Annotated in this window: 46 protein-coding genes and 3 tRNA genes (1 of these 49 only partly in view); 43 read left to right on the forward strand and 6 right to left on the reverse strand. The window is 66.1% G+C overall.

What is annotated here, in order from left to right:
• From kdsA to FJY73_01410, 13 genes are all read left to right on the forward strand, one after another.
• Window positions 1-763, forward strand: partial view of a 3-deoxy-8-phosphooctulonate synthase gene (gene kdsA / locus FJY73_01350; GenBank protein ID MBM3319312.1) — the 3' portion only. Its footprint begins 77 nt before the window's first position; 763 of the gene's 840 nt are visible here — the last part of the coding sequence; the start codon falls outside the window, past its left edge; it ends in the stop codon at window positions 761-763.
• Window positions 760-1,785, forward strand: coding sequence for a KpsF/GutQ family sugar-phosphate isomerase (locus FJY73_01355; GenBank protein MBM3319313.1), 1,026 nt, complete (start codon window positions 760-762; stop codon window positions 1,783-1,785). Before kdsA ends, FJY73_01355 begins: the two co-directional genes overlap by 4 nt.
• 117 nt (window positions 1,786-1,902) lie before the next feature.
• Window positions 1,903-2,784, forward strand: coding sequence for a lysophospholipid acyltransferase family protein (locus FJY73_01360; GenBank protein MBM3319314.1), 882 nt, complete (start codon window positions 1,903-1,905; stop codon window positions 2,782-2,784).
• Window positions 2,763-3,317, forward strand: a complete 555-nt coding sequence (lptC, locus tag FJY73_01365) for an LPS export ABC transporter periplasmic protein LptC (protein ID MBM3319315.1) — start codon at window positions 2,763-2,765, stop codon at window positions 3,315-3,317. Before FJY73_01360 ends, lptC begins: the two co-directional genes overlap by 22 nt.
• Entirely contained in the window at window positions 3,307-4,059 is a 753-nt protein-coding gene (gene lptB, locus FJY73_01370; protein ID MBM3319316.1) for an LPS export ABC transporter ATP-binding protein, read from the forward strand. The genes lptC and lptB overlap by 11 nt, the downstream gene beginning before the upstream one ends.
• Window positions 4,060-4,095: 36 nt before the next feature.
• A complete protein-coding gene (gene rpoN, locus FJY73_01375; GenBank protein ID MBM3319317.1) occupies window positions 4,096-5,553 on the forward strand; it encodes an RNA polymerase factor sigma-54 in 1,458 nt (485 codons plus the stop codon).
• A 33-nt stretch (window positions 5,554-5,586) separates the two neighbouring features.
• Entirely contained in the window at window positions 5,587-6,120 is a 534-nt protein-coding gene (raiA, locus tag FJY73_01380; GenBank protein MBM3319318.1) for a ribosome-associated translation inhibitor RaiA, read from the forward strand.
• A 6-nt stretch (window positions 6,121-6,126) separates the two neighbouring features.
• A complete protein-coding gene (hprK, locus tag FJY73_01385) occupies window positions 6,127-7,071 on the forward strand; it encodes an HPr(Ser) kinase/phosphatase (GenBank protein ID MBM3319319.1) in 945 nt (314 codons plus the stop codon).
• Window positions 7,072-7,103: 32 nt separating this feature from the next.
• Entirely contained in the window at window positions 7,104-7,382 is a 279-nt protein-coding gene (locus FJY73_01390; GenBank protein MBM3319320.1) for an HPr family phosphocarrier protein, read from the forward strand.
• Window positions 7,379-9,175 (forward strand): phosphoenolpyruvate--protein phosphotransferase, encoded by a 1,797-nt coding sequence (ptsP, locus tag FJY73_01395; GenBank protein MBM3319321.1) that lies wholly within the window; start codon window positions 7,379-7,381, stop codon window positions 9,173-9,175. The genes FJY73_01390 and ptsP overlap by 4 nt, the downstream gene beginning before the upstream one ends.
• Complete coding sequence (locus FJY73_01400) at window positions 9,172-10,272, forward strand: SIS domain-containing protein (protein ID MBM3319322.1); 1,101 nt, start codon at window positions 9,172-9,174, stop codon at window positions 10,270-10,272. Before ptsP ends, FJY73_01400 begins: the two co-directional genes overlap by 4 nt.
• Window positions 10,269-11,246 (forward strand): NTP transferase domain-containing protein, encoded by a 978-nt coding sequence (locus FJY73_01405; GenBank protein MBM3319323.1) that lies wholly within the window; start codon window positions 10,269-10,271, stop codon window positions 11,244-11,246. Before FJY73_01400 ends, FJY73_01405 begins: the two co-directional genes overlap by 4 nt.
• A 142-nt stretch (window positions 11,247-11,388) precedes the next feature.
• Window positions 11,389-12,660 carry an adenosylhomocysteinase gene (locus FJY73_01410; GenBank protein MBM3319324.1) on the forward strand — a complete coding sequence of 424 codons (1,272 nt, stop codon included), beginning with the start codon at window positions 11,389-11,391 and terminating at the stop codon, window positions 12,658-12,660.
• 3 nt (window positions 12,661-12,663) lie between these two features.
• Here the strand turns inward: FJY73_01410 and FJY73_01415 are convergent, their stop codons facing one another.
• Together FJY73_01415 and FJY73_01420 are read right to left on the reverse strand one after the other, a co-directional pair.
• The gene (locus tag FJY73_01415) at window positions 12,664-13,749 is read right to left on the reverse strand and encodes an LptF/LptG family permease (protein MBM3319325.1); all 1,086 of its coding nucleotides are present in this window, start codon (window positions 13,747-13,749) and stop codon (window positions 12,664-12,666) included.
• On the reverse strand, window positions 13,746-15,101 hold the full coding sequence (locus FJY73_01420) for an LptF/LptG family permease (protein MBM3319326.1): 1,356 nt from the start codon (window positions 15,099-15,101) through the stop codon (window positions 13,746-13,748). The genes FJY73_01415 and FJY73_01420 overlap by 4 nt, the downstream gene beginning before the upstream one ends.
• A gap of 382 nt (window positions 15,102-15,483) precedes the next feature.
• On the opposite strand from FJY73_01420, the gene FJY73_01425 reads away from it, so the two are divergent.
• From FJY73_01425 to pnp, 13 genes are all read left to right on the forward strand, one after another.
• The gene (locus tag FJY73_01425; protein MBM3319327.1) at window positions 15,484-21,474 is read left to right on the forward strand and encodes a hypothetical protein; all 5,991 of its coding nucleotides are present in this window, start codon (window positions 15,484-15,486) and stop codon (window positions 21,472-21,474) included.
• A gap of 241 nt (window positions 21,475-21,715) precedes the next feature.
• A complete protein-coding gene (locus FJY73_01430; GenBank protein MBM3319328.1) occupies window positions 21,716-22,471 on the forward strand; it encodes a M28 family peptidase in 756 nt (251 codons plus the stop codon).
• 92 nt (window positions 22,472-22,563) lie between these two features.
• Window positions 22,564-23,055 carry a hypothetical protein gene (locus FJY73_01435; GenBank protein ID MBM3319329.1) on the forward strand — a complete coding sequence of 164 codons (492 nt, stop codon included), beginning with the start codon at window positions 22,564-22,566 and terminating at the stop codon, window positions 23,053-23,055.
• Window positions 23,052-24,512: a transcription termination/antitermination protein NusA gene (gene nusA, locus FJY73_01440; GenBank protein MBM3319330.1), complete on the forward strand. Its 1,461-nt coding sequence runs from the start codon at window positions 23,052-23,054 to the stop codon at window positions 24,510-24,512. Before FJY73_01435 ends, nusA begins: the two co-directional genes overlap by 4 nt.
• Complete coding sequence (locus FJY73_01445) at window positions 24,454-24,786, forward strand: YlxR family protein (GenBank protein ID MBM3319331.1); 333 nt, start codon at window positions 24,454-24,456, stop codon at window positions 24,784-24,786. Before nusA ends, FJY73_01445 begins: the two co-directional genes overlap by 59 nt.
• On the forward strand, window positions 24,786-25,085 hold the full coding sequence (locus FJY73_01450; GenBank protein ID MBM3319332.1) for a hypothetical protein: 300 nt from the start codon (window positions 24,786-24,788) through the stop codon (window positions 25,083-25,085). Before FJY73_01445 ends, FJY73_01450 begins: the two co-directional genes overlap by 1 nt.
• Window positions 25,086-25,122: 37 nt before the next feature.
• Window positions 25,123-27,285 (forward strand): translation initiation factor IF-2, encoded by a 2,163-nt coding sequence (gene infB / locus FJY73_01455; protein ID MBM3319333.1) that lies wholly within the window; start codon window positions 25,123-25,125, stop codon window positions 27,283-27,285.
• A gap of 28 nt (window positions 27,286-27,313) precedes the next feature.
• Entirely contained in the window at window positions 27,314-27,595 is a 282-nt protein-coding gene (locus tag FJY73_01460; GenBank protein ID MBM3319334.1) for a DUF503 domain-containing protein, read from the forward strand.
• A gap of 36 nt (window positions 27,596-27,631) precedes the next feature.
• Window positions 27,632-27,988 (forward strand): 30S ribosome-binding factor RbfA, encoded by a 357-nt coding sequence (gene rbfA, locus FJY73_01465; protein ID MBM3319335.1) that lies wholly within the window; start codon window positions 27,632-27,634, stop codon window positions 27,986-27,988.
• Window positions 27,985-28,890, forward strand: a complete 906-nt coding sequence (gene truB / locus FJY73_01470; protein MBM3319336.1) for a tRNA pseudouridine(55) synthase TruB — start codon at window positions 27,985-27,987, stop codon at window positions 28,888-28,890. Before rbfA ends, truB begins: the two co-directional genes overlap by 4 nt.
• Window positions 28,887-29,849, forward strand: coding sequence for a riboflavin biosynthesis protein RibF (ribF, locus tag FJY73_01475; GenBank protein MBM3319337.1), 963 nt, complete (start codon window positions 28,887-28,889; stop codon window positions 29,847-29,849). Before truB ends, ribF begins: the two co-directional genes overlap by 4 nt.
• A gap of 116 nt (window positions 29,850-29,965) precedes the next feature.
• On the forward strand, window positions 29,966-30,235 hold the full coding sequence (rpsO, locus tag FJY73_01480) for a 30S ribosomal protein S15 (protein ID MBM3319338.1): 270 nt from the start codon (window positions 29,966-29,968) through the stop codon (window positions 30,233-30,235).
• A 94-nt stretch (window positions 30,236-30,329) separates the two neighbouring features.
• Window positions 30,330-32,414, forward strand: a complete 2,085-nt coding sequence (gene pnp / locus FJY73_01485) for a polyribonucleotide nucleotidyltransferase (protein MBM3319339.1) — start codon at window positions 30,330-30,332, stop codon at window positions 32,412-32,414.
• A gap of 517 nt (window positions 32,415-32,931) precedes the next feature.
• On the opposite strand, the gene FJY73_01490 is transcribed toward pnp, so the two are convergent.
• Window positions 32,932-34,107: an aminotransferase class I/II-fold pyridoxal phosphate-dependent enzyme gene (locus tag FJY73_01490; protein MBM3319340.1), complete on the reverse strand. Its 1,176-nt coding sequence runs from the start codon at window positions 34,105-34,107 to the stop codon at window positions 32,932-32,934.
• A gap of 84 nt (window positions 34,108-34,191) precedes the next feature.
• Between FJY73_01490 and FJY73_01495 the strand changes: the two genes are divergently transcribed.
• Window positions 34,192-34,959, forward strand: coding sequence for a polysaccharide deacetylase family protein (locus FJY73_01495; protein MBM3319341.1), 768 nt, complete (start codon window positions 34,192-34,194; stop codon window positions 34,957-34,959).
• The gene (locus FJY73_01500; protein ID MBM3319342.1) at window positions 34,953-35,870 is read left to right on the forward strand and encodes a UbiA family prenyltransferase; all 918 of its coding nucleotides are present in this window, start codon (window positions 34,953-34,955) and stop codon (window positions 35,868-35,870) included. The genes FJY73_01495 and FJY73_01500 overlap by 7 nt, the downstream gene beginning before the upstream one ends.
• 25 nt (window positions 35,871-35,895) lie before the next feature.
• On the opposite strand, the gene FJY73_01505 is transcribed toward FJY73_01500, so the two are convergent.
• Together FJY73_01505 and FJY73_01510 are read right to left on the reverse strand one after the other, a co-directional pair.
• Window positions 35,896-36,897 (reverse strand): DUF4388 domain-containing protein, encoded by a 1,002-nt coding sequence (locus tag FJY73_01505; GenBank protein MBM3319343.1) that lies wholly within the window; start codon window positions 36,895-36,897, stop codon window positions 35,896-35,898.
• Window positions 36,894-38,747 carry a tetratricopeptide repeat protein gene (locus FJY73_01510; GenBank protein MBM3319344.1) on the reverse strand — a complete coding sequence of 618 codons (1,854 nt, stop codon included), beginning with the start codon at window positions 38,745-38,747 and terminating at the stop codon, window positions 36,894-36,896. The genes FJY73_01505 and FJY73_01510 overlap by 4 nt, the downstream gene beginning before the upstream one ends.
• A 242-nt stretch (window positions 38,748-38,989) precedes the next feature.
• Here FJY73_01510 and asnS point away from each other — a divergent pair, with 242 nt between their 5' ends.
• Together asnS and FJY73_01520 are read left to right on the forward strand one after the other, a co-directional pair.
• Entirely contained in the window at window positions 38,990-40,318 is a 1,329-nt protein-coding gene (gene asnS, locus FJY73_01515; GenBank protein MBM3319345.1) for an asparagine--tRNA ligase, read from the forward strand.
• Window positions 40,319-40,373: 55 nt separating this feature from the next.
• Window positions 40,374-40,556, forward strand: coding sequence for a hypothetical protein (locus FJY73_01520; protein MBM3319346.1), 183 nt, complete (start codon window positions 40,374-40,376; stop codon window positions 40,554-40,556).
• A gap of 13 nt (window positions 40,557-40,569) precedes the next feature.
• Here the strand turns inward: FJY73_01520 and FJY73_01525 are convergent, their stop codons facing one another.
• Window positions 40,570-40,791 carry a hypothetical protein gene (locus FJY73_01525; GenBank protein ID MBM3319347.1) on the reverse strand — a complete coding sequence of 74 codons (222 nt, stop codon included), beginning with the start codon at window positions 40,789-40,791 and terminating at the stop codon, window positions 40,570-40,572.
• Window positions 40,792-40,976: 185 nt separating this feature from the next.
• Between FJY73_01525 and FJY73_01530 the strand changes: the two genes are divergently transcribed.
• The 13 genes from FJY73_01530 to dnaK form a co-directional block, all read left to right on the forward strand.
• Window positions 40,977-41,052, forward strand: a tRNA-Phe gene (locus FJY73_01530).
• Between the two features lie 56 nt (window positions 41,053-41,108).
• Window positions 41,109-41,181, forward strand: a tRNA-Thr gene (locus FJY73_01535).
• Between the two features lie 64 nt (window positions 41,182-41,245).
• A complete protein-coding gene (gene glmM / locus FJY73_01540; GenBank protein ID MBM3319348.1) occupies window positions 41,246-42,595 on the forward strand; it encodes a phosphoglucosamine mutase in 1,350 nt (449 codons plus the stop codon).
• Window positions 42,596-42,614: 19 nt separating this feature from the next.
• The gene (gene glmS, locus FJY73_01545; GenBank protein ID MBM3319349.1) at window positions 42,615-44,447 is read left to right on the forward strand and encodes a glutamine--fructose-6-phosphate transaminase (isomerizing); all 1,833 of its coding nucleotides are present in this window, start codon (window positions 42,615-42,617) and stop codon (window positions 44,445-44,447) included.
• Between the two features lie 12 nt (window positions 44,448-44,459).
• The gene (locus tag FJY73_01550; protein MBM3319350.1) at window positions 44,460-44,852 is read left to right on the forward strand and encodes a RidA family protein; all 393 of its coding nucleotides are present in this window, start codon (window positions 44,460-44,462) and stop codon (window positions 44,850-44,852) included.
• An 18-nt stretch (window positions 44,853-44,870) separates the two neighbouring features.
• Window positions 44,871-44,968: transfer RNA gene (locus FJY73_01555), tRNA-Sec, on the forward strand.
• A gap of 39 nt (window positions 44,969-45,007) precedes the next feature.
• Window positions 45,008-45,472: a hypothetical protein gene (locus tag FJY73_01560; GenBank protein ID MBM3319351.1), complete on the forward strand. Its 465-nt coding sequence runs from the start codon at window positions 45,008-45,010 to the stop codon at window positions 45,470-45,472.
• Window positions 45,473-45,474: 2 nt separating this feature from the next.
• Window positions 45,475-46,101, forward strand: a complete 627-nt coding sequence (gene lepB, locus FJY73_01565; protein ID MBM3319352.1) for a signal peptidase I — start codon at window positions 45,475-45,477, stop codon at window positions 46,099-46,101.
• 41 nt (window positions 46,102-46,142) lie between these two features.
• Entirely contained in the window at window positions 46,143-47,966 is a 1,824-nt protein-coding gene (gene lepA, locus FJY73_01570; protein MBM3319353.1) for an elongation factor 4, read from the forward strand.
• 53 nt (window positions 47,967-48,019) lie between these two features.
• Window positions 48,020-49,042, forward strand: a complete 1,023-nt coding sequence (locus tag FJY73_01575) for a hypothetical protein (GenBank protein ID MBM3319354.1) — start codon at window positions 48,020-48,022, stop codon at window positions 49,040-49,042.
• 139 nt (window positions 49,043-49,181) lie between these two features.
• Window positions 49,182-50,216: a heat-inducible transcription repressor HrcA gene (gene hrcA, locus FJY73_01580; protein MBM3319355.1), complete on the forward strand. Its 1,035-nt coding sequence runs from the start codon at window positions 49,182-49,184 to the stop codon at window positions 50,214-50,216.
• 43 nt (window positions 50,217-50,259) lie between these two features.
• A complete protein-coding gene (locus tag FJY73_01585) occupies window positions 50,260-50,889 on the forward strand; it encodes a nucleotide exchange factor GrpE (GenBank protein MBM3319356.1) in 630 nt (209 codons plus the stop codon).
• A 21-nt stretch (window positions 50,890-50,910) separates the two neighbouring features.
• The coding region (dnaK, locus tag FJY73_01590; GenBank protein ID MBM3319357.1) for a molecular chaperone DnaK at window positions 50,911-52,865 on the forward strand (1,955 nt) is incomplete at its 3' end.

A 52,865-nucleotide genomic window follows, 5' to 3' on the forward strand; every position in this document is an offset into this window, starting at 1 on the left:
GTGCGTGATCGAGTCGGAAGAGCTGACGCTTCGAACCGCGGAGGCGATCCGCCGGATCGCGGAGAAGCTCGGCGTTCCCTTCGTGTTCAAATCTTCGTACCGAAAGGATAACCGTTCCTCGGTCGAGTTTTTCGAGGGGCCCGGCCTCGAGGCGGGACTCGCGGTTCTCGATCGTGTGAAGAGAGAGGTCGGCGTCCCCGTTCTGTCGGATGTCCATACGCCGGCGCAGGCCGCGCCCGCAGCGGAGGTTCTCGACGCCCTCCAGATCCCCGCCTATCTCTCGCAGCAGACGGAGCTCCTTCTCGCGGCCGCGCGGACGGGAAAGGCGATCAACATCAAGAAGGGGCAGTTCGTCGCGCCGGAGGATCTGATCCATTCGGTGCGGAAGGTGGAGTCTGCGGGGAACCGGAACATCCTCCTCACGGAGCGAGGATCCTGCTTCGGATACCGGACTCTCGTTGTCGACATGCGCTCGCTCGCGGTGCTCCGCGGGCACGGGTACCCGGCCGTGTTCGACGTCACCCACTCGGTGCGCGTCTACGGGAAGCCGAGCGCGGACCCGGCCGGGGGAACGCCCGAGCACATTCCTCTTCTCGCGCGCGCGGGGGTCGCGGCCGGATGCGACGCGCTCTTTATCGAGACGCATCCGGACCCGAGTCGCGCTCTCTGCGACGCGGCGAGCATGCTCCCTCTCGCGCGCCTGGAGAAACTTCTCGCGCAGCTTCTCCGCGTGCACGAGGCGAGCCGGGCGGAAGACGCATGACCGGGGACGAGGGGCGCTTCGCGATCGAGCGCGCGCGGTCCGTCTTCCGAAGGGAAGCCGAGGCGATCCGCGAGCTCGAGGGAACAATCGGGCCGTCGTTCGCGCGCGCGGTCGAGAGAATCCGGCGGGCGATCGTCCGCCGCGAGGATCCGGCGGGGACGCGGCTCGGGAAGATCGTGGTCACCGGCGTCGGAAAGTCGGGTCTCGTGGCGCGCAAGATCGCGGCGACCTTCAACTCCACCGGTGCGACCGCGTTCTTCCTCCATCCGGTCGAGGCGGTCCACGGGGACCTCGGCGTGATCGAGCGCGAGGACGTCGTCCTCATGGTCTCCCGCTCGGGAGCGAACGAGGAGCTGAAGCGGCTCGTCCCGTCGCTTCGCGTGCTCGGGGTCGGCCTCATCCTCATCACCGCCAAGCCGGACTCGGAGCTCGCGGGCGCGGCCGACGAGGTGCTTCTCATCGGCGACGGGCCGGAAGCGTGCAGCCTGAACCTCGCGCCGACGGCGAGCGCCGTGGCGAGCATCGCGATGGGGGACGCGCTCGCGCTCACGCTCTTCGATCTTCGAGGTCTCAAGAGCGAGGACTTCGCGCGCTTTCATCCGAGCGGGGCGCTGGGGAAGAGGCTTCTTCTTCGCGTGCGCGACATCATGCACACGGGGGACGCGATGCCGCTCGTTCGCGAGGACGCGAACATGAAGGACGCGCTTCTCGAGATCGTGGGGAAGCGCCTCGGTGCGACCGGCGTCGTGGATGCCGCGGGGCTCGTTTCGGGGATCGTGACCGACGGCGATCTCAAGCGAATCTTGCTGAAGAAGCCGGACATCTTCTCGCTCGCGGTCGGGGAGGTGATGACGCGGAGCCCGAAGACGATCGGACCGGATGCTCTCGTCGCCGACGCCCTACGGATCATGCACGCCAACCCGCGAGGGATCATCTCCTGTCTACTGGTCGTGGACGCCCTTTCGAAACCCTTGGGTTTCCTGCACATGTACGATTGCCTCCGGAGCGGCGTGGCCTCGTAACCCGCATTGGCACAACCCTTGCTTGACAGACGCGCTTCGCTCGTCTATGGTGACCGCGGGGAGCGGGATCGACCGCGTGAGGAGCAGCCGAGCAGCGATTGAGGTGGGATGCCGGCGATGCGGTTGAAGGAAGCGATCGCGTTCCAGGGGGTGCGCGCGGCGATCGGCGCCGGGTCGATCCTCCCGCGGTCGGTCGGCGCGCGTCTTTTCGAAGCGGGCGGGGAGCTCGTGCATCTCTTGGAGCGAAACGGTAGGGAGCGGGCGCGGCGAAACCTGGCGCTCGTCTACGGGAACGCAGCGGGAGCGGAGCGAACGGCGCGCCGAGTCTATCGGGATCTTGGGCGAAACGCATACGACCTCGTTCGTCTGGAGAAGCTCGAGGGTGCGGATCTCGAAGCGCTCGTCGAACCTTCGGGTATGAACCATCTGGAGGGAGCGCTCTCCTCGGGACTCGGGGTGATCGGAGTCGCCGGGCATCTCGGAAATTGGGAGCTGATGGCGGCGTACCTCGGACGAAGGGGAGTTCGGCTCACCGCGCTCGCGGCGCGTCTCTTCGATCCGCGGCTCGACGCGTGGCTCGTGCGGATGCGCGCGCGGCACGGGGTGGCGTCGCTCCTCCGTTCGGAGCCCGCGTGTCTCCGGCGCGCGATCCGGGTTCTCAAGGGCGGGGAGATGCTCGGGGTCTTGATGGACCTTCGTTGCCGGCGGGAGGGGATCGTCACCGAATTCCTCGGGCGGCCGGCCCGAACGGAGATCGGGCCGGTGCGCCTGGCGGCGCGAACGGGTTCCCTCCTCGTTCCGATGGGCTGTTGGAGGATCGAGGGAGGGCGGTACCGGGTCGCGATCGAGCGACCGATCGAGCCCCCGTCGTCCCGCGCATCGCGGACGGTTCTGGAGGAGACCGCGACGCAGTGTCTCCGCGTTCTGGAAGGCTTCATTCACGGGGCCCCGACCCAATGGGTCTGGATGCACGACCGATGGACGCTCGAAACATCTTGACCGCGCTTCTCGGGGCGGCGCTTCTCCTCGTTTTTGCGGGGTGCGGGGAGAAGAGCGTCGATCGGCCCGAGGGGACCGAACCCGCTCCTCTCGCGACCCAAGAGACGCGCGTCCGAAATTGGGTCGAATACCGGGAAAACCGGAAAAGCTGGGTCTTTCGAGGCGATGTCGTTCGGCTCTTCGAGGAGCCGAAAAGGGTTGAGTCCGAGGGAGTTGTGGTCGATTTCTATGATAGGGAAGAGATGTACCTCTCCACCCTGACCGCGGAGCGCGGGAGAATCGACCGGAAGACGACCGACATGGAGGTCGAGGGGAACGTCATCGTGACGAACCGGGACGGGGCTCGCCTCGAAACCGAGTGGATCCGCTGGGACAACAAAGAAGAGATCATCTACACGGACGCGTTCGTGACGCTCTCCGAAGGAAGGAAGAGGATCACGGGGTACGGGCTCCGAACCGATCCCGGCCTCCAGAACGCCGAGGTCAAGCGCGACGTCGTCGCGTTCACCGTGGAGGCGCCCGATGAGCGCTGATCCGCGCGGCCCGAAGGGGTGGAGAAGTCTTCGAACGGACGGGCTCGTCAAGGAGTACAAAGGGCGGCGCGTGGTCGGAGGCGTCTCGATCGAGGTCGGCCGCGGCGAGGTCGTCGGCCTTCTCGGTCCGAACGGCGCCGGAAAGACCACGACGTTCTACATGATCGTCGGCATGATCCGGCCGAACGCCGGGAGGATCTATCTCGACGCGGAGGACGTGACGGCGCGGCCGATGTACCAGCGCGCGCGCATGGGGATCGGTTACCTTTCGCAGGAGTCGTCCATCTTCCGGAAGCTGACGGTCGAGGAGAACCTGCTCGCGATCCTCGAAACCCTTCCGCTTTCGAAAGCGGAAAGGCGGCGGAAGGCGGAAGGGCTGATGGAGGAGCTCGGGATCGCGTCGCTCGCGCGCTCGAGGGCGTACACGCTCTCCGGAGGGGAGAGGAGGCGGGCGGAGATCAGCCGGGCGCTGACGACTGATCCGGCCTTCCTCCTTCTGGACGAGCCGTTCGCGGGGATCGACCCGATCGCGGTTCAGGACGTGCAGGAGATCGTCGCGAGCCTGAGGGATCGCGGAATCGGCGTCTTGATCACCGATCACAACGTGCGGGAGACCCTCTCGATCACGAATCGCGCATACATTCTCTATGAGGGGAAGGTCCTCCTTTCGGGGAGCGCGAAGGAGCTTGCGGACAACCCTGAGGCGCGCGAGATCTACCTCGGGGAGAGGTTCCGTCTGTAGGCCCGTCCCGACGGGGGCGAAGAAGGAAGACGTGCCATGGAGATGAAAGCGGGTCTCCAGCTTCGAATGCTGCAGACGCAGAAGCTCGTGATGACCCCCCAGCTCCAGCAGGCGCTGCGGCTTCTGCAGATGCCCACGCTCGAGCTCCAGCTCGTTCTCAAGCAGGAGCTTCTCCAGAACCCGCTGCTCGAGGAGATCGAAGATCTCGTCGAGGAGGAGGAGGAGTCGCTCGAGCGGGAGGCGGACGCGCGCGACGAGGAGGGGAAGGCTCCGGAGCCCGAGGCGGGGACGGCGCCGGACGGGGACGGGCGCGCCGAGATCGACTGGGACGAGTACTTCCACAATCCGCAGGAGTACAGCTACTTTCGGCGGAACGAGGGGGAGTCGAGCGAGGATTACTACGAGCGGGTCCCCTCGACGACCGTTCGCCTCTCCGAGCATCTCTTGTCGCAGCTTCGGATCGCGACCGGCGACGACGATCTTCTCCGCATCGGGGAGTTCCTCGTCGGGAGTCTCGACGAGCGGGGCTACCTCACGATGACCGCGGAGCAGGTGGCGGAGAGCGTGGGCGCCCCGCGGGAGCGCGTGGAGGAAGCCGTCCGTCTCCTTCAGACGCTGGATCCCTCGGGCGTGGGAGCGCGCGACCTCCGCGAGTGCCTGCTTCTCCAGCTCCGGCAGAACGGGAAGGAAGGGACGAACGCGTACCGGATCGTCGACGAGCACTTCGATGCGTTCGTGCAGAACAAGTACCTCGATCTCGCCAAGAGGCTGAAGACTACGCCGCGCGAGATCCAGAACGCGTCCGCCGAGATCGGGAAGCTGAACCCGCGTCCGGGGATCCTCTACTCGGACGAGGAGCCGCGCTACATCGTGCCGGACCTAGTCGTCGATCGGGTGGATGACGAATACGTGGTCTACCTGAACGACGTCCACGTGCCGCGCCTCCGCATCTCGAAGGCGTACGAAAACATGCTCGTCTCGCAGGGAGACGCGGCGGAGGGAGAGGCGCGCGAGTTCATTCGAGAGAAGCTGACCGCGGCCAACCAACTGATCAACACGATCGAGCGTCGCCGCCGCACGATGATCAAGGTGATGAAGGCGATCGTCGAGCACCAGCGCGAGTTCTTCGACCGCGGCATCCGCTTCCTGAAGCCTCTCACGCTCCAGCAGGTCGCGGAGCAGATCAGCGTGCACGAATCGACGGTGAGCCGCGTCACCTCGAGCAAGTATGTCCAAACGCCTCGGGGAGTGTACGAGCTCAAGTTCTTCTTCTCCTCGAGCATCCGGTCGGAGTCGGGCGAGGACGCGTCCGCGAAGCGCGTGAAGGACCGCGTGCGCGAGCTCGTCGAGACCGAGGACCGGAAGAGGCCGCTCAGCGATCAGAAGATCGTCGAGATCCTCAAGAAGGAGGGTCTTCTCATCGCGCGCCGAACGGTCGCGAAGTACCGAGAGCAGATGGGGATTCTGGCCGCCCGCTACCGAAAAGAATTCTGATCGGGGGATCGTGAGAGGGAAAGGAGAGCAGTGATGCAGGTCTCGATCACGGCCCGCCACTTCGATCTGACGGAAGGGCTTCGGAAGCACGCCGAGGAGAAGCTCGAGCGTCTCTCCAAGTACGGGCTCCCGCTGCAGGAAGCCCATGTCGTGCTCGCCGTCGAGAAGCACCGGCACAAGGCCGAGGTGACCGTTCACGGGAACGGGTTCCGCCTGACCGGCGCTTCGGAATCGGACGACATGTACGCGTCCGTCGATCAAGCGGCAGAGAAGCTGGAGACGCAAGTCCAGCGGCGCAAGGGGAAGGTGCTCAGTCGGAAGCAGAAGGGCCATCGCGGGCCGGCCCCTCGCGTTCAGGTCGTGAGCTCGGAACGATCCGAGGAGGACCAGAGCCTGCGCGTTCTCCGCTCGGATGAGGAGACCGCCCCTTCCCTCACGGTCGAGGAGGCGATCCGCCGTCTCCGGGAGGCCGAGGAGGATTACGTCCTCTTCACGAATCCGGTGTCCGAGCGGCTGACGGTCGTTCTTAGGCGGAAGGACGGCGACTACGGCGTGATCGAGGTCTAGCGGCGGATGCGGGGCATATCCGTTCAACGCTTCTTCGACGAGAAGAAGGACGAGTTCCAGCTCGAGGCGCTTACCGAGAGCCTCGCGGCGGCGCGCCCGATCACGGTGAGCGATGTCAACCGGCCCGGACTCGCCCTCGCCGGCTTCACGGCGAACTTCCTCGCCGATCGGATCCAGATCCTGGGTGAGACGGAGATGCTCCTTCTCGAGACGTTCGAGGAGAGAGAGCGAATTCGGGCGATTGATCGTCTGTTCGATCACGATCTTCCGTGCGTCATCGTGGCGAAGGGTCTCGTGTTCCCCTCGTATCTCGTCGAGCGAGGGACGCGGGCGGGCGTTCCGATTCTCCGGACCCCGTTTTCCACCACTCCCTTTATTCATCAACTGACGGAGTACCTCGAGCACCTGTTCGCGCCGCTCACGCACATCCACGGGAGTCTCGTCGATGTCTACGGCGTGGGTCTCCTCCTCACTGGGGAGAGCGGGATCGGGAAGAGCGAGTGCGCGCTCGATCTCGTCGAGCGGGGGCACCGGCTGGTCGCGGACGATCTCGTGATCGTGACGCGGCGAAGAAGCGAGCTCGTCGGCGAGGCGAGCGAGCGCCTCCGGGACCACATGGAGATCCGCGGGATCGGGATCATCGATGTCGGCCGGATGTTCGGGATCCGCGCGGTCGCGCGGCGGAAGGAGATCTCCGTGGAGGTCCGGCTGAAGGAGTGGGCGGGAGACGTCGACTACGACCGTCTGGGCCTCGAGGAGAAGATGACGACCATTCTCGGGGTGAAGATCCCGGTCGTGACCATTCCCATCATCCCGGGGAAGAACATCACGGTGCTGGTGGAGGTCGTCGCGATGAACCACCTGCTGCGCGTGCACGGGATCCGTCCGGCGGAGCTCCTGAACGACAGCCTGATCCACGCGATGAAGCGGCCGGAAGAGGGCCGGCCGTAGGCCCGGTGCGGTTCGCCGAGAGGATGCGCGCGATGACCGAGCAGACGGTGCTCGTCCGGAACAAGCTCGGGATCCACGTGCGGCCGGCGGAGCGGATCGCCCAGACGGCGAATCGGTTTCTCTCGAAGATCGGGCTAAAGAACGGCGAGTGCCGCGTGAACGCGAAGAGCATCCTCGGGATTCTCGCCCTCGAGGCGGGACTCGGAACGGAGATCACGATCGCCGCGGACGGTCCCGATGAGCGAGACGCGGCGGCTGCGATCGCGGCGCTCTTCGAGGCGGGGTTCGGGGAGGAGCTCGGAGAGACGTGAAAGGACGAAGCTCGGCGGGAAGACGGAAGGCGCGGAAGGGCCAGGTGCAGATGCGCGGGCTTCCGGTCTCGCCGGGGATTGCCGTTGGAGAGGTCTTCGTCCTCGACGCGCGCGACCTTGACATCGAGGAGGTTCGGATCGCCCCCGAGGAGATCGAGAGGGAGGAGAAACGGCTTCTCGAAGCGATCGCGGAGACGCGCGATGAAGTCCTCAAGATACGGACCCGCTATCGCTCGATCGTCGGCGAGGATCTCGTCCGCGTCTTCGACGCTCAGATTCTGCTCCTCGAGGACGAGGCCGTTCTCGACGCCGCCCTCGCCGAGATCCGGGAGGAGAGGCGAAGCGCGGCGGCGGCGGCGCACCATGCGTTCGCGCGCGCGATCGAGACCCTGACCCGCACGGAGAACGAATACCTCCGCGACCGCGCCGAGGACGTGAAGGACGTCCGGCGGCGTCTTCTCCATCATCTCCACGGAGGCCGGCGCCGCTCGTTCGCTCACATCGACAAGAACGTGATCCTCGTCGCCGACGATCTCACCCCGTCGGAAACCGTGCAGCTTCCGCGCAGCAAGGTGAAAGGGTTCGCGACGCGGCAGGGGGGACGCACCTCGCATACCGCGATCATGGCCCGATCCCTGCAGATTCCCGCGGTCGTCGGGGTCGAGGAGATACTCGAGGAAGCGGAGCACCGGGATCGGATCATCGTGGACGGGAGCGAAGGGATCGTCGTTCTCCGTCCCGAAGCCGATCTCCTTCGCGGCGCGAGAAGCCGCCAGCGCCGCTACATGGAAGTCTCGCGCGAGCGCCTTCGCCTCCGCGATCTCCCTTCGGTCACTCGGGACGGGGTGGAGATCCGCCTCTTCGCCAACGTGGACGTCCCGGAGGAGGTCCCGCTCGCGATCGAGAACCGCGCGCGCGGGATCGGGCTCTTCCGAACCGAGTTCCTTTACTTTCGCGACGTCGAGATCGCGCGCGAGGAGGCGCAGACCACCGTCTATCGCAAGATCCTACGGCGCGTCTCCCCGGATCCGGTCGTCTTCCGAACGCTCGACGTGGGAGGGGACAAGGTCCTCGATCCTCTTTCCGCGCCGATGGAGCCGAACCCGATGCTCGGCTGGCGCGGGATCCGCATCTCGCTCGAGCTTCGCGATCTCTTCCGGGTGCAGGTGCGCTCCCTTCTGCGCGCCTCGACCGTGGGGAACCTCTCGATTCTCCTTCCGATGATCTCGACGCTCGACGAGGTGCTCGAGGCGAAGCGTCTGATCGCCGATGCGCGCGAGGAGGTGCGCCTCGAGGGTGTGCGGCTTCCTGAGAAGATCCGCGTCGGCGCGATGATCGAGACTCCAGGGGCGGTCTTCCTCGCCCCGCACATCGCGCGCGAGGTGGACTTCTTCAGCATCGGAACCAACGACCTGATCCAGTACAGCCTTGCGGTCGATCGAGACAACGTGAAGGTGGCCCATTTGTTCGATCCGTTCCATCCGGCGGTGAGCGCTATGGTCAAGCTTGTGCTCGATGCGGCGCGCGACGCGGAGATCCCCGTGTCGATCTGCGGGGAGATGGCGGGAGAGCCGCTCTGCGCGATTCTCCTCATCGGTCTCGGGGCGCGCGAGCTCTCGGTCCACCCGTATCTCATCCTGGAGCTGAAGCGGATCTTCTCTCTGATGGAAACCGGCGAGGCGCGCGCGCTCGCGGAGGAAGCGCTCCGGATGCCATCGGCCGGGCGCGTGCGGGAGGCGGTGGAACAGTTCCTTCACGACCTGGAGGTTCGAGGCGAAAGGGAGAAGGGATGAAGGATTGGCGGGCTCTCCGAGAGCGCCACGACCGCGCGGACATGTTCGATCGGATCCGCGGTCTTCCGGAACAGATCGAGGACGCGGTCGCGCGGTTCCGCGTGGAAGGCGCGGAGCCGGAGGGGTCGGACCTCCGCAATGTTCTCCTCCTCGGGATGGGGGGTTCGGCGATCGGCGGCGAGATCGCGGCGGCGCTCCTTCGGCCGACGGCCGGAATCCCCGTGTGCGTCGTGCGAGGCCCCGAGGTCCCCGCATGGTGCGGTCCCGACACGCTCGCCCTGGCGGCGAGCTACTCCGGAGAGACCGAAGAGACGGCGGCGGCGGCGGCGCGCGCGCTCGAGCGGGGAGCGCGGCTCGCGGTCGTCGCGTCGGGGGGGGAACTTCTCGCGCGCGCAGAGGCGCGGGGCCTGCCGCGCGTTTCGATCCCGTCCGGTTTCCCGCCGCGCGCGGCGATCGGCTACCTCGCCGCTTCGGTCCTCCTCCTTCTCGAGAGGGCGGGGGTCGGGTCGGAGGATGGGCGCGCGCTCCGGGACGCTGCCAGGCTCCTCGGCGCACAGCGCGACGAATGGAAGCTCGGCGGCGCGCCTTGCGAGAGCGCTCCCGCCGAGGCCGCGCGCTCTCTCTTCGGGCTTGTTCCGTACGTGTACTACGCGGAGGGGGAGATGGCCCCGGTCGCGGCGCGCTGGTGCGGCCAACTCGCCGAGAACGCGAAGACGCTCGCGCATCGCGCGGCGTTTCCGGAGGCGAACCACAACGAGATCGTCGGGTGGGAAAGGGCGGACGGGATCCCGCCGATCGGGCTCGTCCTTCTCACGAGCGAGGCGGATCCGCCGAGCGTCCGGCGGGGAATGGAGGGGGCGCTCCGCATGATGAAGGAAAGCGCGCGGATCGTTCTTTGCCACGTCCCTCGCGGAGACCGGCCGCTCGCGCGCATCCTCTCCGGAATCTACTTCGGTGATTTCGTGAGCTACTTCCTCGCTCTTCTTCACGGAGTCGATCCCACACCGGTTCTCTCGATCGACCGCTTGAAGCTGGAACTCGCGGCGGAGCGCGGAGGGAAACGCGCCGACGGGCGAGACGGGAGGGAGCGGCTGTGAAAGCGATCATCCCGTTGGCGGGGGCGGGTCGCCGCCTCAAGCCGCAGACGCACACGATGCCGCAGGCTCTCCTCAACGTGGCCGGCAAGCCGATCCTCGGGCACATTCTGGACGAGCTCCTCGAGGCGGGGGTCGATCACGCGATTCTGGTGGTGGGAAGGCTCGGGGATCCGATCCGGTCGTATGTTACCTCGCGGTATCGCATCCCGTTCGACTTCGTGGAGCAGAAGGAGAGGAAGGGGATCGGGCACGCGATCTACCTCGCGCGGAACTACGTCGATCCGGACGAACCGGTCCTCATCGTGCTCGGCGACACGATCTTCAAGGCGGACTTCGAGTCGGTGATCGGCGGCCCGATGAACGCGATCGGCGTGCGCGCGGTCGAGGACCCTTCCCGTTTCGGCGTCGTCCAACTGAGAGATCAGAGGATCGCGCGGCTCGTCGAGAAGCCCGAATCTCCTGTCTCGAACCTCGCGATCGTCGGGATCTACTACTTCGTCCGATCCGGAAGGCTCTTCGAAGCGCTCGCCGAGATCGTCGAGGGGGAACGCGAGCCGCGCGGGGAAATCTACTTGACGGAGGCGATCGAGAGGATGATCGAGAAGGGCGAGCCGATCCGCGCCGTGACCGTGAACGGCTGGTTCGATTGCGGCGAACCCGACTCGCTCCTCCAGACCAATCGGTTTCTTCTCGAGGAAGAAGCCGCGCGCGTCGAGGTCGAGGGCTCGATCATCATCCCGCCGGTGTACCTCGCATCGTCCGCGAGCGTCGTCCGATCCGTGATCGGCCCCTACGTCACCGTCGGAGAGGAAGCCGCGATCACCGACTCGATCGTGCGGGACTCGATTGTGAACGAGCACGCGGTGATCGAGAACTGCCTCCTGGATCGGTCGCTCGTCGGTCTCTACGCGGTCGTTCGGGGAAAGTTCCAGCGCCTGAACGTCGGCGACTCCTCCGAGGTCGATTCTCGATAGCAGCTTCCGAGCGCGTGCCCGCCGCCGGTTTGCGCCGTTTCGCCCGAACCGCCGGCGCGTGGTACACTCCCCGGGAGCGCTTCCACCCGAATCGTGGATCCGAAGAGGCGCTTCAGAGATGCCGTCCGAGAGGAGACGCGGAATGCGAACGGAAACCGATGGAAAGTTCAAGGTGAAAGATCTTTCGCTCGCGGGCGATGGGATGAAGAAGATCGAGTGGGCCGAGTCGCGGATGCCGGTTCTCATGCATCTCAGGCGCCGCTACGAAAAGGAGAAGCCGCTGAAGGGGGCCCGCATCGCGGGGTGTCTTCACGTGACGAAGGAGACGGCGGTCCTCGTTCGGACGCTTGTCGCGGCGGGGGCCGAGGTCGCATGGTCCGGGTGCAACCCGCTCTCGACGCAGGACGACGTGGCGGCCGCGCTCGCGGCGGAGGGAACGCGCATCTACGCGTGGCACGGCATGAGCGTGGAAGAGTTCTACTGGTGCATCGACCGCACGCTCGACATCGATCCGGTCCTCACGCTGGACGACGGCGCCGACCTCATCTTCACCATTCACAACCGCCGAATGGAGCGTTTGGGCAACGTGTGGGGAGGAACCGAGGAGACGACGACCGGCGTGCAGCGGCTCCGCGCGATGGCGGAAGACGGCGCGCTCGGCTACCCGGTCATTGCGGTGAACAACGCGGAGACCAAGTGGGATTTCGACAACGTGTACGGAACCGGCCAATCCACGATGGACGGAATCCTCCGGGCGACCTCGGTCCTCGTGGCGGGGAAGAACGTCGTGGTCGCCGGATTCGGACGTTGCGGGAGAGGATGCGCGATGCGGGCGAAAGGCCTCGGGGCGAACGTCATCGTCACCGAGGTGAACCCGATCCGAGCCCTCCAGGCGACGCTCGAGGGATGCCGCGTCCTGCCGATGGAGGAAGCGGCGCGCGTCGGGGATCTCTTCATCACGGCGACCGGGATGAAGGACGTTCTCGTCGGGCCGCACTTCGACTCGATGAAGGACGGCGCGGTGATCTGCAACACCGGGCACTACGACTGCGAGATCCGAATCACCGATCTCGAGGCTCGCGCCCGCTCCAAGAGGGAGATCCGCCGGGCCAACGAGGAGTTCACGCTGAAGGACGGCCGTCGGATCTACCTTCTGGCGAAGGGGCGGCTCGTGAACCTCGCCGCGGCGGAAGGACATCCCTCCGAGGTGATGGACATGAGCTTCGCCAACCAGTTCCTCGCGATGAAGCACCTCGTGGAGAAGAGGGGCACCCTCGAGAAGAAGGTCTACGACGTGCCGAAGGAGCAGGACGAGGAGATCGCCACGCTCAAGCTCGAGACGATGGGGATCCGCGTCGACCGCCTCACGGAGGAGCAGGTCCGCTACCGGACAGACTACTCCTCGGGGACGTAGGTTTCAGCGGCGGGCGAGCCTGCGGAAGAGGACGGCGCCGATCGCGAGGAAGAGGAGGTTCGGGATCCACGCACCGACGAGGGGCGGAAAGACCGCGTTGTATCCGAGCGATTGGCCGACCCGGATGGCGAGGTAGTAGACGAAGCAGATGAGGAGCGCGAGCGTGAAGCCGACCGCGTTTCCCCCGCGCCGAAGCAGGGCGGCAAGCGGGCTTCCGAGGAGAACGATGAGGAAGTTCGTGAACGGGAAGGAGACCTTCATGTGGAGGTCCACCTCCTCCTTGATCACCTCGCCGCCGTTCGCCTTGACTTTCTCGATCAAGAGTTTCAGCTCTCGATAGCTCATCTGTCTCGGGTTCTTCTGGATCTTGGCGAAGTCGGCGGGGGTTTCCCGGATTCCGGGTTCCGCCCTCTCCGCGAAAGAGAACGCCTCGGCAAGAACCTCTTCCGCGAAGCGGCGGAAGTAGCCGTTCCGGAACACCCAGGTTCCGTTCTCCCAATCGGCCCTCTCGGCGTCGATCCTCTCGACGAGGGCGTTTTCGCGGAGAAGCTGAACGACGACGTTCTCCATCCTTCCCTTCTCAACGTCGAGCCGCCCGATGCGAAAGAGCCTTCCGTTGTCGCCGAGAAACGAGAGGTTCGTCCGGACGCGCGCGCTTCGGCTTCTCCCCGGCTTGATCACCTCGTCCTGGAGCGCGTGAACCCGCTCCGCCGCGGGTGGGGCGAGGATCTCCCCGGCCGCGAGCGCGACCAGGCTGACAGTGAAGCCGAGAACAAGAACCGGAAGGAGCGTCCGCCGCATGCTGACGCCCGCGGCGAGCATGGCGAGGAACTCGTTGGTTCGCGCGTGCGATCCGAGGGAGACGAGACACGCGAGGAGCATGCCGACCGGGAGCATGAGAAGAAGGATCTCTGGAAGACGGAAGAGATAGTAGCGGCCGACGACCGGAAGGGGCACTCCCTGGTCAAGGAAGTCGTCGAGCTTCTCGAAGAGATCGAGGACAACGAAGATCGCCAGAAACGCGAGAAGCGCGAACGCGAGGGAGACGAGGTAGCGTCCGCCGACATAGCGGTCGAGAAGACGCGTCATCTTCGTTTCCTCTCGGGTCGTCCGAATCCAGGAAAGCGGAAGGGGCTCGCCTCGCGGGCCGTGCGCCGAACAAGGAGAAGACCGAGGCCGCCGATGAGAGCATTCGCGGCCCACATCGCGACGGCGGGGGGAAGGTAGCCTCGGTCGGCGAGCTTCTCTCCTCCGATGAGGAAGAGATAGTAGACGACGAAGAAGGCGATGCTGAAGCCGACGCCGACCCCGAGCCCGCCCCGCTGCGCCTTCACGCCGAGAGGAGCGCCCACGAGAATGAAGACGATGCACGCCGCGGGAAGAGCGTATTTCTTGTGCACCTCGACCATGTATCGATCGATCTGCTTGTTCCGATCCTCGGTGGTGCTCGCCAGGGAGACGAGGCGGTTGCCGAAGCCGCTGATCTCTCTTCCGACGTTCTTGCGGGCGAGAAACGGCGGGATCGAGGCGCCCGCCGCGGCGAGGGTATCGTCCGCAAGGAGCCCGGAGAAGCGCACGGCGAGATGCTCGCGCGCGGCTTCGCGAGTCTCTCCGCGCGCGTCGTCGATCTCCTTCCGGTACGCGCGCACCCGCTCGAGCATGTCGCCCGCGGAGAGCTCACGGTCGCCGCGCGTCTTCTTCTCGGACCGGATGAGGGCCGAACCGATGTCGGTGATGCGGATCGTGTGCGTATGGAACGCGATTCTGTGGTAATTGGAGGGGTTCTCCCCCTCGACGGCGTGGATCTCCCCGTCGCGGAGGTCGAGCGTCAGCGTGTTCCCGTCGCTCGAGAAGCGAAGGTGTCCTCGCTCCGCCACGATCGTCTCGGCCTCCTCGCCCTTCTCGGCGCGCTGGATCGTGACGCCGGAGATTTCGGACGTGCGGGGGTTGAGTTTCTCGACGCGGAGGGTGTAACCCTGTACGTCGTTGAACATGCCCTCCTTGATCGCGAGGGCGGGCCGCTTTCGGTGGATGTCGACGAGGAGGCCGGCGAGACGATGGTTGCTGTCCGGCAGGACGCGGTTGTTGAACTCGACGAGACCGTAGGAGAGGAGGATGGAGACGAGGAGCGGAGGCGCGAGGATCTGATAGAGACCGATGCCGGCCGCCTTCATCGCGGTGATCTCGTTGTCGCCGGAGAGTTGGCCGAAGGCGGTGACGGTCGCAACGAGCGTGCTCATCGGGACCGTAAGGGCGATCATCCAACCGAGGCTGAGGAAGAAGACCTCGAGGACGACCGGCAAGGGGACGCCCTTTCCGAGAAAGAGATCGATGTAGTCGATGAGGAGGTCCATCACGAAAAGAAAGGTGATCACGAGGATCGCGAAGAAGAAGGGGGCCACGTGCCGGCGGAGGATGTAGAAGCTGAGAATCGGGCTCATGATTTCCTCCGCCGGATCACCTTATCGAAAGGATAGGGCTGCGACAACCTCTTTCCCGGCGCGTCCCCCGCGAGGGACACGGCGTCGCCGTATGGGTACGCCGGTGGAGACGGGGCGGCCGCTGCCCGTGAGAGCTGCGCCGGGCAATGCGCGTAACCAATTGTTCCTCAATCGGTTGCTGGAGCACGACGGCCGGTCGCGCCCGGAGATCGAGGACGGGGACGGGCCGAATGTGGCACGCCCCTTGCCCCTTTCCACACAAAACCCCATGGGGCTCCCCCATGATGAACCAGAGAGGGGCATCCCGGTCGGAAAAGCCCCGGCATCTCGCCTCTTCCTTCTCGCCGGGAAGAGGATGTTTTTTGGGCGCAAGGAAGCCGTGATGCGTTTCGGACCGAGCCGTCGAGCGCCCCGCCGGATCGCCGCCGCACTCCTTCTCGCCGGCGTCTGCGCGGAACCGGCGCTCGGCGCGGGCGGGAGAGCCGACGTGACGGGCGGCGCGCCTTTCTCGTTGATCCGTGAGCCGATTCACCGGAACCATCCCGCCTTCCTCGGCGGCGCGCTCCTCGCCCCCTATCCGGAACCCCACCGGCCGTTCCTCAAGTTCCCCGAGGAGGGGATCGAGACGACCCTCCGCGTCGATTGGGAGCGAAACCGAGTCGTCGCCGAGCACGCGCTCCGCGGGATTCCGCTCGTCTACCCGTGGGTCGCCTCGATGGACGAGTACCGAGAGGCTCTTCGCGACTACCGAACACGCCGGGATTGGATCAAGAACAACCGCTCGGTGGGGGCGCGCACGGCAAGGGGCGTGGATTCGGGGATGTTCAACATCGACCTTCCGGTCCGCTTCCCGAAGACCCTGTCTCGGATCATCGGCCAGGGGGCGAACATCCAGGTCTCGGGGAGCGAGTCGATCACGTTCTCGGGAGAGACGCAGTACTTCATCATGGACCGGGACAACGAGAGCGGCGGCCAGAGGAAGTTCCCCGAGCTCGACATGAGGCAGCAGCTCCAGATCAACCTCACCGGAACGATCGGCGAGAAGGTGAAGGTCGAGGTCCAACACAACTCCGAGTCGCAAGTGCCTCTCGAGAACCGGATCAAGCTTCGGTATGAGGGCTTCGAGGACGAGGTGATCCAGAAGATCGAGGTGGGGAACACGAATCTCGCTCTTCCGGGGAACCAGTTCGTCTCGTTCAGCGCGCAGCAGCAGGGCCTCTTCGGCGTGAAGGTGGTCGGCAAGGCGGGGAAGCTCGACTTCACGACGATCCTCTCGCAACAGCAGGGGCGCACCGACCGGGAGACCTATACGGGGGGAGGGAGGGAGGACTCGCTCGTCATCAACGATCTGGACTACCTCAAGGGACGGTTCTTCGTGATCGATCAGTTCCAGCCGATCGACGACCTTCGCGTCTTCGTGGACGACGACAACGCCACGAACAACACCGGCGCGCAGGTGCAGGCGCGGGCGTTCGTCGACGTCAACGATCCGGCGACCGCCACGCAAGAGCAGCCCGGATGGTTCGACGAGTTGGAGGAGTCGGTCGATTACTACATCAATCGGGAGATCGGCGTCCTCACGCTGAACCGGAGCTTGCCGGAGAACTACACGCTCGGCGTGTGGTATCAACGAGGCACCGCGGAGACCGGAAACGTGCCGCCCGAGGCGTCGGTCGATTCGAGCGTCGTCGCCACCTTGAAGCTGATCCGTCCGCCCGCCGAGTTCTACCGGCCGACCAACGAGAAGTTCGGCGCGACGTGGTACTACCAGCTCCGGAACGTGTACGACCTCCGGGCGCGAAGCATCGTCGAGGAAGGGTTCGAGATGCGCATCTACCGGAAGGCGGCCGGCGCGGAGGTGCGCTTCGATCAGCAGGGGGGGAAGACCTTCCTCGAGATACTCGGGCTCGATGTCGTGGACCAGAGCTCGAACCCTGCTCCGGACGATCGGGTGGACGGGCAGTACTTCGGCGCGGGGAACAAGATCGCGGAGAAGGCGGGGATTCCGCCGGGGAGCTCGCTCCCGTACTTCCCCCGCGTGCTCGTCGACTACGACAACGGGCTTCTCTTCTTCCCGGATCTCCGCCCGTTCGATCCGGCGTACAATCATCAATACCCGGGGCAGCCGGCCGACTCGCTCATCATCGAGAAGAACCCCGTCCTCTACGACAACCACGATCCGAAGCCGAGCGACTCGAAGTACGAGATCGAGGTGAAGTACCGCACGTCGCAGGGAACGTTCTCGCTCAACCGATCGAACATCCTCGAGGGGAGCGAGGTGGTGAAGGTGGACGGGCGCACGCTGACCCGCGGTTCCGACTACCGGATCATCTACGAGATCGGCCAAATCGAGTTCCTCACCGATCTCCCCCCCGACGCGAAGATCACCGTCGATTTCGAATACGCCCCGTTCCTCTCGCAGGCTCAGAAGAGCCTGGCCGGCGCGGCGGGGACCTACAACCTCAGCGACAAGACGAAGATCTCCTCGATCTGGCTCTACAAGGGGAAGCGGACTCCGTACCGGAGGCCTCGCCTCGGGCAGGAGCCCTCGCGGATCGTGGTCGGCGGGCTTTCGCTCGCGACGGAGCGCCAGCCGACGATCCTCACCGAGCTTGTCGATCGGATTCCGGGAATCACGCCGCTCGAAGAGTCGAGGTTCCGAATCGATTTCGAGACCGCCGGGACATTCCCGAACCCGAACACGAAGAACGCCGTCTACATCGACGACATGGAGGGGACCGCGGAGACCTCGTCGTTCGGCATCACGCGCCGCCAGTGGAACCCGATGTCGATCCCGAAGCTCTCGACCGACGCCGACGAGCTGGACTGGGAGAAGAGGTACCGGAACGTCTGGTGGTACAACCCGAAGAACGCGACGACGCGCGGGGACCTGAACCCGAGCCTCTCCTCCGAGGAGAAGATCAAGTACGTCCCGGTTCTCGAGGTGGCTCTGCGGGACGGCACGGTCGCCGACGGGACCGCGAACGGCGCGTGGGGCGGGATCATGCGGCTCGTGTCGAAGACGGGCCTCGACCTGAAGGAGCGGAAGTTCTTCGAGGTGTGGATCAACGATTTCGGCCTCAATCGAGGAAAGCTCCGAGTGGACATGGGTCTTCTCGGGGAGGACGCGATGTGGAGCACGGCCGCGCCGAACCGGGCCCTCGACACGGAAGACGAGAGCGGCGACGGCGTGCTCGACGACACCGGACGGAACGGCCCGACAGACGAAGACACCGGCCTCGACGGGCTCTTCAACGCGCTGGAACCGGGGACCGGGTCGGATCCGAACGGAGACGACTGGGATTACGACGAGAACCGGCCGGATGACTACTCGCGGATCAACGGAACGGAGGACAACGGCTTCCTCGACACGGAAGACCTGAACGGGAACGGGTATGTCGACGAGGAGAAGGCGTACTTTCGCTTCACGATCGATCTCTCGAGCGACGAGTTCCTCGCCGCGCGGGGGTCTCAGGAGGGAAGCAAGAACTGGCGCCTCTTCCGCGTTCCGCTGGCGAAGGCGGAAGTGGTCGGGATCGGGGGCGTGATGCCCACGTTCGACAAGGGGATCAAGTCGGTCCGTTTCTGGTTCGAGAACGTGGACACCACCGCGGCGCGCTTCCAGATCTACTCGATGGAGGTGGCGGGGAACCGCTGGCTCGAGGCGGGTCTCCAAGATTCGAGCGGCGCGCTCATCGATTCGTCGGCCGCGGATCCCTTCGAGATCTTCGCCGCGGGCGTGATCAACAACAAGGACGGCGAGCCGTACGATCCGCCTCCGGTCGAGATCCTCGTGGAGCGCCAGGTTCCGGAGAAGGAGCAGTCGCTCGTCCTGAACTACGAGAACCTTCACCCGGGGCACATGGGCTCGGTCTTCCGAGCCCTCTTCGACGACGAAGACTACACTCGCTACGAGAGCATGGAGTTCTGGGTGAAGCGCGCCGATCCGAAGGGGGATTTCGAGCCGTACCCGCACTTCTTCTTCCGCTTCGGCGGCGACTCATTGAACTTCTACGAGTTCGCGACGGTTCTGGACAGCGCCTCGGGCACTGCCTGGCAGCGGGTTTTGCTCGACCTCGCGTCTCTGACGCGCATCAAGCTTCTCGAACCGGAAACGGATTCCCTTTACGGGCGGGGCGTGGAGGCGAGGCGCGACACCCTCACGGTCTCCACCTCCCGCGGCCCCAAGACGTACGTCTACTCCGCGGTCGGCAACCCGAGCATGACCAAGGTCCGGCGCCTCACCTTCGGCGTGACCAATCCCTCCCGCGATCGCGACCTCTCGGGCGTGATTTGGGTCGATGATCTCCGTCTGCTCGACGTGAAGGGGGACGCGGGCTTCGCGGCGCGGGTGGGCGTCGAGTTGCAGGTCGCCGACTTCGCGTCGGTGAGCGCCGACTTCCGAAAGGTCGACAAGGAGTTCCGAAGTATCGGAGGAGGGGGGGGAGGGGCCTATGGGGACGAGGGGGAGGAAAACCCTCGCCGGGGGAGCGACGAAACGGAGGCGAACGTCGCCGGGACGATCAAGCTCGGCAAGTTCTTCGAGGCGGCGAACGTTCCCCTTCCGCTCACCGTGAATTGGTCGAAAAGCCAGAGCCTGCCGGAGCTGCAGACCGCCTCGGACATCGTTCTCGCCGATCCGTCGGCGGAGAAGTCGGAGCGGCTGTCGGAAGGCGCGTCCCTCGCGATCCAGCGATCGAAGAAGGCCGAGACCCCCTGGCTCTACTACAGCTTCGATTCGATGGGTCTTCGGTTGAACGGGCGGCGGGGAAGCTCGTTCAACCCGACGAAGATCGATTCCACGCGTTCGTACGGCATGGATTGGAACTACTCGTACGCGCCGCGCTTCCGTTCGGATCTCAAGGTTTTCCGCAGTTGGGGGGTCAACCTACTCCCGACGAGGGGAAGCGTCTCCGCGCAGAGGGAGCGATCGACGAACACGACGATCGACGTCCGCTCCGATTCGAAGCGGTCGGTCGAGGCGAGGAAGTCCACGTCGGACTTCTCGTTCTCGATGAACCCGGTGAGCAGCGAGACGTTTACGTCGGACTTCAGCTTCGCGACCGCGAGGGACCACCTTTACGGCAAGCCGCTCTCGTTCCTCGGCTCGGTGAACCGCGGGATCGAGGTGCGGAGGACGCATGAGACGAAGCTGGCGTACAGCCCCGCGTTCAGCTCGCTTCTCGCCTGGTTCAAGCCGCGTTTGCAGTACAACACGCGGTACTCGGAGGACATGCCGATCGCGCAGCGGCAGGTCGAGCTGGATACGGTCACGGGGGACACTCTCGGGGTGCGCACGCTTCACAACGTGCAGAACACGAACACGAGCTCGGTCGATTTCGCGGTGGGCGTCGCGAAGCTGTTCGAGGCGATCCCGGGGAGGAAAGACGAGGAGAGCCCGGACAGCGTGAAGACCGGCTTCGGCCCCTCGTCGGTCCTCTCCGGAATTCGGAACGCGGGAACGAGGATCGGCGACGTCACGGCATCCGTGAGCTATGGGCGTGATTCCCGCTACGACCGGCTCGCCGGTCGCCCGGATCTCCGCTATCAATTCGGGCTGACGGACCAGGTGGACTCGCTCCTCCAGCAGAGCCTTCCGGGGCAGACGCTGACCGCGAACACCGGGCGCACGCTCACGACGCGCGCCTCGTCCTCCGTGCGGCTCCCCGCGTCGATGAGCCTCCGCTTCTCCTTCAACACGTCGAAGCAGAGAACCGACCAATCGCGGAACGCGAGGGAATCGAGGAGCACGACGTGGCCCGACCTGACGTACAGCTGGGACGGGCTCGAGAGCCTGTGGAGGCTCGAGGACTATCTCCGTTCGGCGTCGCTCGATGCCGCCTACACGCGGAGAACCGAACAGTCGGGGAAGACGCTCTCCTCGATCGAGACCGAAAGGGAGTCCTCGCGCTGGGATCCGCTCGCGGGCATCGATCTCGACTGGAAGAATGGTCTCCGAAGCACGCTCTCGACCGACCGCTCCACCGAGATCTCGCGCACGTTCCGCGGGGGGTTCTCGGAAAAGGTCTCCACGACCCAAGGACTGAACGCGGCCGTCTCGTACAAGATCTCGTCGCGGAAGACGGTCAACATCCCCATCCTCGGAAAAGGGACGAAGGGCGGATCGTACACCGCTACGACGGACTTCTCGCTCGACTTTCGATACGACACGGCGAAGGAAGAGCAGACGAGGCCGTATCGTCTCGACGCGCACACGCGGAACTTCACCCTTCGCCCGCGGGTGACCTGGACGTGGCTGCAGAATCTCTCCGGGAGCCTCGAGCTTCAGTTCGGGGAGCGAAGGAACCTCAAGAATGAGAACCGGAGCACGCGGACGGTCGGGGCGAGCATCTCCGCTCTCTTCAAGTTCTAGCCTGGGCTCCGCGCGCGTTTTCTACTGCGGGCGGGGATCTCGGGCTGCGAGGCCTCCCTTCCGTCGCATCGCGGCGCGGTCCGCGAGGTGGGTTGCCGCGGGCGTCGCGGCGCTGGCCCTCGCGCTTCCGGCCGGGGCGGAGCGCGACGTTCCCCGCTTCGACGGCGAGAAGGCGCTCGCGCTTGTCCGCGCGCAGGTCGCCTTCGGACCGCGGGTTCCGGGTACGATCGGGCACGCGAAGATGCGCGCGTGGCTCGCGTCCGAGCTTCGCGCGCGCGGGGCGCGCGTCGCTGAACGATCATTTTCGGGAAAGAACGCCCTAACCGGATCGAGCTTCACCGGGACGAACCTCTTGGCATCCTTCCGCCCCGAGCTCGAGGAGCGAATCTTCTTCGGAGCCCACTGGGACACGCGCGCGCACGCCGATCTCGATCCTGATCCCGCGCGCCGGGCCGATCCGGTGCCGGGGGCGAACGACGGGGGGAGCGGCGTCGCGGTTCTCCTCGCGCTCGCCGAGATCCTCGGCCGCCACCCGCCGGAGATCGGTGTCGATCTCCTCTTTCTCGACGGCGAGGACCAGGGGAGCGCGGGGTCCCCGGACGGCTACTGCCTCGGATCCCGCGCCGCGGCGGCTTCCGCGTCGCTCACCGGGTTCTCGCCCCGCTACGGCGTGATCGCGGACATGGTGGGTCACGATGACTTGCGAGTCTATCGGGAGAAGCGATCGATGGAATGCTGCCCCACTCTGCTCGAGGCGATCCTGAGGATCGGCGAGCGGATCGCGCCGGACGCATTTCGGACATCCGGGACGATCGAGCTCTACGACGACCACGTGCCGTTCATCGAGGTGGGGATCCCGACGGTTCTCCTCGCGGGGCACGGCTTCCCCGAATGGCACACGACGGGGGATCTCCCCGAAATCTGCTCGGCGAAGAGCCTCGGCGCGGTCGGTTCGGTGCTCACGGAGCTCGTGTACGGCGGCCACGAAATCCCTTGACGCGGCGGGCATTCCGGCCTACCGTATCGTTGCCCTCGGGCGGATCCGTTGCGAGGGCGTTTTGTTGCCCCGGCGCGGGAGGAGGGATCGGCATGGAGGCGAGAAGCCTGGCGGACGATCTGTTCGAACATGCCCGGGAGACGGTCGAGAGGGAGGGGGTTGCCCTGCTCGACGTCGAGGTGGTGCCGAGGCCGCGCACGCTTCTCCGCTTCGTCATCGACGGCGAGGGGGGGACGACGATCCGTGACTGCGTGCGGGTCGACCGCGCGCTCGCCGGTTTTCTCACGACATGGGAGAGGGCGCCCGCGAGCTATGTGATCGAGGTGACCTCCCCCGGTCTCGATCGGCGCCTGCGTCGGGACGAGGAGTACGATCATTTCCGGGGAAGGCTCGTCCGTCTCCACGCGGAGGTCGAGGAGGAGGGAACCCGCGAGTGGGTCGGGCTCCTCGGAGGAAGAGACGGGGAGGACGTGATCCTCCGAATCGAGGACGAGGTCGTCCGTGTTCCCAAGGAACGGATCCGATCCGCGCGCCTTCTCTTCGAGAAGGGGGCGGGGAAGCCGGGGTCCGGGAGAAAGAAATGAACTTCGAGATCATCGAGGCGCTCGGGGGGATCGCCCGAGAGAAGAACGTCGACAAGAAGCTCGTGATCGAAACGCTCACCGCGGGTCTTGTCGCCGCGGTCCGCAAGAAGCACGGCCAGACCGCCGAGGTGGACGTCGTGGTCGACGAGCAGAAGAAGACGATCGGCATCTACCTCCTCAAGAACGTCGTGGACGTTGTCGAGGACCCGGTGCTCGAGGCGTCCCTCGAGGAGGCCAGGGAGCACGACCCCAAAACCGACGTGGGGCACGTTCTACGGATCGACATCCCGATCGAGGAGTTCGGTCGGAACGCGATTCAGGCGGTCAAGCAAGTGGTCGTGCAGCGCGTCCGGGAAGCGGAGCGGGAGCGGGTCTTCGACGACTATCAGAACCGGGTGAACGAGGTGGTGACCGGGACGGTTCAGCAGGTCGACCGAGGGGATCTCGTCGTGAACCTCGGCAGGACGGAGGCGCTCCTCCCGTATCGGGAGCAGATCCCGGGAGAGGCGTACCGCCAGGGAGACGCGATCCGAGCCGTCATCATCGGCGTGCAGAAGAACGTGAAGGGCCCCCAGGTCATTCTCTCGAGGACGCACCCGAGCTTCCTCGAGCAGCTCTTCCGGATGGAGGTCCCGGAGCTTCACGAGGGGATCGTCGAGATCCGCGCCACCGCGAGAGAGGCGGGCCTCCGCTCGAAGATCGCGGTCTTCTCGAACGACGATCGGATCGATCCGGTGGGCGCGTGCGTCGGCATGAAGGGCTCGCGCGTCCAGGCGGTCGTTCGGGAGCTTTCGGGGGAGCGGATCGACATCGTCCCCTGGTCGGGCGACCCGAAAGTCTTCGTGACGCGCGCGCTTTCTCCCGCCAAGGTGACCGAGATCGCGGTCCGCGAGGAAGAGCACTCGATGCGCGTCGCGGTGGCGGAAGGGCAGCTCTCGCTCGCCATTGGGAAGAAGGGGCAGAACGCGCGTCTCGCCGCGAAGCTCACCGGATGGAAGATCGATCTCGTGAAGGAGGAGGAAGCGCCGCCCGCGGTTCTCCCGAGCGTCGACGAGAAGGGGATGCCGCTCATCGGCGTTGAGAACCTCCCCGGGGTGGGTCCGAAGCTCGCCCAGCGATTGATTCAAGAAGGATATGTTCACGTACAAGATGTCTTGAAGGTAGACATCGCGACCCTCACGGAGCTCCCGGGGGTCGGCGAGAAGACCGCCGAGAAGATCGTCGAGTCGGCCGAGATCATGCTGGAAGAGCTCGAGAAGGCGGTTCGGGGGGAAGGGGAAGAGGAAGAAGAGAGAGAGGAACAAGAGAGAGAAGAAGAGGGAGAGGGAGAAGAGGCAGAAGAGGGAGAAGAAGGAGCGGGATCGTCCGATCCGGAGCGGGGGGAGGATGCGGGAGACGATGACTCGGAAGAGGAAGAGCCCGCGAGCGAGGAAGAGGAGCAGCGGGCGGAGCCGTGAGGCGCGCTCGGACGGGCCGATCCGGACGTGCCTCGGGTGCCGCGGGCAGCGGCCGCAGCGCGAGCTGATCCGCTTCGTGCGGGCGGCGCGCGGCGGAATCCGAATCGGCCGGACGCACCCGGGACGTGGCTTCTACGTGTGCGCGCGGAGCGAGTGCGTGGCTCGGCTCGAGCGGGGGCTCAAGAAATGGTTTCCGGCGGGGGAGAGGGAGGCGATCCGAGCGCGGCTGGAGGCGGCGGCGCGCGAAGAGGAGGCGGGCGGGAGCGTATCCTAATGCTTCTTCGCTTCGCCTTCCGCACGGGTCGGGTGGTGGTGGGGGAGACCGGGGCGCGGATCGCGGCCCGGCGCCGGAAGCGGGGCGTTCTTCTCATCGCCTCCGAGATGGAGGCGGAGAAGGCCGCGCGGATCCGGACCTGGGCCGCCGAGATCCCGATCCGCGTCTTCACGTCGGTTGAGGGAGGGATCCTGCGGGAGGCGGCCGGGCGGGAACGCTGCGACGTTCTCCTGGTGGAGGACCGGAGCGTGGCCCGCTCTCTCGCAATCGAGCTTGGCGGGGTCTCGGAGATCTGCTAGTCTGTTCCGGGTCGGGCAAGACCCGGGGAGAAACGTTTTGGCGAAGAAGAGGATCTATCAAGTCGCGAAGGACTTCCACGTCTCCAGCGAGGCGATGCTGAAGGTGCTTCGCGAGATGCGGGTCGACGCGAAGAGCCACATGAGCTCGATCGATGAGGACCTCATCGAGGAGATCCGGAAGCGGTTCGCTGCGGAAAAGGCGGCCGTCCGGGAGAAGGAGGTCCGCAAGCGAGAGCTCATGGAGCACCGAGCGAAGGAAGAGACGCCGGCGTCGAAGACATCCGTCCGCCCGCTCAAGCCGGTGGAGAAGGATGCGGCGCGGAAGGGTCGCCGCCGCCGGGTCGTGGACGAGAAGGCGGTGAGGGACAGCGTGCGGAAGACTCTGGCCGGTCTCGATATCGGTCGTCGTCGTCGTCGCCGCCGCCGTCCCGAGGAGGAGGAGGAGAAGAGGGAGGGGGGCGTGGCACCGCTCCGCGTGAGCGAGTTCCTCTCGGTCGGCGAGCTGGCCGGGCTCCTCGGCGTGACACCGAGCGAGGTGATCGCCAAGTGCATGGAGCTCGGGCTTCTCGTGACGATCAACCGGCGGCTCGATCGGGACACGATCGAGACGGTCGCCGTCGAGTTCGGCCGCGACGTCGAGTTCGTGTCGGAGTTCGAGGGGGAGCCGGTGGAAGAAGGCGAGGCGAAGCGCGTCTCGCGTCATCCGGTCGTCACGATCATGGGCCACGTGGATCACGGGAAGACTTCTCTCCTCGATTACATCCGCAAATCGAACGTGATCGCTGGCGAGGTCGGCGGGATCACGCAGCACATCGGCGCGTACGAGGTCGAGACGCCGGGCGGGAGGATCACGTTCCTCGACACGCCCGGGCACGAGGCGTTCAGCGCGATGCGCGCTCGAGGCGCCCAGGTCACCGACCTCGTCGTTCTCGTGGTCGCCGCGGACGAGCCGCTCATGCCGCAAGCGCTCGAGGCGATCGATCACGCCCGAGCCGCGGGCGTGGCGATTCTGGTTGCGGTGAACAAGATCGATCTCCCGGGCGCCGATCCGATGCGCATCAAGCAACAGCTTGCCGACCGCGGCCTCCAGTCGGACGAGTGGGGGGGGAAGACGGTCACGGTCGAGGTGTCGGCCAAGACGGGTGTGGGAGTCGATCGGCTTCTCGAGATGATCCTCCTCGTCGCCGAGATGATGGAGATGACGAGCGACCCGTCGCGCAAGGCGCGCGGCACGGTGGTCGAGACGAGGCTCGAGCCGGGCCGAGGGGTCGTCGTCACGATGCTCGTCCAGCAAGGGACCCTCCGGGTGGGCGATCCGTTCGTCGCGGGAATCCACTACGGCAAAGTGCGGGCGCTCTTCGACGAGCGCGGTAGGCCGCGCACGGAGGGCGGCCCCTCCTCGCCGGTGGAGGTTCTCGGGTGTTCGGGGGCCCCGCAGGCCGGGGACACGTTCCAGGTCGTCGCCGACGAGCGGGAGGCGCGCGAGATCAGCACGCGGCGGAAGCAACAGGCGCGCGAGCATGTGCTCCGCGCGCAGAAGCGCGTCCGTCTCGAGGATGTCTACGCGCAGATCCAGGCGGGGGAGATCCCGCGTCTCTCCCTCGTGCTGAAGGGGGACGTCGACGGATCGGTCGAGGCGCTCTCCGACTCCCTCCAGAAGCTCTCAACCGACGAGGTGCAGGTGGAGGTCATTCACCGGGGGGTCGGGCCGATCACCGAGTCGGACGTTCTCCTCGCCGCCGCTTCGAACGCCATCGTCATCGGTTTCCACGTGAAGGCGGACGTGCGCGCGGCCGCTCTGGCGAACGAAGAGGGCGTGAACATCCTCTTCTATCAGATCATCTACGAGGCGGTCTCGGACGTGCAGCACGCGATGGAAGGCCTTCTCCGCCCGGAGCTGCGTCAGAAGACCATCGGGCAGGTGGAAGTGCGCGAGGTCTTCAAGATCGGGCGGGTCGGGGTCGTCGCCGGCTCGTACGTGCAGTCGGGGACCGTCGTCCGCAACGCGCGCGTGCGCGTTCTCCGCGAGGGGAACGCGATCTACGAGGGGCGAATCGCGTCGCTCCGCCGCTTCAAGGAAGACGTTCGCGAGGTTCAGGCCGGTTTCGAGTGCGGCATCGTTCTGGACGCCTTCCAGGACATCCAGAAGACCGACATTCTGGAAATCTTCCAGGTCGAAGAGATCGCGCGAAAGTTGTAGCCCGTTCGACCGGAGCCGGGAGACGGCCATGATCGTCGCAACGTGCCGCATCCACCTGTTCATTCCCGCGGCGGCGTCCCTCAAGGCGAAGCGTTCCGTCGTCAAAGGACTGAAGGACCGGATCCGAGCGCGGTTCAACGTTTCCGTCGCGGAGATCGAGGATCACGATCTCTGGCAGCGCGCCGTCCTCGGCGTGGCGGTCGTTTCCAACGACCGCGCGCACGCCGATCAAGTCCTCGCCGCGGTCGTCCGTTTGGTCGAGGGGGAGCCGCGCGCCGAGATGACCGATGTGCGGAGGGAGTTCCTGTAGGCGCAGTGCGGTTCTGTTGGGTTGATGGGTAAACCGATGCGATATAAACGAGCGGATCGGGTTTCCGCGCTCCTTCTCCGGGAGCTCGCCGCGATGATCGAGGAGGGGGTGAAGAATCCGAACATCGGGTTCGTCACCGTGACCGCGGTCGAGGTCTCGGACGATCTCCGCCACGCAAAGGTATACGTGGTGGCGCACGGGGACGACGCAGGTCGCGCGAAGACCCTGAAGGCGCTCGAGGATTCGGTGCCGCGGATGCGGCGGGAGCTCGCCCGAACGCTCGATCTCCGGTACGTTCCGACGCTCGCTTTCCTCGTCGATCGATCGTTCGATCACGCGGATCGGATCCAGCGGCTTCTCGACAAGATCCGCGAGGAGGAGAAAGACGCGTGATTCACGGCCTTCTGAACCTCGACAAGCCGAAAGGCTGGACCTCGCACGACGCGGTGGCGAAGGTCCGGAGGCTGATCGATCAGCAGCGCGTGGGGCATGCCGGCACGCTCGATCCGAACGCGACCGGCGTCCTTCTCCTCTGTCTCGGGAACGCGACGAAGCTCTCCCGGTACTTCATGTTCCTGGAGAAGGAGTACCACGCGTTCTTCCGATTCGGCGTCGCGACCGACACGCAGGATGCGGACGGCCGCGTGATCGAGACGAGGGAGACGGACGGCCTCACCGAGGAGAAGCTCCGCGAGACGATCGCCCGCTATCGGGGAGCGATTCTCCAGACCCCGCCGATGGTCTCCGCCGTCAAGGTAGGGGGGAAGCGACTCTACCGGCTCGCGCGTCGCGGGAAGACGGTCGAGCGGCAGGCCCGCCCGATCGAGATCCGCTCGTTCGATCTGCTTCGTTTCGAGCCGCCGGTGGCCGAGGTGCATCTGGTCTGCTCGAAGGGAACCTACGTCCGGACCCTCGCGGCCGACATCGGGGAGGACCTCGGGTGCGGCGCGTATCTCGAGCGCCTCACGCGGGTGCGGATCGGTCCGTACCGGGTGGAGGACGCGATGGGCATGGAGGCGTTGGAGGAGTCTGCGCGCGAGGGGGGCGGGCGGTTCTACGTCCCTCTCGAGGACGCGATCCGCTCTCTTCCGGTCGGAACGCTCCGCGCGACGCCCGGAAGGTGGGCGGGGTTCGCGCTGCCGCGCTCGCTCGAGGCGCTCGACCCGATCGAGCCGATCCCGGCCGAAGGGCAGTTTCTCCGGATCGCGGATCGATCGGGGCGCTCCCTCGGCGTGGTCGAGGTCGAGAAGGAGCGCGGGAAGCTCCGCAAGGTCTTCGTCCTGGGCGGCTCATGAGGGTGATCCGTTCGGTCTCGGAGCTCGGGGGACCCCCTCCGCGGGCGGCGGCGGCGATCGGCGTGTTCGACGGGGTGCACGCCGGCCACCGGGAGATCTTCGAGAGGACGATGCGCGCGGCCTCGTCGCTCTCCGCGACGAGCGCGGTCTTCACCTTCGATCCGCATCCGCGAGCCGTCCTCCCGGACGCGCGAAGCCCGCGCATCCTGACCACACTCGATGAGAAGCTCCACATACTCGAGCGCCTCGGAATCGAGCTCACGGTGGTGATCCCGTTCGATCGGGCGTTCGCGTCGATGAGCGCGGAGGAGTTCGTCGATTCCTGGCTTGTGAGCCGGCTCGATCTTCGCCGGGTCGTCATCGGGTACGATTTCCGCCTCGGCAGGGATCGGGCGGCGAACGGCGCGGCTCTCGGCGCTCTCGGCGAGGCGCGCGGGTTCGAGGTCGACCGAGTGCCCCCCTTCGTCGCGGAGGGGAGGCCGGTGAAGTCGACGTGGATCCGCGACGAGATCGAGGCGGGAAACGTCGGGCGCGCGGCCTCGCTTCTTCGGCGCTTCCACTCGCTCGCGGGCTTTGTCGGGCGGGGCGAGGGACGCGGAGAGAGCCTCGGCTTCCCGACGGCGAACCTCGCGGTCTCCGAGCGGGAGAAGCTGTGGCCGCGCGACGGCGTGTACGCCGCGTTCGCCGAGATTCCCGGAAAGGTAGTCGGGGCGGTGGCGAACATCGGTGTCCGGCCGACGTTCGGCGGAGGAGGCGAGCGACGGGTCGAGGCGCACCTTCTTCGTTATCGGGAAACTCTCCGCGGCGTGCCGCTCGCCCTCCACTTCGTCGATCGCATCCGCGACGAGCGTGCGTTCCCATCGGTCGACGCCCTCGTCTCGAGAGTACGCGAGGACTGCCGGGAGGCGGAGAGGATCCTCGCGTCGGCGGTCCCAACTTTTGCCTTTACACGTTTTTGAACTTCTGGTAGATTCGCCCGGAAGGGAAAGGTGTGCTTGAATAACGTTTTGGCTAACCCCTTGAAAGAAAAGGAGTTGGCGGTCCCGCAGGAAGCGGGCTCGTAGGAGGTTTTCGCTTGCCGCTCACCAAGGAATCGAAGCTGCGGATCATCGGACGGTACAAGATCCATGACAAGGACTCCGGATCGCCCGAGGTCCAGATCGCCCTTCTCACGGAGCGAATCACCTACCTCACGGATCACTTCAAGGTCCACAAGAAGGACCACCACTCGCGCCGGGGGCTTCTCCGACTCGTGGGGCGCCGTCGCCGCCTTCTCGATTACCTGAAGGCGAACAAGATCGACCGCTACCGCACGATCGTGAAGGAGCTCGGCCTCCGGAAGTAGAGAATCGCGCCGCGCTCCGCCCCGGTGTCGGGGCTATTTTCTCGTCGAGAAAACCGCCCCGGTGCCGCGCGGAAGGCCGGCGCGCAAGGAGAAAATGATGTCGGAACGTCTTGAACTCAGCGTCGGCTCGTCGACGATCACCGTGGAAACCGGCCGCATCGCCAAACAGGCGGAAGGCGCGGTAACCGTGCAGGCGGGGGGAACGGTCGTGCTGGTGACCGCTGTGGCCACGCCCGAACCGATCCCGGACCGCGGCTTCTTCCCCTTGATGGTCGAGTATCGGGAGCGGTCGTACGCCGCCGGCAAGATCCCGGGCGGTTTCTTCAAGCGTGAAGGAAGACCGCTCGAGCGCGAGATCCTGGCCGCCCGCCTGATCGATCGCCCCCTCCGGCCGCTCTTTCCGCAGGGGTTCCTGCACGAGGTCCAGATCATCGCGACCGTTCTCTCCACGGATCAGGAGAACGCTCCGGACGTGCTCGCGCTCGTGGGCGCGTCCGCCGCGGTGGCTCTCTCGGCGATCCCGACCGAGAAGACGGTCGGCGCGGTGCGGGTGGGGAAGGTGAAGGGCGAGCTCGTCGTCAACCCGCCTCTCGAAGAGCGGGACGGAAGCGAGATGGATCTCGTCGTCGCCGCGGCCAGGGATTCGGTCGTGATGGTCGAGGGGGGCGGCCGGGAGTTCACAGAAAGAGAGATGATCGAGGCGCTGAAGATGGCCCACGCGGAGTGCGTCCGGATCATCGACGGGATCGAGAATCTCCGCTCGCGCGCCGGCAAGCCGAAGCGCGCGTTCGTTCCGGACAACACGCCCGAGCGAATTCGCGAGAGGATCCGCGCGATCGCGGGCGGCAGGATCGCCGAGGCGAACGGTTTCGGCGTCAAGGAAGAGCGCAGGGACTTCGTCCGCGCGCTGGAGAAGGAGATCGAGGAGGCGCTCGCCGAGGAGTTCCCGGACAAGCAGGCCCTCGTGAAGGCGATTCTCGACGATGTGATCGGCGAGGACGCGCGGCGGAGGATTCTCGATCACGAAGTGCGGCTCGACGGGCGCAAGCTGGACGAGATCCGTCCGATCGCCTGCGAGGTGGGGGTTCTCCCGCGCACGCACGGATCGGCGCTTTTCACGCGCGGGCAGACTCAGGCGCTCGTCGCGATCACTCTCGGCACGACGTCCGACGAGCAGCGCATGGACGACATCGAGGGGGAGTGGTTCAAGAAGTTCATGCTCCACTACAATTTTCCTCCCTTCTCCGTGAACGAGGTGCGGATGATTCGGGGAACCGGGCGCCGCGAGATCGGCCACGGGGCGCTCGCGGAGCGCTCGATCGAGCCGATGATCCCGGAACCGGAGACATTCCCCTACACGATCCGCGTCGTCGCGGACATCCTCGAATCGAACGGATCTTCATCGATGGCCTCGATTTGCGGGGGGATCCTCGCGCTGATGGACGCCGGCGTTCCGATTCGGAAGCCGGTCGCGGGGATCGCGATGGGACTCGTGACGGAGGGGGGGCGCGCGTGCGTCCTCTCCGACATCCTCGGCCAAGAGGACCATTTCGGCGACATGGACTTCAAGGTCGCCGGAACGCGCCAGGGGATCACCGGTTTCCAGATGGACCTCAAGACCGCGGGGATCGGCTTCGACGTGATCGAGCGGGCGCTCGAGCAGGCGCGCCGCGGACGCCTCTTCATTCTCGACAAGATGGAAGCGACGATCGCGAAGCCGCGCCCGGAGCTTTCGCCGTACGCGCCGAGGATCCTCACGATCAAGGTTCACACCGACAAGATCCGCGAGATCATCGGTCCCGGGGGGAAGATGATCCGCAAGATCCAAGAGGAGTCGGGAGCTACGATCGACATCGAGGACGACGGAACCGTGAAGATCGCGTCGGTCGACGAAGAGGCGGGCCGGAAGGCGATGGAGATGATCAAGGCGCTCGTCGAGGAGCCGGAGATCGGACGGGTCTACGAGGGGACCGTCCGGAGAATCGTCCCCTTCGGCGCGTTCGTCGAGATCCTCCCTGGGAAGGACGGGCTCTTGCACATTTCGGAGCTCGAGAACCGGCGCGTCGCGAAGGTGGAGGACATCCTGAACGAAGGGGACAAGGTCCAGGTCAAGGTGATCAACATCGACGAGGACGGGAAAGTACGCCTCTCTCGAAAAGCCCTCCTCGTGAAGAGCTGATCTCTCCTCCTCTCTCGATAACGAACAGGCCCGGTCGATCGACCGGGCCTCTCTTTCTTTCTCGCGGCGCGGCGTTCGGTCTTCCCGATTCGGTCCGTTCCGATCAGGCCGCGGCTCGAGCTACTTGCAGGCTTTCTTCTTGGCCTTCTTTTCCTTCTTCTCCTTGACCGAGAGCTTCGGCTTGTTCGTCTTCTCCGATCTCTTCTTCTGTTCCTTGTCCGCCATGAGAGCCTCCTTTCGGGTTTCCCGCCGCCATGTTGATCGAAGCGGGCGGCCTTGTGCAAGCCCGATGTTGAGGGGCTGCGAACAGACGCCGCCGAGAAGCCCGAGCCGGGCTAGCCTGGGTTCTGCACGCGTTTTCGTCGCGAGGACGCGGAGCGCGAGCCGAGAGGCCGACCTGGACGAGCCGCTCCCGGAAGCGTAGCCCCGGAGCTACGCTCTAGGAAGCGGCGACGGAAGGGAGGCCTCGTGAGGTCGCGATCCGCGGCCACAGTAGGAAGCGCGTGCAGAATCCAGGTTAAATCCCGCCCCACTTGCGGATCCGGTCGACCGCGTCGGCGAGCTTCTCCTTCGGCTCGACGAGCGCCATGCGGACAAACCCCTCGCCCACGCGCCCGAAGCCGCCCCCCGGCGAGAGGATCACGCCGGTGGAGAGGCCGAGGCTCACCGCGAACTCCTCGGACGAGGCGAACTTCTTCGGTATGCGGGTCCAGACATACATCCCGGCCTTCGGGGAGGAGACGTTCCAGCCGAGCCCGCGGAGCCCCTGAACGAGAACGTCCCGCCTCTCGCGGTAGATCTTTCGAAGATCGTCGATGCAGTCCTGCGGCCCGTCGAGGATCTCGGCGGCCGCCGCCTGAATCGCCGGAAAGATGCTGAAGTCGCTCACGGTCTTGATCTTCCGGATGATCGCGACGACATCCCGGTTCCCGACGAGAAAGCCGACCCGCCAGCCGGCCATGCAGTACGTCTTCGAGAAGGACTGGAACTCGATCGAGCGCTTCTTCTCGGGGTCGAGCTGGAAGATCGAGCGGGTCACGACCCCGTCGTCGAGCGGGAGCTCCGAGTACGCGATATCAGAGACCGCGAGGAGCCCGTGCTTCTCCGCGAACGCGAGCGCCTTCTCGTAGAAGTCGACCTCGATCGCTCCGGTCGGGTTGTTCGGATAATTGAAGAGGAGATATTTCGCGCGCGAAAGCACCGACGCGGGCACCGCCGCGAGGTCCGGGATGAACGCGTTCTCCTCGAGGAGCGGAAGCTCGTGGGCGACTCCCTCGGCGACCTGAACCGCGGGGAAGTAAGCCGGGTAGGCGGGCGATGTGACGAGCGCGACCTCGCCGGAGTTCAGCATCGCGAGAGCGAGCTTGAGAAGCCCTTCCTTCGATCCGACGACGGGAAGCACCTCGGTTTCCGGATCGACATCGACTCCGAAACGCTTCTTGTACCAGCGCGCGACCGCCTCGCGAAAGACCGGGATCCCGTTGAACGGCGAGTAGCGATGGAGCTGGCGGTTCGGGTCGTCGAGCGCGCGGTGGAGCGCGTCGATTGCGCGCCTCGGAGGACGGAGGTCCGGGTTCCCGATCGCGAGGTCGATGAGGTCCTTCCCCTTTGCCTTCGCTTCCGCCTTCATCTCGTCGGTGCGGGCGAACGCGTACTTCGGCAGCGTGGCCGCTCGCTTGGCGAACGCGTACATGGAACAACTCCTTGTAGAGCCGGGGCGGCTCGGTTAGCATCTCGATCGTATGCCCCGCCGCGCGGGGCGTCAAGGAGAGAGGAAGTGCGCGTTCTCGCCTACCATCGCGTGGAACCGCCGCGCGATCTGTCCTGGAACCGGGTCTCCCCCGGGCGGTTCGAGAGGCAGATGGAGCTCCTTCGGAGAGAGGGATTCCGGGGCGTCCCGCTTCGCGAGCTTCTCCGGTCGGGGGGCGAGAGGGAGGTCGCGATCACGTTCGACGACGGCCTCGCCTCCGCCGTTCGCCACGCGCTTCCCGTGCTCGCGCGCATCGGTTTCCAGGCGACGATCTTCGTTCCGACGGCCTGGATCGGGCGGCCGAACCGTTGGGATTCGCGGCTCGTCGGGCGGCCGGTGCGCCACGCCGCATGGGAGGAGCTGGAGGAAGCGGCGGCCGCGGGATGGGAGATCGGCTCGCACGGCCACACCCATCGGGACCTCACGACCCTCGCGGAAGAGGAAGCTCGAGCCGAGCTGGAGACCTCGCGCGCGCTCCTCGCCGGCCGGATCGGAAATGCGCCCGAGTCGATCGCCTATCCGTTCGGACGGACGAACGATCGGGTCGCCCGGCTTGCGAGGGAAGCCGGGTATGCCCGCGGATGCATCTCCTTCATGAGCCGCGCGGCTCGGGATCCGTGGCGGATCGGGCGATCCGGGGTGAGGCTCTTCGACGGGGACGCCGACTTTCTCGCCAAGGTGAGAGGAGGACCGCTGGAAACCTGGCAGGCGGCGAAGGACCGTCTCGCGCATCTCTTCTCGCTCGGGACCCCGCGCCTCTTTCATCGGATCCGGAAGGTAGATGTTTTATGCTGAAAGCGTTCGATTGGGTCTTCGTCTCGCGGCCGATCGTTCTCATCCCCGCGTGGGCTTTTCTTCTGGCCGGCTATCTTCGCGCGAACGAGCGTGCGGCGGAATCCTCGCCTCCGATCGGGCCGCTTCTCGCGCCGTTCCTTCTCTTGACGGCGGTGCTCGCGGGAGTCTACATCGTCAACCAGATCTTCGATCGGGAGACGGACAAGGAGAACGGGAAGCTCTTTCTTCTCGCCGAGGGTCATGTTTCGGCGCGCGGTGCGTGGATCGAGGCGGTCGTTCTGATCGGCGGGGGGCTCGCCTCCGCCGCGGCCTTCCGTCCCGGTCTTCTCCCCTGGCTCGTCTCCTCGGCGGTCCTCGGGCTTCTCTACTCGGCGCCCCCGGCCCGGTTCAAAGCGCGGCCCTTCGTCGACGTCGCGGCGAACGCGATCGGCTATGGGGCGATCACCTTCCTCGTCGGGTTCTCGTTGGCGGGGGAGATCGGGAGGGAGGAGATCGCGCGCGCGATCCCCTACGTGCTCCTCGTCGGCGCGGTCTTCCTGCACACCGCCCTCGTCGACCAGGAGGGGGATCGAAAGGCGGGGATGTGGACGACGGCGATCGCCCTCGGAGACCGAGCGACGTCGGTGGCGGCGCTTGCTCTCCTGGCGGGGGCGGGGCTCGTCGGCTTTCGTCTCGGGGAACCGTATGTCCCGCCCGCCGCGCTCGGGGCGGCTCCCTTCTTTCTTTGGGGGGCGCTCGTTCCCGGACGGAAGGGGAGCACGCTGGCGTATCAGTGGGGGAGTCTTCTCTTCGTCCTTCTTCTCGTGATCCGCCAGCCGCTCTTCGGACTCTTCCTGGTCCTCCTCGTCGCGGCGACACGGCTCTACTATCGATTCCGTTTCCGGCTCGTCTATCCGCGTCTCGACTTCTAGAGAGTCAAGCGTTCGTCGCTCTCCCCTAAGGCGCGGGTCGGTCGAGGCCCGTCCTTCGAAGGCTGCCGACGCGGGAGGTCAGCTCCGCGAACGGGTCCGGGAGATGCCGCTCGTCCGGTAGAAGGCGGACGAGGGGGCCGTAGCGGCCGGAGTGAAGGACATAATGGCCTCCCCCGCGGAGGGCCCGGTAGCGGACATCGTGGTTCCGGAGGTCCGCGACTTGCGTGGGGGAGAGAAGGCCGGCGTGGACGAGATCGCCGAGCGTCGCCGGATAGCGCTCGAAGAGGGATCGGTACATCTCGAGGACGAGACGCAGGTTCCGAATCTCGCGCTCGGTCTGGAACGCGACGACGCGGGCGGCGAACGGAGGGTGGTCGTCCGGACGCGAGGCGGGCGGGACAAGGAATCCCGAGAGCACGAACGCGGCCGCGGGGACGAGGAGGAGAGAGAGCGCGTGGAGAAAGCCGGGCCGCGCGACGGGCCTCCCGCCTGGCTTTTCGACGGGGAGGGGCTCTTGGGGCGCTTCCTCGGGTGGCTCGCGACCCGCGTCCTCGTCGATCTCGTGGGCGGCTTGGAGGAGAACGCTCTCCACCTTGACCGCGCAGCCCGGGCCGTAGGCGCGCACGGACGGCTCCTGCGTGAACTCGAAGCGTCCCTCCTCCCATCGAAGGACCTCGCGGATCTGCTCGCGGACCTGCTCCCGGAGAATGCGGGCGAGCTCCGGAAGGTCGAGCACCCCTTCACGGACGAGGATCTGCGCGAAGGGAAGCTCGGAGCGCGGCTCCAGGCGGAGGCCCCTCATGAGGTGTCGTTTCGGAAGAGCCTCGGTCCGAAGGATGTAGGTCTTCAGGGGATCCGTTGACGAGAACGCTCGGTCCCACGTCGAGACGATCTCGCCTCCGGCGAACACGAAGGCGGCCTTCTCGCCGGGACGCTCAAGTCGGAGGATCCCCGTCTTCCCTTGTCCCGCGAGAAGCTGAAGGACGTCGGGAACGCCGAAGTGGGAGAGGTTTCCGCGGAGGCTCATCGCGCGTCCCCTTCCCCGGCGATCGTTCGAAAGACGCGTTTCGACAGCCGGAGGGCGTCGAAGAGAACGAAGAGATAAAGGGGGACGAAGAGCCACGCGAAGACGAGGTTCTCGATCGGCGCGAGGTCGGCGGCCTGGAGGATCGGAAACGGTTTGATCGCCGCCCCTCGAAACGCCCGCGCGAGAAGGAGGAGGACGGCGAGCGAGGCGTAAGCCAGCCCGCGTCCCCGCCGCCCAAGATAGAAGTGGCCCATCCCGGGAAGGAGGAGGGAGAGGCTGAGGGAAACCGGACGGTGGAAGAGGACCGTTCGCGGGTTCCACACGGGGTCCTTGCCCTTCGCGATGCAGTCCGGGCAGCGATTCGTTCCGGCGACCCGGACGCGGCACCGCCGGCAGAGCGCCTTGCCGCACCGAGCGCAGACGGTGGGCTGCGGCACTGCTTGGCCGAGGGCGAACGCGGAAAGGAGGATGGCCGCGAGGAAGAAGATCCGAGGGAGGCCCGGGGGGAGAAGGGTCCGCGCGGCGGCGGTGATCGCCTCTCCCCATCCGATCCCCTCTCCCGCGGCCCCTCCCGAGAGCAGGCGCTCCCATAGGCGCACGGCGGGAAGGGAGTCGTCGACAAGCGTACGGCTTGCGGAGGTCATCCCCTCGTGCGAGAGGCTTCGAATCAATGAGAAGTCAAGCTCCGATGCGTAAGAGAACTCCCGGCGCGCCTCGTCGAAGGCGAAGGTCTCGAGGTAGAGGCGGCCGAGGTTGTAGTGAGTCGTGGCGCGCTTCTCGCCGAGGGCGAGGGCTTGTCGGTACGCGGAGAAGGCGCGCTCGACATCCCCTTTCAAGAAGAAGAGGTTGCCCATGTTGTTGTAGACCGGGGCAGACGGCCCGTCCGATTCGAGGATCTCCCGGTAGAGGTCGAGTGCTTTTTGGCGGTTTCCCCTCTCCCGCTCGAGAAGCGCGAGCGCGAAGAGCACGTCGCTGTCCCCCGAGGCGGGGGAGAGGGCGGAGGAATCGCGCGGGTCCGCCGCCGCGCCGTGCGAGGTCCCGGAGAGGGCGAAGATCGTCGTCCCGGGCGTGGCAGGGAGCGCGGTGTGAACCGCGAGCTTGAGGAGCGCCGGCGAGGAGAGAAGAAGCAAGAAGAAGACCGCGGCCGCCGTTCTTTCCCCCTTGCCGAGCGCCTTCCACGCGAGAAGGATCCCTGCGCACGCGACCCACACCGTCCCCGGGCCCCATCCCCACGGACGAAAGAGGATCGCGATCGAGCCGAAGAGGACGATTGGGTAGAGCGTTCGCGCTGGCGCAGCGAACGAGGGCGGAAGAAGCTCGACGACGGCGTGCCGGAGGGAGGGGAGAGCGCGGAGAACCGAAGCGCTCGCCGCGGCGAAGGTGACGAGGAAGACGGTGAAGAGAAGAAAGATCACCGCGTTTGCGGCGAGGAGGCTCTGCGCGCGGAAGTTCCCGGCGAGTGCCCGGCCCCCGTCGAATGCGGAGAGGATCCAGGTCGGCTCGAGGCGACGGACGCGCGCGGCCGCAAGGAGAAGGTGCGCGCGGACGAGCGACGGATCCCCGGCCGTCGTCTCGGCGAGAAGCTCTTCCGCTTCCGTCCAGCGGTTTTCGGCGATCTCGTGAAGGGCGCGGTAGTAGTCGAGGCGCGCGAGGACGGGGGACTCGAGGAGAGGCCCCCCGGGCGCGTGCGTAACGATGCGATAGGGCCGCGCCGTCTCTTCCTGTGTCTCAGGAATGACCGGCCCGTGCGACCGATGCGGGGGCGTCTCCGTCGCTTCCGCCGAAGGGAACCACCCCGCCGCCGACAGAAGCCAGACGCCCGCCGCGAAGACGAAAGCCCTCGCGTTCACCCTTGTTCCTCGTCAACCGGATCGCAGCCCCGATCCGCGCCCTCTAACTCTCTAAGAATCGGCCACTTGGATGAGATCTTTAGGATCTTTCCGGATCGCGGGATCGGGCGCCGTCCCCGGGCCTCTCCGGCTTTCGGTTTGACAGGCCGGGCCGGGGAAGACTAGCATGCATCCGTTCGGAACCGGCCGAGGGATCGCGGGTTGCGGGGCTCGGCTTCGGCAGTCTCTGAGGGGGGAATCGCATGCAGCGAGGAGCGGGCGCTCCCGAATCGGGAAGGCCGCCATCGACCTCGATCCGGTCGATCGGGGAGCGAGTGGGGGAGGAGGTCGTGCTCCGCGGCTGGCTCTACCAGAGTCGGTCGAGCGGGAAGGTGGCCTTTCTCCTCGTGCGGGACGGGACCGGGATCATTCAGTGCGTCGTGTCGAAGGCCGAGGTGGCCGAGGAGGTCTTCGACGCAGCGCGCCAGGCCACGCAGGAATCCTCGGTGATCGTGACGGGGCTCGCGCGGCGGGACGACCGCGCGCCCGGCGGCTACGAGCTCTCGGTGACCGGCTTCCGCACGCACCAGACGGCTGACGAGTACCCGATTTCCCCGAAGGAGCACGGGGTCGACTTCCTCATGAGCCACCGCCATCTCTGGCTCCGATCCCGCCGGCCGCACGCGATCCTCTCGATCCGATCGACGGTCGTTCAGGCCCTTCGGACGTTCTTTGAGCGTGAAGGATTCGTGCTCGTCGACGCGCCGATCTTCACGCCGAGCGCTCCGGAGGGAACGACGACCCTTTTCGAAACCGAGTACTTCGGGGGAAAGGCGTACCTCACGCAGAGCGGGCAGCTCTACATGGAAGCGGCGGCGATGGCGTTCGGCAAGGTCTATTGCTTCGGGCCGACGTTCCGCGCCGAGAAGCACAAGACCAGGAGACACTTGAACGAGTTCTGGATGCTGGAACCGGAGATGGCATGGGCCGGGCTGGAGGACGTGATCGATCTTTCGGAACGGATGGTGGTCGACGCGGTCCGCGCGGTGCTCGAGAAGCAGCGCCGCGAGCTCGAAACGCTCGAGCGGGACCCCGCGAGGCTCGCGGAGGTGCGCGCGCCGTTCCCGCGCATGTCGTATGACGAGGCGATCCGCGTGTTGAACGAACGGGGCTGTCCGATCGGGTGGGGAGCGGACATCGGAGGGGACGAGGAGACCGTTCTCGCCGAGGGGAGTGAACAGCCGCTCTTCGTGCACCGTTTTCCGCGCGAGCTGAAGGCGTTCTACATGGCGCCCGACCCGGACGACGAGAGGCTCGCCCTCGGGGTGGACCTTCTCGCGCCGGAAGGCTACGGAGAGATCGTGGGGGGCGGTGTTCGCGCGGAGTCGCTCGACTACCTCGATGACCAGATCCGAAAGCACGGACTTCCGCCGGAACCCCTCGAGTGGTACCGGGACCTCCGCCGCTATGGATCGGTCCCGCACGCGGGTTTCGGTCTCGGCCTGGAGAGGCTGATCGCGTGGATCACGGGGATCGACCATGTCCGGGAGACGATCCCCTTCCCGAGGACGATGAACCGGATCTACCCATGACGCGCGCGGCGGCGCGGCGAGCGAGAGGAAGCGAACGAGGCTTCGGGGAATCGCGGTGACGGCGTTCTACTACCTTCTCATGCTCGGCGGCGGAGCGGCGATGGTCGCCGGCTTCCGCATGGCCGGATCGGCGGAGAGCGGGAGGGCGTGGCGGGGGATCGGGCTTCTGTACGCGGGGTTCGCCGCCGCGTTTCTCGGGGTGCTTCTCGCCTTCGCCCCGCGCTTCTTCTCGGGGTGAGGAGGCGGATCGTCTACTCGCGGTTCACGCGCAAGGGAACGATCCGCTCCAGCTCGTCATCCTTGAAGACGAAGCCCTTCTGGGCATGGTAGTAGTACCACGTTTCCAGGCTGCCCAAGTGAAAGGTGTCGTCCGGAGGGCCGTAGATCTTGGCGACCTTCGAGCGGATGTTCGCGCTGCCGAAACGCGCGATGACGGAGTCGAAGAAGTTCGGATGCTTCGGAAGATGGGCCATAGCCGACTCCTGGTGCTCTGCCCGGTTCCGGTTGTCTGACAGCTACCGAGGAAAGAATAGCACGCCGCAGGCGTCCGGTCAAGAACGAAGCCGCGTATCCTCTTCCGAGGCCGATCTTTGGCTTGACAGGAATGAGAGCGGTTGCTAATCTCCCTCCGGGAAAACGTACGCGGGAGGAAGGGAGTGTCGCGGTAGCTCAGTTGGTAGAGCAGGGGACTGAAAATCCCCGTGTCGATGGTTCAAGTCCGTCCCGCGACACCATCGCCCCGCGAAGGCCTCCGGTCACGGGCGGCCGGTGCGGCCGGACTCACAGACAAGCTGGTGTAGCTCAGCAGGTAGAGCAACGCATTCGTAATGCGTCGGTCCGCGGTTCGATTCCGCGCACCAGCTCGTTCTTTTCTCGCGGTCATCCTCGCCCGCGGGCGTCACACGGAGTTTTACCCCTCAGAGGTTGATGTTGAAGGGTCTCAAGCTCGGCATATCCGGTGCGCGCGGGATCGTGGGCGCAAGCATGACGCCGGACCTCATCGTGCGTCTCGCGGCCGCCTACGCGGCCGGGCGGCGGGGGCGTCCGATCCTGGTCGGGGGCGACACGCGGCCGACCGGCCCGATGGTCCGTCACGCGCTCGTCGCCGGTCTCACCGCGTCCGGCTGCTCGGTCCTCGACTGCGGGATCTGCCCGACCCCGTCGGTGTTGTACGCCGCGAGCCGCCGCGAGACGGGAGGCGGAGTGCTCGTCACGGCGAGCCATAACCCGATCGAGTGGAACGCGCTCAAGTTCGTGAACGAAGAGGGGTTCTTCCTCGGGGCGGCGGAGGGGGCGGAGATGACCCGGCGCTTTCGCGAGGAAGAACCGGTCTATGTCGCGCACGACCGGGTCGGGACGGTCGCGACCGGGCCGGACGTGGAAGCGGAGCATCTGGACGGGATCCTTCGGCTGCCTTGGATCGACGCGGCGCGCGTCGCGCGGAAAGGCTGGAAGGTCGTCTTGGACGGTTGCGGGGGAGCGGGGGCGCGCCTCGCGAGGGAGCTTCTCGCAAGGCTCGGCTGCGCGGTGGAGCCTCTCCACTGCGAGCCGAGCGGCGGCTTCCCGAGGCCGCCGGAGCCGAAGCCGGAGAACCTAGCCGACCTCCAAGCCGAGGTTCGGCGATCGGGGGCGGATGTGGGCTTCGCTCTTGATCCGGACGGGGATCGCCTCGCGCTCGTGACGGGTGAGGCGAGGGCCCTCAGCGAGGAGAGGACGGTCTCGATCGTGGTCGACTTCGTCCTCGCCCGCGATCCCGGGCCGGTCGTTGTCAACCTTTCCACGACCCGATGCGCGGAGGATCTTGCCACGCGCTACGGGGTTCCTTTCCATAGAACGCCCGTGGGTGAGGCGCACGTCGCGGAGGGAATGAAAACTCACGGGGCAGTGGTCGGGGGGGAGGGGAACGGTGGGGCGATGGTCGCTGCCCTTCACCCGATGCGGGACGCGGCGGTCGGCGTGGCGATCGTCCTTCAAGCGATGAGCGACGCGAACCGCAGCCTCGAGGAGATCGACGCGAGCCTCCCCTCGTATGTCCTTCTGAAGACAGTGCTTTCTGCCGAGACTCTGGACGAAGGGGCGCTCGTCACGGCGCTCCGGAGGCGGTTCGGCGAGGGGACCGAAGACCGGCGGGACGGGGTGCGCGTGGCGTGGGAGCGCGGTTGGATCCACGCGCGCCCCTCGAACACCGAGCCGGTCGTTCGCGTGGTCGCGGAGGCAGCCACGCGCGAGGGGGCGGAGGAGCTGCAACGCGCGGTGACCGAAGTCCTCGCGCGGTAGCCGCAGGGGAGTAGACGGAATGTGCGGGATCATCGGGTACGTCGGGTGGAGGCCTGCCTCGCCCATCTTGATCAACGGTCTCCGGCGTCTCGAGTACCGGGGGTACGACTCGGCCGGCGTTGCGATCGTGTCGGGCGAAAGGCTTGAGATCGTGAAGGACGCGGGGAAGATCGGGCAGCTCGCGGAGCAGCTCGCCCGCGCGCCGATCGAGGGAACGGTCGGAATCGCCCACACCCGCTGGGCGACGCACGGCGTGCCTTCCCGTTTGAACGCCCATCCCCACACGGATCCGGGCGAGACGATCGCGGTCGTCCACAATGGGATCGTCGAGAACTTCTACTCGCTCAAGAAGCGTCTCATCCGGGACGGCGCGATCTTCCAAACCGACACCGATACTGAGGTCTTCGCGCATCTCATCGCCCGCTTCTACAACAGCGGTCCGCTCGAAGAGGCGGTGCAGAAGGCGCTGCATCAGGTGACCGGGGCCTACGGGCTCGCCGTCGTCTCCTCGCGCGAGCCGGACAAGATCGTCGGCGCGAGGAACGGATCTCCCCTCGTCGTCGGAATCGGCGAGGGAGAGAACTTCGTCGCCTCGGACCCCGCCGCAATTCTCGAGCACACGCGCCAGATGATCTACCTCGCCGACCGGGAGATGGCGGTCTTGAAGCGGGAGGGGGTCGAGATCACGAACCTCGACAACGTTCACGTCGAGAGGAAACCGGAGAAGATCCTCTGGGACCTCGCCGCGATCGAAAAGGGCGGCTATGATTTCTTCATGCAAAAAGAGATTTGCGAGCAGCCGCGCACGATCCGGGACGCGATGTCGGGGCGCGTCGTGCTCGAATCGGGGAAGGCGCGCCTCGGGGGGCTGAACCTTCCGATCGAGGCGCTTCAGGATCTCGAGCGAATCGTGATCACGGCGTGCGGGACCTCGTGGCACGCAGGGCTCATCGGCGAGTACATGATCGAGGACTTCGCGCGCATCCCGGTCGAGGTGGAGTACGCCTCGGAGTTCCGCTACCGGAGGCCGATCGTGGACGAGGGGACGCTCGTTATCGTGATCAGCCAATCGGGCGAGACGATCGACACCCTCGCCGCGCTCCGCGAGGCCCAGAGGAACGGAGCGCGCGTGCTCGGAATCTGCAACGTGGTCGGCTCGACGATCGCCCGCGAGTCGAACGGCGGCGTTTATCTCCACGCGGGCCCCGAGATCGGGGTCGCCTCGACGAAGGCGTTCACCTCGCAGGTGACGGTGCTCGCGATCCTCTCGCTTCTCCTCGGGAGGGTGCGGGGGACTCTTTCTCGGAAGGACGGCCGGCGGATCATCCGCGCGCTACTGGCGATCCCCGATCAGGTGCAGTCGATCCTCGACCGCGCGGAGGAGATTCATCGCATCGCGGATCTCTACGCCGAGAACAACAACGTCCTCTATCTCGGGCGCGGATACAACTTCCCCGTCGCGCTCGAGGGGGCGCTCAAGCTGAAAGAGATCAGCTATATCCACGCGGAGGGCTATCCGGCGGCGGAGATGAAGCACGGTCCGATCGCGCTGATCGACCGGAACATGCCGGTCGTCTTCATCGCGCTCCGCGACAGCGCCTACGAAAAGGTGATCGGGAACATCCAGGAAGTGAAATCGCGGCAGGGGCGGGTTCTCGCGATCGCGACGGAAGGGGACGATCTCCTCGACAAGTGGGCGGAGCACGTGATCTATCTTCCGCCCACGATCGAGCCGCTCACGCCGATCCTTTCGGTGATCCCGCTGCAGCTTCTCGCGTACTACATCGCGGTGAAGCGAGGATGCAACGTGGACCAGCCGAGGAATCTGGCGAAGAGCGTCACGGTCGAGTAGGAGGATCTCGCGATGACCGAGCGAAGAGCGGTTCGCACGGACAAAGCTCCGGGCGCCGTCGGGCCGTACAGCCAAGGGGTTCGTGCCGGCGGGTTTCTCTTCACGGCCGGGCAGATCCCGCTCGCTCCGGACGGGAGCGGGCTTGTCGGGAAGACCGTGGCGGAACAGACCGAGCAGGTTCTCAAGAACCTGAAGGCGGTCCTCGAGGCGGGAGGGTCCGGGCTCGACCGGGTGGTGAAGACGACCGTCTTTCTCACCGATCTTTCCGCGTTCGATGAGATGAACCGCGTCTACGCGCGCTTCTTCGGCGACTCTCCTCCGGCTCGTTCCGCGTTCGAGGTCGGCGCGTTGCCGAAGGGGGCTCTCGTCGAGATCGAGGCGGTCGCTCTCGCCGGGGAAGAATGATCGGAACCGCGATGCATCGGGAATGGATGGGTTCTGGTGGGCCCCGAGGACTTCAAATCCTTCTGTCGGGTGCTAAAACCACCCGGGGTGGGTTCGATTCCCACACATTCCCGCCACGATCGGCGCGCCGCCTCGCGTGGGGCGGCGTTCTCGTTTTGTCGGTTCTTCTCGCGTGGCCCGCGGTGGGCGCGGAGCGGGAGAGCGTCCGCCGGGAGGCGTCTCCATTCTGGGCGTCGGCGCGCTCTCTCGCGTTCCCGGCATGGGGACAGCTCCACAACGGCAGCGAGAAGAAAGCGGTTGTCCTTTTCGCCCTCCAAACGTATCTTCTCGGACGCGTGTTCACGGTCGACCGGCGGGCCGGATACTATCGCGAGCGGATGAACGATGCGGCGCCCGCGTGGGATTCGGCGGATCTGGAGCGGCGCTACGAGGACCTCCGGGACACGCGGCGCGACCTCGTCTGGTGGAGCTCGCTTCTCGCGCTCTACTCCGTGATCGACGCGTACGTGGACGCCCACATGGTCGGATTCTCCGACGACGTGCGGGAGGTCGAGCGGGCGACCGCCGGGCTCGTCCCTCTCGAGGGGGGCGCGGCCCTCGCCGTGAGGCTGGAGTTCTAGGTATGGCGCGCAAAAGCGGCAATCGTGCGGCGCAGACGGCGAAAAGGCCGAGCCGGATTCGGGAGCACGCCGAGTCGATCTTCGTGGGGGCGGTGCTCTTTCTCTTTCTTCGGACCTTTATGGTTCAGGCCTTTCAGATTCCGAGCGGGTCGATGGAGGATACGCTCCTCGTCGGCGACTTCCTTGTCGCAAACAAGTTCCTGTACGGGGCGCGTATTCCGTGGACCGAGACGAGGCTCCCCGCGGTTCGCGCGCCCCGCGCGGGGGATATCATCGTCTTTCGCGCCCCGCACGTGGAGAAGGACTACATCAAGCGGTGCGTGGCGGTGGAGGGGGACACGGTCGAGCTCCGAGACAACGTGCTCTACGTGAACGGGATTGCGCGGGACGAGGAGTACACCGTCTTCAAGGGTCCGGCCGCTCCTTCGGTCGCGACGTGGGGACCGGCGACGGTTCCGCCCGGACACCTTCTCATGCTCGGAGACAACCGAAACATGAGCCAGGACAGCCGCTACTGGGGCTTCCTCGACAAAAAGCGCGTCAAGGGGCTCGCGATGTTCCTCTATTTCTCCTGGGACAAGGACCGCTTTCTCCCGAGGTTCGGCCGCTTCTTCCGACCCATTCACTGATCGAGCGGGAAGGGAACCCTGCTCCGATCGAGGCGCCGCCGATGTCGACGACGGAAACCGACCAGAGCCGCACGCGGAACTTCTGCATCATCGCGCACATCGACCACGGCAAGTCGACGCTGGCCGACCGCATTCTCGAGAAGACGGGAACACTGGGCAAGCGAGAGATGCGGGACCAAGTGCTCGACAACATGGACCTCGAGCGCGAGCGGGGGATCACGATCAAATCGCATGCGATTCGAATCGACTACCGGGACCCGGACGGCGAGACGTGGCGTTTCAACCTGATCGACACGCCGGGACACGTCGACTTCTCCTACGAGGTGTCGCGCTCGCTCGCCGCGTGCGAGGGGGCTCTTCTCGTGGTCGACGCCGCGCAGGGGATCGAGGCGCAGACGATCGCGAACTTCTACCTCGCGATGGAGCACGGGCTTGCGATCATCCCCGTGATCAACAAGATCGATCTTCCTGCCGCGCGGGTGGAGGCGGTCGAGGCGGCGGTCGCGGATCTCACGGGCGAGCCGAGGGAGAGGATCCTTCGGATCAGCGCGCGCACTGGAGAGGGAGTGGACGCGGTGATCCGCGCGATGGCGGAGAGGATCCCGCCTCCCGCCGGCGATCCGGATGCTCCGCTCCAAGCGCTCGTCTTCGATTCCGACTTCGATTCATACCGAGGCGTGAGCGTCTACGTGCGGGTGGTGAACGGCACCGTTCGCGCGGGCGACCGGATTCTCTTCGTCTCGAACGGCGCCGAGTTCGCGGTCGACGAGGTGGGGATCCTCCGGCTGAAGCGCGTGCCGTGCGACATGCTGTCGGCGGGGGACGTCGGCTATCTCCTTGCGGGAATCAAGAGGGTGCGCGACGCGCGCGTGGGGGACACGATCACGCGCGTCTCGCGTCCGGCGGAGCGGCCGCTCGCGGGTTTCCGCGAGCCGAAGCCGATGGTCTTCAGCGGCCTCTATCCGGCCGATCCGGGGATGTACGAGGCGCTCCGGGACGCGCTCGACAAGCTTCGCCTGAACGACGCGGCGTTCGTCTTCGAGCCGGAGACATCGAACGCCCTCGGCTTCGGGTTTCGCTGCGGTTATCTCGGGCTCCTTCACATGGAAATCGTTCAGGAACGCCTCGAACGGGAGTACGGGCTCGATCTCGTCGGGACTGTGCCGAACGTGGTCTACCGCGCGGTGATGAAGAACGGAAGCGTGATCCGCGTGGAGAACCCGCGCGACCTTCCCTCCCGGGGAGATCTCGATGCGGTCGAGGAGCCGATCGTGGACGCGCAGCTCATCGTCCCGAGCGAGTACATGGGAAACGTCATGAAGCTCTTGACGGAGAAGAGGGGAGAGCAGACGGCGCTCGAGTATCTCGAACCGACGCGGGTGCTTCTTCGCTTCCGTCTCCCGCTCGCGGAAGTCGTCCTCGACTTCTACGACCGGCTGAAGTCCGCGACCCGCGGATACGCATCGTACGACTACGAGCACGTCGGGTTCCAGGCGTCCGACATGGTGCGCCTCGACGTGCTCGTGAACGGCGATCCGGTCGACGCGCTTTCGGTGATCGTCCACCGTGACAAGGCGTACGCGTGGGGAAGACAGCTCACCCGGCGTCTGAAGAAGCTGATCCCGAGGCAGCTCTATCCGGTGGCGATCCAGGCCGCGCTCGGAAACAAGGTGATCGCGCGCGAGACGGTTCCGGCCTTCCGAAAGGACGTCACCGCGAAGTGCTACGGGGGCGACATCACGAGAAAGCGGAAGCTTCTCGAAAAGCAGAGGGAGGGGAAGAGGCGGATGAAGCAGGTCGGCTCGGTGCACATCCCGCAGGAAGCGTTCCTCGCCGTCTTGCGCGTGGACGACGAGAGCGAATAGACAAGAAGCTCTCTCGCCGGCTTTCCTCCTCTCGCGGGCCGCCGGTCGGTACGATGCCGAAAGGACGCGGACTCTACCTGAGCATCCCCTGGGATCGCGCGGTCGCTCCGGACGAGGAGGAGCGGTTCGCGGACGCCGTGCGCCGAGAAGCGGCTCTCCTTCGAGCGGGCGGCCTCTCCGGGGAAACGCGCGTTGTCTCCCTCGCGGTCGGGGGCGGCGATCCTCTCGCGCTCTCGGCGAAGGGGCTCGCCTCCCTTCTCCGCGGCGTCGAGTCGGAGTTCTCCTTTGCGAGCGGTTGCGAACGGACATGCGAGGGGGCGGTCCGCTCGTTCGCAGGGGCAAAGCCCGCGGCGCTTCGCGAAGCCGGATTCGACAGGGTCTGCATGAAGGATGCGGAAGGGGAGGAACCGGAACGGATCGCCGCGGCCGCGCGCGGCGCCCGCGAGGCCGGCTTCCCGACGATCGCCCTCGATCTCCCGCTCGACGGCAGGGAGCAAAGATTGCTTGATGAATCGGTCGTTGATTGGAGAACCATCGATCATGTTTCGCTTCATGAACCGAGAGAGGACGCCCCGAGCGAGGAGGAGTGGGTGCGCCGGTACCGCCGGGCCGCGGCGCGGCTCGAGGATTCCGGGCTCGAGCGCTACGAGATCGCCCACTTCGCGAGGCCGGGGAAGAGGTCTCGGGCCCTCCGTCTTCTTCACGCGGGCGGGGATGTGATCGGCCTCGGCCCCGGCGCCCTCACGTCCGCCGGGCCGATCAGGAGGAGAAGCCTGGACGATCCGATCCTCTACGCGGAACGGCTCCAGGCAGGATTTCTCCCGCTCGGCGAGGAGGAGCGTCTCGACGACACGGCGCGCGCACGCGAGCGGATCTTTCTCGGGCTTCGGCGCTCCGGCGGCATCGATCCGCGGACGGTGGGACGAGGACTTCGTCTCGGACGATCCCCGCTCTCCGAGGAGGCGATCAGGCGCCTCCTCGTAGGCGGCTTTTTGCGGCAGCGAAGAGGAAGGATACTTCTTAGCGAGCGCGGCATCGTGAGGGCGGACCGAATCGTCCTCGAGCTTCTGCCGTGAGCGGAACTCCGGAGTCGATCAGGGTTTGCGCGGTTTTCGCGCGGGCCCGGCGCCTTGACAAACGGGCGGCCGGAACGTAGCTTATTTCCGACACCTTGGAAACGGGCCTGTAAGGCAAAGTGAAGAAAGCGGTTGCGCCGTGAGACCACGTCTCGATGAGCGGGAGAAGAAGATCTTGGGCTCGGTGGTGCGCACGTACGTCGACACGGCGCGCCCCGTCGGCTCGAAGCGAGTCGCGGCCGACACCGGGCTCGGCTACAGCTCCGCAACGATCCGCGGCCTGATGAGCCGGATGGAGGAGCGCGGGCTCATCCGACGGCCGCACACCTCCGCGGGCCGCGTCCCGACCGATCGCGGCTACCGCGTGTACGTGGACGAGATCATGCGGCCGGCCCCGCTCACGCGCGAGGTGCAGGAGACGGTTTTTCACGGGGTCGAGAGAGCGGCCCCTTCGCCGGAGCGCCTGCCGATCTCCCTGGCGGAACTTCTCAACGCGCTCTCCGGACAGATGGGGTTCGCCTCGCCCCCGCGCGTCGACGAGGCGCTCTTCCGGCGTCTCTACGCCACCCGCGAAGAGGGAGGACGGGTCGCGTTCTTCCTCACACTCGATTCCGGGCTCGTGCGATCGGCGCTTCCGGAGGCGGCGGAACCGCCGGCACAGGAAGAGATCGCGGCCGGCGTCGCCGACATGAACCGGAGGTTCGGCGGCCTCACGATCGGGCGCGTGCGCCGGATGCTCTTCGGGGTCGATTGGGAGACGCTCCTTCCGCCGACCCCCTTCGCGCGTCTCTTTCGACGGGCGGCGGAGGAGCTTCTCGAGGTGGCGCGCGACCCGGGCCCGTCGGTCGCCGGCTTCGACGCGCTCCTTGCGCAGCCGGAGTTCCGGAGCGCGGGGGATCTCGATTCCGCCGCGTCCCTTCTCAAGGAGGGTCGATCGATCCCGAGCGTTCTCGAGGGGCGTCTGACCGAATCGGGGGCGACGGTTTGGATCGGCGAGGAAAACGAGGCGGAAGAGCTCAGGCTCTTCAGCATCGTCGCCTCGCGCTATCGAATGGGTCGTTTCTCGGGCGTGATGGGGGTCGTGGGCCCGACCCGCATGCCGTACGAGAAGGCGGTTGCGGTGATCGGCTTCCTGCGGCATGTTCTCGACCGCCGCATGGGGATGGAATCGTAAGAGAGAAAAGAGAAGAGAGAAGAGAGAAGAGAGAAGAGAGAGGATGGGCAAGAGCTCGAAAGAGAAGCAGGAAAGAGAGGGGCCGCTCAACAAGCCGGAAGTCCCCCCAGAGGAAATCGAACGCCCCGCGAGCATCGAGCCGGTCGAGGGGACGGCTTCGGAAACGGAGAGCGGAGTTGGGGCCGGGAGCGGGGCCGCGGAGATCGAGGAGCTCCAGGCTCGCGTCGTGGAGCTGACCGACAAGTGGCTCCGGGCGGCTGCGGACCTCGACAACTATCGAAAGCGTGCGGCGCGCGAGCGGGAGCGCGATCTCTGGCTCGCGCGCTCCGGCGTGACCCTTCCTTTCCTCGACGTGCTCGACGATTTCGATCGGGCGCTCGCCGGCGACCAAACGGACCCGGAGGCTTTCCGGCGCGGAATGGAGCTGATCCGCCAGAAGTTTCTTGCCGCCCTCTCCGGAGTCGGCGTGGAGCCCTTCGTTTCGATCGGCCGGCCTTTCGATCCGGAACGACACGAGGCGCTCCATCGGATCGCGTCCGCGGAGGTCCCGGAGGGACATGTGGCGGCCGAGATCCGGCGCGGTTATCGTTCGGGGGAGAGGATCCTCCGGCCCGCGCTCGTGGCGGTGGCCGTTTCGGAGGGAACGAAAGAACCATCGGATGTTGAGGAATAAAGCTCGCAGGAGGATTCGAAGATGGGCAAGGTGATCGGAATCGACCTCGGAACGACCAACTCGTGCGTGGCCGTGGTTCTGGAAGGCGGCGAGGCCGCGGTGATTCCGAATCCGGACGGCGGAAGGACGACCCCCTCGATCGTCGCCTTCGCCAAGGACGGGGAGCGGCTGGTCGGGCAGACGGCGAAGCGCCAAGCGGTGACGAATCCGGAGAACACGGTCTTCTCGATCAAACGGTTCATGGGACGCCGCCTGGACGAGGTGGGGGAAGAGATCAAGCTGGTTCCCTACAAGGTCGCGGCGGCGTCGAACGGCGACGCGTGGGTCGATCTTCCCCACGCGGGTCGCACCCTCCCGCCGCCGGAAATCTCGGCCATGATCCTTCAGTATCTCAAGAAAGCCGCCGAGGACTTCCTCGGCGAGGAAGTGAAGGAGGCGGTGATCACGGTGCCGGCCTACTTCAACGACTCGCAAAGGCAGGCGACGAAGGATGCGGGAAGAATCGCGGGCCTGGACGTCAAGCGGATCATCAACGAGCCCACGGCGGCGGCGCTCGCCTACGGGCTGGACAAGAAGAAGGACGAGAAGATCGCGGTCTTCGATCTCGGCGGGGGAACCTTCGACATCTCGATCCTAGAGCTCGGCGACGGTGTCTTCGAGGTGAAGTCGACGAACGGGGACACGCACCTAGGAGGGGACGATTTCGATCATCGGGTGATCAACTATGTCGCTGAGGAGTTCCGGAAAGAGACGGGGATCGACGTGCGGAGCGACAAGATGGCGCTCCAGCGGCTGAAAGAGGCGGCGGAGAAGGCGAAGTGCGAGCTTTCGAGCACGATGCAGACGACCGTGAACCTCCCCTTCATCACGGCGGACGCCTCGGGCCCGAAGCACCTCGACGTCGCACTCACCCGCTCGAAGCTGGAGCAGCTCACCGCGGATCTCGTCGAGAGGACGATCGGTCCGTGCCGGAGGGCGCTTGAGGACGCCGGGCTCAGCGCGGATCGAATCGACGAGGTGATTCTCGTCGGAGGGGCGACGCGCATGCCGGCGGTGCAGGAGGCGGTGAAGAGCTTCTTCGGCAAGGAACCGAACCGGAGCGTGAACCCGGACGAGGTGGTGGCGGTCGGCGCGGCGATCCAGGGGGGCGTGCTCACCGGCGCGCTCAAGGATGTCCTCCTCCTCGACGTCACCCCGCTTTCGCTCGGGATCGAGACGCTCGGCGGGGTCATGACGCGCCTCATCGAGCGGAACACGACGATCCCGACCAGGAAGAGCCAGGTCTTCTCGACCGCCTCGGACAACCAGCCGGCGGTCAGCATTCACGTTCTTCAGGGCGAGCGCGAGATGGCGACGAACAACCGCACGCTCGCCCGGTTCGATCTCACCGAGATCCCACCCGCTCCGCGCGGGATTCCGCAGATCGAGGTGACGTTCGACATCGACGCGAACGGCATCGTTCACGTCTCGGCGAAGGATCGCGGCACCGGAAGGGAGCAGAAGATCCGCATCCAGGCGTCGAGCGGTCTCGACGAGGCCGAGGTCAAGCGGATGCTCTCCGAGGCGGAAGCGCATGCCGCCGAGGACAAGAAGAAGCGCGAGATGATCGAGACGAAGAACCAGGCGGATCAGCTCGCCTACGCGGCCGAGAAGACGCTCCGCGATCACGGGGAGAAGATCGATCCGGAGACGCGCAAGAAGGTCGAGGACGCGGCGAACGACCTGAAGGACGCGATCAAGTCGGAGAACGTCGAGCTGATGAAGCGGAGGATGCAGGAGCTGGAGAAGGCCTCGCACGCGCTCGCCGAGAAGGTTTATGCGCAAACGACCGGCGCCGAGGGCGCCTCCTCCACGCGTCCCGCGGGATCGGCCGGCGGAGAAGGCGCGAAGGCGGACGGCGAAGCGGTCGAAGCGGACTTTGAGGTCGTGGACGAGGACGAAGGGAAGAAGAAGAAGGCGGGAGCGGGCTCGCGGGC

This window comes from Candidatus Eisenbacteria bacterium (assembly GCA_016867715.1).
GTDB lineage: Bacteria > Orphanbacterota > Orphanbacteria > Orphanbacterales > Orphanbacteraceae > VGIW01.

Bases quoted from the DNA above. Each gene is read 5' to 3' on its own strand.
- FJY73_01355 (MBM3319313.1), top strand. From the start codon at position 760: ATGACCGGGGACGAGGGGCGCTTCGCGATCGAGCGCGCGCGGTCCGTC.
- FJY73_01360 (MBM3319314.1), top strand. From the start codon at position 1,903: ATGCGGTTGAAGGAAGCGATCGCGTTCCAGGGGGTGCGCGCGGCGATC.
- lptC (MBM3319315.1), top strand. From the start codon at position 2,763: ATGGACGCTCGAAACATCTTGACCGCGCTTCTCGGGGCGGCGCTTCTC.
- lptB (MBM3319316.1), top strand. From the start codon at position 3,307: ATGAGCGCTGATCCGCGCGGCCCGAAGGGGTGGAGAAGTCTTCGAACG.
- rpoN (MBM3319317.1), top strand. From the start codon at position 4,096: ATGGAGATGAAAGCGGGTCTCCAGCTTCGAATGCTGCAGACGCAGAAG.
- raiA (MBM3319318.1), top strand. From the start codon at position 5,587: ATGCAGGTCTCGATCACGGCCCGCCACTTCGATCTGACGGAAGGGCTT.
- hprK (MBM3319319.1), top strand. From the start codon at position 6,127: ATGCGGGGCATATCCGTTCAACGCTTCTTCGACGAGAAGAAGGACGAG.
- FJY73_01390 (MBM3319320.1), top strand. From the start codon at position 7,104: ATGACCGAGCAGACGGTGCTCGTCCGGAACAAGCTCGGGATCCACGTG.
- FJY73_01400 (MBM3319322.1), top strand. From the start codon at position 9,172: ATGAAGGATTGGCGGGCTCTCCGAGAGCGCCACGACCGCGCGGACATG.
- FJY73_01410 (MBM3319324.1), top strand. From the start codon at position 11,389: ATGCGAACGGAAACCGATGGAAAGTTCAAGGTGAAAGATCTTTCGCTC.
- FJY73_01415 (MBM3319325.1), bottom strand. From the start codon at position 13,749: ATGACGCGTCTTCTCGACCGCTATGTCGGCGGACGCTACCTCGTCTCC.
- FJY73_01420 (MBM3319326.1), bottom strand. From the start codon at position 15,101: ATGAGCCCGATTCTCAGCTTCTACATCCTCCGCCGGCACGTGGCCCCC.
- FJY73_01425 (MBM3319327.1), top strand. From the start codon at position 15,484: ATGCGTTTCGGACCGAGCCGTCGAGCGCCCCGCCGGATCGCCGCCGCA.
- FJY73_01430 (MBM3319328.1), top strand. From the start codon at position 21,716: ATGCGCGCGTGGCTCGCGTCCGAGCTTCGCGCGCGCGGGGCGCGCGTC.
- FJY73_01435 (MBM3319329.1), top strand. From the start codon at position 22,564: ATGGAGGCGAGAAGCCTGGCGGACGATCTGTTCGAACATGCCCGGGAG.
- nusA (MBM3319330.1), top strand. From the start codon at position 23,052: ATGAACTTCGAGATCATCGAGGCGCTCGGGGGGATCGCCCGAGAGAAG.
- FJY73_01445 (MBM3319331.1), top strand. From the start codon at position 24,454: ATGACTCGGAAGAGGAAGAGCCCGCGAGCGAGGAAGAGGAGCAGCGGG.
- FJY73_01450 (MBM3319332.1), top strand. From the start codon at position 24,786: ATGCTTCTTCGCTTCGCCTTCCGCACGGGTCGGGTGGTGGTGGGGGAG.
- FJY73_01460 (MBM3319334.1), top strand. From the start codon at position 27,314: ATGATCGTCGCAACGTGCCGCATCCACCTGTTCATTCCCGCGGCGGCG.
- rbfA (MBM3319335.1), top strand. From the start codon at position 27,632: ATGCGATATAAACGAGCGGATCGGGTTTCCGCGCTCCTTCTCCGGGAG.
- ribF (MBM3319337.1), top strand. From the start codon at position 28,887: ATGAGGGTGATCCGTTCGGTCTCGGAGCTCGGGGGACCCCCTCCGCGG.
- pnp (MBM3319339.1), top strand. From the start codon at position 30,330: ATGATGTCGGAACGTCTTGAACTCAGCGTCGGCTCGTCGACGATCACC.
- FJY73_01490 (MBM3319340.1), bottom strand. From the start codon at position 34,107: ATGTACGCGTTCGCCAAGCGAGCGGCCACGCTGCCGAAGTACGCGTTC.
- FJY73_01500 (MBM3319342.1), top strand. From the start codon at position 34,953: ATGCTGAAAGCGTTCGATTGGGTCTTCGTCTCGCGGCCGATCGTTCTC.
- FJY73_01505 (MBM3319343.1), bottom strand. From the start codon at position 36,897: ATGAGCCTCCGCGGAAACCTCTCCCACTTCGGCGTTCCCGACGTCCTT.
- asnS (MBM3319345.1), top strand. From the start codon at position 38,990: ATGCAGCGAGGAGCGGGCGCTCCCGAATCGGGAAGGCCGCCATCGACC.
- FJY73_01525 (MBM3319347.1), bottom strand. From the start codon at position 40,791: ATGGCCCATCTTCCGAAGCATCCGAACTTCTTCGACTCCGTCATCGCG.
- glmM (MBM3319348.1), top strand. From the start codon at position 41,246: ATGTTGAAGGGTCTCAAGCTCGGCATATCCGGTGCGCGCGGGATCGTG.
- glmS (MBM3319349.1), top strand. From the start codon at position 42,615: ATGTGCGGGATCATCGGGTACGTCGGGTGGAGGCCTGCCTCGCCCATC.
- FJY73_01550 (MBM3319350.1), top strand. From the start codon at position 44,460: ATGACCGAGCGAAGAGCGGTTCGCACGGACAAAGCTCCGGGCGCCGTC.
- lepB (MBM3319352.1), top strand. From the start codon at position 45,475: ATGGCGCGCAAAAGCGGCAATCGTGCGGCGCAGACGGCGAAAAGGCCG.
- lepA (MBM3319353.1), top strand. From the start codon at position 46,143: ATGTCGACGACGGAAACCGACCAGAGCCGCACGCGGAACTTCTGCATC.
- FJY73_01575 (MBM3319354.1), top strand. From the start codon at position 48,020: ATGCCGAAAGGACGCGGACTCTACCTGAGCATCCCCTGGGATCGCGCG.
- FJY73_01585 (MBM3319356.1), top strand. From the start codon at position 50,260: ATGGGCAAGAGCTCGAAAGAGAAGCAGGAAAGAGAGGGGCCGCTCAAC.